The 56138-nt window shown below is 60.6% G+C and carries 55 protein-coding genes and 1 pseudogene (1 of these 56 only partly in view); 27 read left to right on the top strand and 29 right to left on the bottom strand.

The window, feature by feature from the left end; all coding sequences use genetic code 11:
• Positions 1-192: 192 nt before the first annotated feature.
• From J1777_RS04445 to J1777_RS04380, 15 genes and pseudogenes are all read right to left on the bottom strand, one after another.
• Positions 193-1101, bottom strand: coding sequence for a carbohydrate kinase family protein (locus tag J1777_RS04445; protein ID WP_207574633.1), 909 nt, complete (start codon positions 1099-1101; stop codon positions 193-195).
• Positions 1102-1132: 31 nt separating this feature from the next.
• A complete protein-coding gene (locus J1777_RS14300; protein ID WP_242700379.1) occupies positions 1133-1885 on the bottom strand; it encodes a DUF3426 domain-containing protein in 753 nt (250 codons plus the stop codon).
• Between the two features lie 444 nt (positions 1886-2329).
• Positions 2330-2434 (bottom strand): annotated as a pseudogene (locus J1777_RS14565) (zinc-ribbon domain-containing protein); the annotation flags it as partial.
• 31 nt (positions 2435-2465) lie between these two features.
• On the bottom strand, positions 2466-3359 hold the full coding sequence (gene prmA, locus J1777_RS04435; RefSeq protein ID WP_207574631.1) for a 50S ribosomal protein L11 methyltransferase: 894 nt from the start codon (positions 3357-3359) through the stop codon (positions 2466-2468).
• Positions 3360-3505: 146 nt separating this feature from the next.
• The gene (accC, locus tag J1777_RS04430) at positions 3506-4861 is read right to left on the bottom strand and encodes an acetyl-CoA carboxylase biotin carboxylase subunit (protein ID WP_207574630.1); all 1356 of its coding nucleotides are present in this window, start codon (positions 4859-4861) and stop codon (positions 3506-3508) included.
• A gap of 113 nt (positions 4862-4974) precedes the next feature.
• Positions 4975-5421, bottom strand: coding sequence for an acetyl-CoA carboxylase biotin carboxyl carrier protein (gene accB / locus J1777_RS04425; protein WP_207574629.1), 447 nt, complete (start codon positions 5419-5421; stop codon positions 4975-4977).
• A 139-nt stretch (positions 5422-5560) separates the two neighbouring features.
• Complete coding sequence (locus J1777_RS04420) at positions 5561-6127, bottom strand: TlpA family protein disulfide reductase (protein WP_207574628.1); 567 nt, start codon at positions 6125-6127, stop codon at positions 5561-5563.
• Positions 6124-6729, bottom strand: coding sequence for a hypothetical protein (locus tag J1777_RS04415; protein WP_207574627.1), 606 nt, complete (start codon positions 6727-6729; stop codon positions 6124-6126). The genes J1777_RS04420 and J1777_RS04415 overlap by 4 nt, the downstream gene beginning before the upstream one ends.
• Before the next feature lie 89 nt (positions 6730-6818).
• Entirely contained in the window at positions 6819-7361 is a 543-nt protein-coding gene (locus J1777_RS04410; RefSeq protein WP_242700378.1) for a thermonuclease family protein, read from the bottom strand.
• Positions 7362-7585: 224 nt separating this feature from the next.
• Positions 7586-8143: a crossover junction endodeoxyribonuclease RuvC gene (gene ruvC, locus J1777_RS04405; protein ID WP_207574626.1), complete on the bottom strand. Its 558-nt coding sequence runs from the start codon at positions 8141-8143 to the stop codon at positions 7586-7588.
• Between the two features lie 131 nt (positions 8144-8274).
• The gene (mtgA, locus tag J1777_RS04400) at positions 8275-9003 is read right to left on the bottom strand and encodes a monofunctional biosynthetic peptidoglycan transglycosylase (RefSeq protein ID WP_341352931.1); all 729 of its coding nucleotides are present in this window, start codon (positions 9001-9003) and stop codon (positions 8275-8277) included.
• Between the two features lie 13 nt (positions 9004-9016).
• Positions 9017-9868, bottom strand: a complete 852-nt coding sequence (gene aroE, locus J1777_RS04395) for a shikimate dehydrogenase (RefSeq protein WP_207574624.1) — start codon at positions 9866-9868, stop codon at positions 9017-9019.
• Between the two features lie 51 nt (positions 9869-9919).
• Complete coding sequence (locus J1777_RS04390) at positions 9920-10777, bottom strand: energy transducer TonB (RefSeq protein WP_207574623.1); 858 nt, start codon at positions 10775-10777, stop codon at positions 9920-9922.
• Positions 10774-12855 carry a ribonuclease catalytic domain-containing protein gene (locus J1777_RS04385; RefSeq protein WP_207574646.1) on the bottom strand — a complete coding sequence of 694 codons (2082 nt, stop codon included), beginning with the start codon at positions 12853-12855 and terminating at the stop codon, positions 10774-10776. The genes J1777_RS04390 and J1777_RS04385 overlap by 4 nt, the downstream gene beginning before the upstream one ends.
• A 63-nt stretch (positions 12856-12918) precedes the next feature.
• The gene (locus J1777_RS04380; protein ID WP_207574622.1) at positions 12919-13518 is read right to left on the bottom strand and encodes a YqiA/YcfP family alpha/beta fold hydrolase; all 600 of its coding nucleotides are present in this window, start codon (positions 13516-13518) and stop codon (positions 12919-12921) included.
• A 46-nt stretch (positions 13519-13564) separates the two neighbouring features.
• On the opposite strand from J1777_RS04380, the gene rodA reads away from it, so the two are divergent.
• Positions 13565-14737 (top strand): rod shape-determining protein RodA, encoded by a 1173-nt coding sequence (gene rodA, locus J1777_RS04375; protein WP_207574621.1) that lies wholly within the window; start codon positions 13565-13567, stop codon positions 14735-14737.
• A 45-nt stretch (positions 14738-14782) separates the two neighbouring features.
• On the top strand, positions 14783-16243 hold the full coding sequence (gene tldD, locus J1777_RS04370) for a metalloprotease TldD (RefSeq protein ID WP_207574620.1): 1461 nt from the start codon (positions 14783-14785) through the stop codon (positions 16241-16243).
• A gap of 198 nt (positions 16244-16441) precedes the next feature.
• Here the strand turns inward: tldD and J1777_RS04365 are convergent, their stop codons facing one another.
• Positions 16442-17245, bottom strand: coding sequence for an AraC family transcriptional regulator (locus J1777_RS04365; RefSeq protein ID WP_207574619.1), 804 nt, complete (start codon positions 17243-17245; stop codon positions 16442-16444).
• A 105-nt stretch (positions 17246-17350) separates the two neighbouring features.
• Here J1777_RS04365 and J1777_RS04360 point away from each other — a divergent pair, with 105 nt between their 5' ends.
• The 6 genes from J1777_RS04360 (at position 17351) to rpoH (ending at position 22070) form a co-directional block, all read left to right on the top strand.
• The gene (locus tag J1777_RS04360; protein ID WP_207574618.1) at positions 17351-18547 is read left to right on the top strand and encodes a YbfB/YjiJ family MFS transporter; all 1197 of its coding nucleotides are present in this window, start codon (positions 17351-17353) and stop codon (positions 18545-18547) included.
• 311 nt (positions 18548-18858) lie between these two features.
• Positions 18859-20013 (top strand): 3-deoxy-7-phosphoheptulonate synthase, encoded by a 1155-nt coding sequence (locus J1777_RS04355; RefSeq protein ID WP_207574617.1) that lies wholly within the window; start codon positions 18859-18861, stop codon positions 20011-20013.
• A gap of 5 nt (positions 20014-20018) precedes the next feature.
• Positions 20019-20204 (top strand): hypothetical protein, encoded by a 186-nt coding sequence (locus J1777_RS04350; protein WP_207574616.1) that lies wholly within the window; start codon positions 20019-20021, stop codon positions 20202-20204.
• 3 nt (positions 20205-20207) lie between these two features.
• Positions 20208-20519, top strand: a complete 312-nt coding sequence (locus J1777_RS04345) for a hypothetical protein (RefSeq protein WP_207574615.1) — start codon at positions 20208-20210, stop codon at positions 20517-20519.
• A 173-nt stretch (positions 20520-20692) separates the two neighbouring features.
• Positions 20693-21052, top strand: coding sequence for a DsrE/DsrF/TusD sulfur relay family protein (locus J1777_RS04340; protein WP_207574614.1), 360 nt, complete (start codon positions 20693-20695; stop codon positions 21050-21052).
• A gap of 76 nt (positions 21053-21128) precedes the next feature.
• A complete protein-coding gene (gene rpoH / locus J1777_RS04335) occupies positions 21129-22070 on the top strand; it encodes an RNA polymerase sigma factor RpoH (RefSeq protein WP_207574613.1) in 942 nt (313 codons plus the stop codon).
• Between the two features lie 132 nt (positions 22071-22202).
• Here the strand turns inward: rpoH and J1777_RS04330 are convergent, their stop codons facing one another.
• The 7 genes from J1777_RS04330 to J1777_RS04300 form a co-directional block, all read right to left on the bottom strand.
• Entirely contained in the window at positions 22203-23450 is a 1248-nt protein-coding gene (locus J1777_RS04330) for a phenylacetate--CoA ligase family protein (RefSeq protein ID WP_207574612.1), read from the bottom strand.
• 86 nt (positions 23451-23536) lie between these two features.
• Complete coding sequence (locus tag J1777_RS04325) at positions 23537-24364, bottom strand: ABC transporter ATP-binding protein (RefSeq protein ID WP_207574611.1); 828 nt, start codon at positions 24362-24364, stop codon at positions 23537-23539.
• Between the two features lie 100 nt (positions 24365-24464).
• Complete coding sequence (locus tag J1777_RS04320) at positions 24465-25784, bottom strand: ABC transporter substrate-binding protein (RefSeq protein WP_207574610.1); 1320 nt, start codon at positions 25782-25784, stop codon at positions 24465-24467.
• 92 nt (positions 25785-25876) lie between these two features.
• Positions 25877-26941, bottom strand: a complete 1065-nt coding sequence (locus J1777_RS04315; protein ID WP_207574609.1) for a branched-chain amino acid ABC transporter permease — start codon at positions 26939-26941, stop codon at positions 25877-25879.
• Positions 26942-26985: 44 nt separating this feature from the next.
• Positions 26986-27915: an ABC transporter permease subunit gene (locus J1777_RS04310; RefSeq protein ID WP_207574608.1), complete on the bottom strand. Its 930-nt coding sequence runs from the start codon at positions 27913-27915 to the stop codon at positions 26986-26988.
• A gap of 48 nt (positions 27916-27963) precedes the next feature.
• Complete coding sequence (locus tag J1777_RS04305; protein WP_207574645.1) at positions 27964-28749, bottom strand: ABC transporter ATP-binding protein; 786 nt, start codon at positions 28747-28749, stop codon at positions 27964-27966.
• Positions 28750-28860: 111 nt separating this feature from the next.
• Positions 28861-30795 (bottom strand): AMP-dependent synthetase/ligase, encoded by a 1935-nt coding sequence (locus tag J1777_RS04300; protein ID WP_207574607.1) that lies wholly within the window; start codon positions 30793-30795, stop codon positions 28861-28863.
• 300 nt (positions 30796-31095) lie between these two features.
• On the opposite strand from J1777_RS04300, the gene J1777_RS04295 reads away from it, so the two are divergent.
• Both J1777_RS04295 and J1777_RS04290 read left to right on the top strand, forming a co-directional pair.
• A complete protein-coding gene (locus tag J1777_RS04295) occupies positions 31096-31848 on the top strand; it encodes a Crp/Fnr family transcriptional regulator (protein ID WP_207574606.1) in 753 nt (250 codons plus the stop codon).
• 150 nt (positions 31849-31998) lie between these two features.
• Complete coding sequence (locus J1777_RS04290; RefSeq protein ID WP_207574605.1) at positions 31999-32988, top strand: hypothetical protein; 990 nt, start codon at positions 31999-32001, stop codon at positions 32986-32988.
• Between the two features lie 85 nt (positions 32989-33073).
• Here the strand turns inward: J1777_RS04290 and J1777_RS04285 are convergent, their stop codons facing one another.
• From J1777_RS04285 to J1777_RS04275, 3 genes are all read right to left on the bottom strand, one after another.
• A complete protein-coding gene (locus tag J1777_RS04285; RefSeq protein ID WP_242700377.1) occupies positions 33074-34207 on the bottom strand; it encodes an alpha-hydroxy acid oxidase in 1134 nt (377 codons plus the stop codon).
• Positions 34204-34884, bottom strand: a complete 681-nt coding sequence (locus J1777_RS04280; protein ID WP_207574604.1) for a Fe2+-dependent dioxygenase — start codon at positions 34882-34884, stop codon at positions 34204-34206. The genes J1777_RS04285 and J1777_RS04280 overlap by 4 nt, the downstream gene beginning before the upstream one ends.
• Before the next feature lie 109 nt (positions 34885-34993).
• A complete protein-coding gene (locus J1777_RS04275) occupies positions 34994-37237 on the bottom strand; it encodes a TonB-dependent receptor (protein ID WP_207574603.1) in 2244 nt (747 codons plus the stop codon).
• 229 nt (positions 37238-37466) lie between these two features.
• Between J1777_RS04275 and htpG the strand changes: the two genes are divergently transcribed.
• The gene (htpG, locus tag J1777_RS04270; protein WP_207574602.1) at positions 37467-39416 is read left to right on the top strand and encodes a molecular chaperone HtpG; all 1950 of its coding nucleotides are present in this window, start codon (positions 37467-37469) and stop codon (positions 39414-39416) included.
• Between the two features lie 270 nt (positions 39417-39686).
• On the opposite strand, the gene fliE is transcribed toward htpG, so the two are convergent.
• Entirely contained in the window at positions 39687-40025 is a 339-nt protein-coding gene (gene fliE / locus J1777_RS04265; protein ID WP_207574601.1) for a flagellar hook-basal body complex protein FliE, read from the bottom strand.
• A 184-nt stretch (positions 40026-40209) separates the two neighbouring features.
• Here fliE and fliF point away from each other — a divergent pair, with 184 nt between their 5' ends.
• The 13 genes from fliF (at position 40210) to fliR (ending at position 51333) form a co-directional block, all read left to right on the top strand.
• Positions 40210-41910: a flagellar basal-body MS-ring/collar protein FliF gene (gene fliF / locus J1777_RS04260; RefSeq protein ID WP_207574600.1), complete on the top strand. Its 1701-nt coding sequence runs from the start codon at positions 40210-40212 to the stop codon at positions 41908-41910.
• 38 nt (positions 41911-41948) lie between these two features.
• Entirely contained in the window at positions 41949-42944 is a 996-nt protein-coding gene (gene fliG, locus J1777_RS04255) for a flagellar motor switch protein FliG (protein ID WP_207574599.1), read from the top strand.
• Positions 42945-42956: 12 nt separating this feature from the next.
• Positions 42957-43790 carry a FliH/SctL family protein gene (locus J1777_RS04250; RefSeq protein ID WP_207574598.1) on the top strand — a complete coding sequence of 278 codons (834 nt, stop codon included), beginning with the start codon at positions 42957-42959 and terminating at the stop codon, positions 43788-43790.
• Complete coding sequence (fliI, locus tag J1777_RS04245; RefSeq protein WP_207574597.1) at positions 43783-45180, top strand: flagellar protein export ATPase FliI; 1398 nt, start codon at positions 43783-43785, stop codon at positions 45178-45180. The genes J1777_RS04250 and fliI overlap by 8 nt, the downstream gene beginning before the upstream one ends.
• Positions 45181-45209: 29 nt before the next feature.
• Positions 45210-45674, top strand: a complete 465-nt coding sequence (locus J1777_RS04240; protein WP_207574596.1) for a flagellar export protein FliJ — start codon at positions 45210-45212, stop codon at positions 45672-45674.
• Positions 45675-45677: 3 nt separating this feature from the next.
• Positions 45678-46949, top strand: a complete 1272-nt coding sequence (gene fliK / locus J1777_RS04235; protein WP_207574595.1) for a flagellar hook-length control protein FliK — start codon at positions 45678-45680, stop codon at positions 46947-46949.
• 163 nt (positions 46950-47112) lie between these two features.
• Positions 47113-47688: a flagellar basal body-associated FliL family protein gene (locus J1777_RS04230; RefSeq protein WP_207574594.1), complete on the top strand. Its 576-nt coding sequence runs from the start codon at positions 47113-47115 to the stop codon at positions 47686-47688.
• A gap of 21 nt (positions 47689-47709) precedes the next feature.
• Positions 47710-48705: a flagellar motor switch protein FliM gene (gene fliM, locus J1777_RS04225; protein WP_207574593.1), complete on the top strand. Its 996-nt coding sequence runs from the start codon at positions 47710-47712 to the stop codon at positions 48703-48705.
• Positions 48705-49151, top strand: coding sequence for a flagellar motor switch protein FliN (gene fliN, locus J1777_RS04220; protein WP_207574592.1), 447 nt, complete (start codon positions 48705-48707; stop codon positions 49149-49151). The genes fliM and fliN overlap by 1 nt, the downstream gene beginning before the upstream one ends.
• 10 nt (positions 49152-49161) lie before the next feature.
• Entirely contained in the window at positions 49162-49521 is a 360-nt protein-coding gene (locus tag J1777_RS04215) for a flagellar biosynthetic protein FliO (RefSeq protein ID WP_242700376.1), read from the top strand.
• Complete coding sequence (gene fliP / locus J1777_RS04210) at positions 49521-50258, top strand: flagellar type III secretion system pore protein FliP (protein WP_207574591.1); 738 nt, start codon at positions 49521-49523, stop codon at positions 50256-50258. The genes J1777_RS04215 and fliP overlap by 1 nt, the downstream gene beginning before the upstream one ends.
• A 15-nt stretch (positions 50259-50273) precedes the next feature.
• Positions 50274-50543: a flagellar biosynthesis protein FliQ gene (fliQ, locus tag J1777_RS04205; protein WP_207574590.1), complete on the top strand. Its 270-nt coding sequence runs from the start codon at positions 50274-50276 to the stop codon at positions 50541-50543.
• A 25-nt stretch (positions 50544-50568) separates the two neighbouring features.
• Entirely contained in the window at positions 50569-51333 is a 765-nt protein-coding gene (gene fliR, locus J1777_RS04200; RefSeq protein WP_207574589.1) for a flagellar biosynthetic protein FliR, read from the top strand.
• A gap of 103 nt (positions 51334-51436) precedes the next feature.
• Here fliR and J1777_RS04195 read toward each other — a convergent pair whose 3' ends face one another.
• Both J1777_RS04195 and J1777_RS04190 read right to left on the bottom strand, forming a co-directional pair.
• Positions 51437-52066 carry a response regulator gene (locus J1777_RS04195; protein WP_207574588.1) on the bottom strand — a complete coding sequence of 210 codons (630 nt, stop codon included), beginning with the start codon at positions 52064-52066 and terminating at the stop codon, positions 51437-51439.
• Positions 52044-53189 (bottom strand): hybrid sensor histidine kinase/response regulator, encoded by a 1146-nt coding sequence (locus tag J1777_RS04190; RefSeq protein WP_207574587.1) that lies wholly within the window; start codon positions 53187-53189, stop codon positions 52044-52046. The genes J1777_RS04195 and J1777_RS04190 overlap by 23 nt, the downstream gene beginning before the upstream one ends.
• Positions 53190-53304: 115 nt before the next feature.
• Here J1777_RS04190 and J1777_RS04185 point away from each other — a divergent pair, with 115 nt between their 5' ends.
• The 3 genes in view from J1777_RS04185 to J1777_RS04175 are tightly spaced (at most 38 nt apart) and all read left to right on the top strand, a layout consistent with a single transcriptional unit that may run on beyond the window.
• Positions 53305-53757, top strand: a complete 453-nt coding sequence (locus tag J1777_RS04185) for a hypothetical protein (protein WP_207574642.1) — start codon at positions 53305-53307, stop codon at positions 53755-53757.
• A 38-nt stretch (positions 53758-53795) separates the two neighbouring features.
• Positions 53796-54158: a response regulator gene (locus tag J1777_RS04180; protein WP_207574586.1), complete on the top strand. Its 363-nt coding sequence runs from the start codon at positions 53796-53798 to the stop codon at positions 54156-54158.
• Between the two features lie 38 nt (positions 54159-54196).
• Positions 54197-56138, top strand: the 5' portion of a protein-coding gene (locus J1777_RS04175; protein WP_207574585.1) for a chemotaxis protein CheW. 188 nt of this gene lie beyond the right edge of the window; only the first 1942 of its 2130 coding nucleotides appear in the window; the start codon lies at positions 54197-54199; the stop codon falls past the right edge of the window.

Raw genomic sequence — 56138 nt, 5'->3', positions numbered from 1 at the left:
GCCCTCTCCTTGCTACGTTTTAGAACGTGTTCATGATCTCAAATGAAGGTGTGGGGGATGCGGTTCGGGATGGGTTGCGAGGCGCAAACCACAGCAATAGCTTGGCTATTGCGAGGATTTGCAACGACGCAGACCGACCGAAGCCGCGCCCACACACCCATGAGGAGATCGTGAACACGTTGTTAGGGGTGACTACAGGCCGCAATCCAAAGGAGAAAAATCCAGTTGGTAGTTTTGCGGCCCTTGGGCGGCCACTTTCAGTGCCCCCATGCGGTTGCCCAAGGCCGCACAGCGGGGCAAATCCCAGTCCTGCAGCAATCCAAACAGCAAGGCACCACGCCACGCATCGCCACACCCGGTGGGATCGACCACGGCCTTGGGGGCCACGGGGGGCACCTGCACGGCTTGGCCCTGCTGCCAGACCTGGCAGCCTTGTGCGCCCAGCGTCACGACCAGGCCTTGCACCTTGTGGGATAGGGCGCTCAAATCCAGCCCCGTGCGCTCGCAGAGCATTTGGGCCTCGTAGTCGTTTACCGCCACCCAGCTGGCCTGCTCGACAAAGGTGAGCAGTTCCTGCCCATTGAACATGGGCAAGCCTTGGCCGGGGTCAAACACAAAGGGGATGCCCGCCGCATGCAATTGGGCCGCGTGCTGGAGCATGGCATCGCGCCCATCCGGGGCGACGATGGCGATTTTTGCCCCCAGGCTGGCATCAATCGTGTTCAAGTGCGCGTGGTTCATGGCCCCGGGGTGAAAGGCGGTGATCTGGTTGTTGTCCCGGTCGGTCATGATCATGGCCTGGGCGGTGTAGCTGTCCGGCACCTCTCGAATGCAATGGGTCGCAATGCCCAAGTTTTGCAAGCGCTGCACATACTCCACACCGTCTTGGCCCACGGTGGCCATGGGCACGGCCTGACCGCCCAGCAGGTTCAAGCTGTACGCAATATTGCCTGCGCAGCCACCAAAATCGCGGCGCAGCGAGGGCACCAGGAAGGACACATTCAAAATGTGTAGCTGCTGGGGCAGGATTTGATCGGCAAAACGGCCTTCAAAGCCCATGATGGTGTCAAACGCCAGGGAGCCACAAATCAGGGCGGTCATAGCAAAAATCTTTCTTCAGTTTTTTTCAGTCTTAGGGATAAAACAGCTCCATGCGGTAGCCAGAAATAGGCTGCGGCAAGGCCTGTACCTGCATGGGCAAGGTGCCATTCCACTCGGCCCGAGGGCCCAGTTCAGGCGGCATGCCCAGTTCGGCAGGCAAAAATATTTTGCGCACCAGCGGCTGGTCGCTGGCATCGGTCAGCGTCAGCTCCAACGCCGGGGTAGCGACGATGCTGCTGGCCTGGTTGCGCACACTCAGGCCCAGGCGGTAGCGGCCCGGCGCAGTTTCCTGGTTAAAGGCCGAACCTGCCACCACCACCATGCCAATGTTTTGCGGGGCGGCAATCGTGCATCCCAGGGCCGCGCACAGGCCGCTGAGCGCCGGACGCAACGCCGGGTTTTGTGCGGCCAGCGAATCGCGCTGGTACACCACGTACTGCAATGCCAACGCCAGCGGCAACAGCACGCATAACAGCCCCACCAGCGCGCGCAGCCACGGCTGGTTCCAACGGGCGCGGCGCTGGGCTTGGCGCACAAAGCTGGGGGCGGGGGTGAGGTCGTCATCGTCCGCATCATCGTCTGCCGCCACGGCGGCGGCCGGCACATCCAGCACCGGCTCGGTACGTGGTGCGGCTGGCGGGAGTGGCGGAGCGACGGGCGCAACCGGCAGCGCCCCAGCCAGCGGGTCGCGCGCGTGCGGTTCAAACGCCTCGGGAAGGTCTTGCACCCCATCGGGCACCGGGGCGGGTGCATCCAGCAAGCGCGACTCCAACTCCAGCTCCATGAATGGCTCTGGCCTGGGTGCAGGTTCTGGTGGTGGTTCTGGCTGCAGTTCCGGTTCCGGTTCCGGTTCCGGTTCCGGTTCCGGTTCCGGTTCCGGTTCCGGTTCAGCTTCCAGCTGCGGTTCTGGATCGGGCAGTGGCGCAGGTTTTGGCTGCGATTCCGGCTCCGGTTCTGGCTCTGGCTGCGGCTTCGCTACTGGCTCCGGTTCCGGTTCTGGTTCAGGGAGAGGTTCTGGTTCCGGCTGTGGCTCCGGTTCCTGCGCAGGCGGCGGGAAAAATTCTGGCCCAGGCAAAGGTGTGCCCTCAGTCACAGGCGCAGGCGCAGCTTCTGTCGCCGGTGCTGGCGGTGGCGGTGGCGGTGGCGGTGGCGGTGGCGGCACCGCCGGTTGGGGGGCGGCCAACGCCGCCTCCTGCTGCTCTTGCAGGGCGGCGGCGGCATCAAAGACTTCTTGACAGCGGCCACAGCGCACCCAACCGTCGGAAATCCGCAGTTGGTCGGGGACGACCCGAAACCGGGTTGCGCAAGAGGGGCAGCAGGTGATTAAGCTCATGGCCCGCAGATTGTAGAAGCTGGCTGCGGGGCTAAGCCATGCCGCGCTGTGCGGTCATGAGCACCCAGCCATCTTCGCTATCGGCCACTTGCAGGGGCAAATAGGGAGCGTAGGCCGCGATCAACTCTTCGGTCTGGCGCTCCAAAATTCCAGCCAGCACCAAATGGCCGCCCGCCTGCACATGGTTGGCCAGCAGCGGGGCCAGCACCTTGAGCGGCGTGGCCAAAATATTGGCCAACACGGTTTGGTACTGGCCGCTGGCCTGGTCGGGCAAACCGGCCTTGAGCTGCACCTGGTTGGCCTGGGCGTTGAGCTGGCAGGAGGTCACGGCATCGGCATCAATATCGACCGCATCAATGTCTTGCGCCCCAAACTTGGCCGCGCCAATGGCCAAAATGCCCGAGCCACAGCCGTAGTCCAGCACCCGGCCCAGGCTGCCCTGGGGCTGGCGAGCAATCCAGCGCAGGCACATGCGGGTGGTGGGGTGGGTGCCCGTGCCAAAGGCCAGGCCAGGATCGAGGCGGATGCTGACCTTGGCCGCCTGCGGCAACTCGTGCCAGGTGGGGACGATCCAGAAATCGGGCGTAATGTCCACGGGCTGAAATTGCGCTTGTGTCAGGCGCACCCAGTCTTGCGACTCCAACTTCTGAATCCCCAGCAGCTGGCAGCCCGTGAAAAAATCTTGCAGCGCCAACAACTTGGCCGCCTCTTCAGCGCCCGCACGCTCTTGGAACAGGGCCGTGATGCGGCTGCGGTTCCAGCCGTCTTTGGGCGCGGGCATGCCGGGTTCGCCAAACAGGGCTTGCTCGGCATCGGTGTGGGCATCCATGTCTTCGACCGAAACGCTCAGTGCATCCAGCGCATCGAGCGCATCGCTGATGTCTTCCACCTGTTCTTGTGGGCACATGAGGATGAGTTCAAACATGGGGTGAATCTTTCAAAATAAGAATAGCTATTAGCGCTTGCCAATACTCAATTTCAGGCCAAAAAACATCTGAAATGATATTAACAAAGCGGTAATAGCTATATTAATAAGGCGGCACACTGGTGCGTGCCGGGCCTGCTGGCGTATCAACGCTTGCGCTGGCTGAGCCAATGCTCCAGGTAGTGAATGTTGGTGCCGCCTTCGGCAAAGCCGGCATCGACCATCAGCTCTTGGTGCAGGGGCACGTTGGTTTTAATCCCTTCGACCACCACTTCAGACAGTGCCGTGCGCATGCGGGCCATGGCCTGTTCGCGGGTGTCGCCATAAACGATGATTTTGCCGATCATCGAGTCGTAATTGGGCGGCACAAAGTAGTTGTTGTACACGTGCGAATCCACGCGCACGCCGGGGCCGCCGGGCATGTGCCACATGGTGACGCGCCCAGGCGAGGGGATGAACTTGAACGGGTCTTCCGCGTTGATGCGGCACTCAATGGCGTGGCCGCGCATTTGGCCATTGATCTGGCGCTGGCTGAACGGCAGCTTTTCGCCCGCCGCCACCATGATTTGCGTTTTCACGATGTCCACGCCGGTGATCAACTCGGACACCGGGTGCTCCACCTGCACGCGGGTGTTCATTTCGATGAAATAGAACTCGCCGTTTTCGTACAAAAATTCAAAGGTGCCAGCCCCACGGTAGCCAATTTTTTTGCACGCGCTGACGCAGCGTTCACCAATTTTTTCGATCAAGCGGCGCGGAATGCCGGGGGCCGGGGCCTCTTCAATCACTTTTTGATGGCGCCGCTGCATAGAGCAATCGCGCTCGCCCAGATAGACGGCGTTCTTGTGCTGGTCGGCCATGATCTGGATTTCGATATGGCGCGGGTTCTGCAAGAACTTTTCCATATACACGGCCGGGTTGCCAAAGGCGACCTGGGCCTCGGCCTTGGTCATTTGCACCGCATTGACCAAAGCGGCCTCGGTGTGCACCACCCGCATGCCCCGCCCGCCACCGCCGCCAGCGGCTTTGACAATCACCGGATAGCCAATGGATTTGGCAATGCGGCGAATGGTGGCCGGGTCATCGGGCAACTCGCCCTCCGAGCCAGGCACGCAGGGCACACCGGCCTTGATCATGGCCTGCTTGGCCGAGACTTTGTCGCCCATGATGCGGATGGATTCGGCCGTGGGGCCAATGAACTGAAAACCGCTTTGCTCAACGCGTTCGGCAAAGTCGGCGTTCTCGGCCAAAAAGCCATAGCCGGGGTGAATGGCTTCGGCATCGGTGACTTCGGCCGCCGAGATCAGCGCCGGCATATTCAAATAGCTCAGCGGCGACGGCGCGGGGCCAATGCACACGGCTTCGTCGGCCAATTTGACGTATTTGGCATCGCGGTCGGCTTCGGAATACACCATCACCGCCTTAATGCCCATTTCGCGGCACGCGCGTTGGATGCGCAAGGCAATCTCACCACGGTTGGCGACTAGGATTTTTTTAAACATGAAAGAAGGCTCCTCGTTGTTTCGCACCCCTGGCTGCTGCCGGGGCGAGCGCGCTGTACACGATGCTGGCACCGGCCACAGGGATGTCTGTGGCAGCGCCCACGTGGCAAGGCTTACTCAATCACGAACAGCGGTTGGCCGTATTCAACGGCTTGGCCGTTTTCTGCCAGCACGCGGGTGACGGTGCCGGTCTTGTCGGCCTCGATCTCGTTCAAGATCTTCATGGCCTCAATAATGCACAGCACATCACCTTCTTTGACCTGGGCACCGATTTCAATGAACGGCTTGGCACCCGGGGCCGATGCGCGGTAGAACGTACCCACCATGGGCGATTTCACTTGGTGGCCGACCACGGCCGCAGGGGGGGCCGGCAATTCAGCCACTGGGGCGGCAGGCGCTGCAGCCGGGGCAGCAGCCACTGGGGCGGCAGCGACAAATTGCTGCACTACACCCGCGCTTTTAACGATGCGGACTTTGCCCTCGGCTTCGGTAATTTCCAGCTCCGAGACGTTCGATTCGGACACCAAGTCAATGAGGGTTTTGAGTTTACGCAGATCCATGAAAGCTCCCACAATCATTCAAACAAGGGCGCGAATGTACCCTAATTTCGGGCTTTTGCGTTCTTTTGGTCTTATTTTTAATCAACGTCGTTGTGGAATTTTTTTATGCCGCGCGTGCCGTTGATTCAACAAACGCTATTTATGGTGCAACTGCAGCCATCCAGCGCTGCAAAATTTCTTCGGTAAAGGCGCCGATTCTACGCTGCTTCAACTGCCCCGCCCCGTCAAAGAGCAGGGAAAACGGCAGGCCCCCGTTGCTATTGCCCAAGGGCCGCGTCAGCGCCACGCCCCCCGTTTCAGCAATCACCACCGGAAAGCTCAAGGGCTGGCGCTGCAGCCAACGGGTGACATTGGCCGCCTTGTCCGCCGCAATGCCCAGCACCCGCAGGCCTTGGCCACCGGCCTGGGCTTGCGTTTGCGCCAGTTGGTCGAGCAAGGGCAGCTCTTTCACACACGGCGGGCACCAAGTGGCCCAAAAATTCACCAGCAGGGGCCGGCCCTGGCCTTGGAACTGCTGCAAGGCCACCATCTCGCCCGAGGCCAAGGGCAGCTGCTGCGCCCAAAAGTGCGCCAGCCCAGCGTCCAGCTCGCCAGCCGCAGGGCGCACGGCTTGCCACACACCGATGCCCACAGCGCTGGTGAGCGCCACCCCGCCAGCGGCGAGCAGCCATTGGCGGCGGGCGCTCTTGTTGTCTGTGCTTGTCATGCATCCTCCTGCGCGGCCAGCAAGGTTTGCAAGGCGCGTAAATCGCCGCGTGGGCTGCGGCCTTGGCTGTCGGGCTTCAGCGCTCCGCGCAGCTCGTCAAAATCATGAATCAGCAGGTGTACCCCCACCGTTTCGCCCAGGGGGGCGCACCAGCTGTGAATGCTCAAGGCATCAACCAGCGCCCCTTTAAAGCCGGGCACTTGGCTGACCTCAAAGCGCACTTGCCGATCCAGCAGGGCAATTTCAGCGGCTTTGGGGTCATCGCAAAACAATTGCAGATAAATATCGGATAAGCGCGTGGCCGTGCCCCGCCACACCGCACCGGTCAGGTGGGGGCGAAAATCTTCCAGCCGCTGCATCCACTCCTGCGCCAAGGTGCGCAAGGCGTGCAGCTCCTGCGGCTGGGTATCGGCACAAAACAGCTCCAGGTAAGCGCGCACCGCATCTTCGAGCACGGCGTTATCGGGCAAAGCCGTGCGCGGGGGCAGCCCCATTTGTTTGACGGCGCGGCGCTTGGCCGGCCCCCACTCCAAGCCCTCTTCAACAATCAGGCGGGCAGCGGTTTCGGCAATTTCTAGGGCAAGGGGACTGGACACATTCATAGCCGCCAAGCGTAGCAGAGCCAGCCACTGCGGCCCAATGGCAGCGCCGCTGAAGGGGCAAGCGGCAGATCAACGGCCATGCGGGCGCTTCAATGTTTGCGCCGCCACACCCACGGCGGGGTGGGCTTTTTCGTTTGCCACAGGCCTAGGCGGTAGGCGCGGGCTTGTTTTTCGGCATGGGCATAGGTGGCGGCATCCACCACGCTTTGCTCTTTGGCATAGGCGCGGTACCACCAGGCCAAGCCGCGCGTGATTTGTGCATGGCCGGCATCCAGCGTCAAGGGGCAGTGGGCGGCACGGCAGCCGGGCTCGGCCACCAGCACCTTGCCCAGCCAACGGCCGTAGCGGTCTTTGCCTTGCAGTTGCACCCGCACCGGCTGGCCAAAGACCAAATCGGACAAGGCTTTTTTTGACTGCCGCCCAAAGGCTTGGCGCAACTCCGGCGCATCAACCCCTTGCAAGCGGATTTTGTAGCGCTTGTTCTTGGCGCTGAGCACCGTAACAGTGTCGCCATCGGCCACGCCAACCACCTTGCCATGCACGCTGCTGGCGGCCTGCACAGCGCACGCGGCCAGCAGCAGCCAAGCGGCCACGGCCAGGCGCATGCGCCCAATGTTTAACAATTGCTTCAAACTTCTCTAACCTTCTGCTGTAACTGACTTCACTGGCTAACTTGACTGGCTGCGCATGCCCTTAGAACGTGTTCATGATCTCGAATGAAGGTGTGGGGGCTGCGGTTCGGGATGGGTTGCGAGGCGCAAACCACAGCAATAGCTTGGTTATTGCGAGGATTTGCAACGACGCAGACCGCCCGAAGCCGCGCCCGCACACCCATGAGGAGATCGTGAACACGTTCTTAGTACACCCGCCCGGCCTTGAGCATGGCGTGCTGGCGCCGCTGCAGGCTGGTTTGGTCGGCCAGCTTGTCCAGCATGGGCGCAGCGTGGGCGTGGGTGATGGCCAGCCCCAGGGCATCGGCCGCATCCGGCCCGGGCAGACCCGGCAGGCGCAGCATGTGCTGCACCATGGCCTGGATTTGCCCCTTGGCGGCGCGGCCATTGCCGGTGATGGCTTTTTTCATTTGCAAGGCGGTGTACTCGGCCACGGTCAAATCGTGCGCCACCAAGGCGGTCAAAGCCGCACCGCGCGCCTGCCCCAGCAGCAGGGTCGATTGCGGATTGACGTTCACAAACACAATCTCCACCACGGCGGTGCTGGGCTGGTAGCGCTGCACCACTTCGCCCAGACTTTGAAAAATAATTTTCAGCCGCTGCGGCAAATCCCCCAACGCCACCCCCGGCGTGCGCGTGGTGCGGATGGTGCCGCTGGCCACGTACTGCAGCTGCGCCCCGTGGCAATCAATCACGCCAAAGCCGGTGGTTTGCAAGCCGGGGTCAATGCCAAGAATACGCATAAAAAGGAGCTGCTTTCGCTGATAAATCAACACTATTTTGCTGATTTAAATAGATAAACCAATAAACAAGAGCGCAAAGCACTATTACTTTAAACAAAATCCCACACAGGCGCTAAGAACGTGTTCACGATCTAAGGAATCGCCGTGCCCGCCATGCGCCGCGCAATCACTTGGGCGCGTTGGCTTAAATACCCCGACTGCCAATGCTGCTGAAAGTAGCGCGGGCGCGGCAGCATGACGGCCAAACGGGCCGCTTCCAAGCTGGTCAGCCGACTGGCCGGTTTTTTAAAGTAATGCTGCGCCGCCGCCTCGGCCCCAAAAATGCCCTGCCCCCATTCGGCATGGTTCAGGTACAGCTCCAAAATCCGGCGTTTATCCAAGAATTGCTCTAATAAAAAGGCCAATGCCAGCTCTTGCCCTTTGCGCAGCAGATTGCGCTCGCCCGACAACAGCAAGTTTTTGGCCAATTGCTGGGTGATGGTGGAGCCGCCAACAATGCGCACCGGCTTGGCCGTGGGTTTGTGCTCGGCCTGGGCCAAGGCTTTTTGGTTGCGCTGCCAGGCGCGTTCGATGGCCTGCCACTGCACGCCGTCATGTTCGGTAAACAGGTCGTCTTCTGCCGTTAAAACCGCTTTTTTCAGTGCGGGGGCGATGTTTTCATAATCCACCCACTGCTGCTGCCAGGGGCTGCGAACCCCGGTGTGCCAGTGTTGCCACAACTGGGTGCGCTCAAACGCGGTCGATTGCGGGGCCCACCAGGCCATCAAGGCAATGCGCAGCACAAAAAACAGCTGCAGCAACACCGCTGCGGCAATCACCGCCAGCAGCCAGCGCTCCAGCCCGGTGAGAAACGCTTTCACCACCGCCAAAGCATCATGCCTGCTGCGCCAGCAACAGATCGCGCAGCTCATCGAGCACCTGTGCGCTTGGGGGCTGCACACCGCGCCACAGGGCAAAGGCCGCCGCCGCTTGCTCGACCAGCATACCCAGGCCATCGCGGGCAATGCCGCCTTGCTGCCAGACCCAGTCTAAAAAACCTTCGGCGGCCGGGCCGTACATCATGTCGTACACCAAGGCACCGGGGCGCACGCTGCCCTCGGGCACGGGCACTGCGCCGCCGCTCAGGCTGGCAGCGGTGGCATTAATAATGACGGAAAAATCGCGGTCCAAGGCTTGCTGCTCTTGCGCCAGCAGCTGCACATTTTGCTGCTGGGCCAGGGCTTGGTGGCGGGCCACCAGCGCCTGCGCCTTGGCCGCGGTGCGGTTGCAGACGGTGATACTGCGGGGCTGGGCCTGCAGCAGCGGCCCGAGCACACCCGCTGCCGCGCCCCCGGCACCGACCAGCAAAATATCCGCCCCGGCCAGCGCTACCCCGGCGTTGTGGGTGATATCGGCCACCAGCCCCAGGCCGTCGGTGTTGTCGGCGTGAATCTGCCCGTCGGCGCTGATGAGCAAGGTATTGGCCGCCCCGGCCAGCACCACCCGCTGGCTGCAGGTGTGGGCGCAACGGGCCGCGTCGTGCTTGAAGGGAACGGTGACGTTGGCCCCTTTGCCGCCCTGGGCGATAAAGTCGCGCAAACTGTCGGCAAAACCATCTAACGGAGCCAAACGTGCTTGGTAATCGAGGTTTTGCCCGGTCAGTTGCGCAAAGCGCTGGTGAATCCAGGGCGAACGGCTGTGCCCAATGGGGTTGCCAAATACGCAGTAATTGTCAGGTGTTGTCATCGCATGACCGCATGATCAGCACAATCCACAGGATCGGCGTGAGAAAAATGATTAACGCTCATTGGCTTGCACATTGGCTTGCAGCACCTGGTCGCGCGTAAAGCTAAAGCGCGCTACGACCACAATTTGGTCGGCCTGGGCCCGCATGGCCGGGGTGAAGCTGCCAAAGGGGCCCGATGCGTAGGCAATGGCTTGGGCACGGCGGTCCAAATCTTGCTGGCCGGAGCTTTGCACGATTTCAGTTTCCAGCACCCGGCCATCGTGGTTGATGGTCAGCACCATGATCAGGTCGCCATACAGCTTGCGCCCGCCAACTTCGGGGAAGTTTTCCGTGCCTTTTTCCTCCACTTTGTGGCGCAATGCGTCGTAGTACACGGCGTAGGCCGCTTCTTTGGTGGCGGGGCTGATGTAGCGCTTTTTCGGGCGGGCGTTTTCTTCGTTGATACGTTTTTCCAGCTCGGCCAATTGCTTGAGCAATTGCTTGCGCTTTTGCTCTTGCTGTTCACGGGCCTGCTGCTGGGCGGCTTCGCGCGGATCGAATTCGGGCAGGGCGGCCAGGCGCTGGCGCAATTGCGTGAGCAAGGTGGTTTGCCGCTCTTGCAGGGCATCGATCTGGCGTTGGCGCTCTTCAAAATCATCGCCAATGCGGGTCAGGGCCGAGTACGGCATGGGGCTGGTGGCCCGGCCTTGGGCGACATCGCCGCCGCCAGCCAAATTGGCCTGGGCAATGGCTTGGGCATTCTCTGGGCGTTCTTGGCTTTGGGCATTGACCAAGATGACTTCCAGCGCCGTATCTTTAAACACCCGGTTGAACTGCTCGGGCGCGACAAAGCGCACGGTGAGCAGCACCGCGTGCACGGCCAAGGAAAGGAGCAGCGCCAGCGCAAGTGGAGAGTTAAGCTTTTTCACGGCGTGGGATTATCGGGGCTGTCGGCCTCATTCACATCAACGGCAATGGCGATGGGGCCGGCAGTGACTTCGGCACCATCGCCATCGTCCTCTGCGTCCAGCGGTGCATCGTCACTCGGGTCCAGCGGATCATCCAAGCGGGCAACAACGGTGCCGTGAATGTCCAGACTGATCAAGTCCACCTGCCCCAGCTTGACGCGCACCCGCGCCCCGCGCCCCATGCCCTGGGCACCGAGCACGTTCACCACCAGCGGCAAGGTATCGGCCCGCACCAGGGCACCGCCGGCAGCATCGTCGCGGATCAATGCGCCGTCGATCTCGGTGATGCCGTTTTGCTCCAAATACTTGAGCGTCCAAAAGCGCTCCATGCCCGCTTGGTAACTGTTGTACGCGCCGTAGGTGGCCTCAAAGTTGCTGATGATGGAGAACAAATCGGCATCTTTGGGCTTGAACGGTGCCGCCAGCGCTGCCGTGGCCCCGTGGCGGGCGCAGGCAATCACCTGCCATTGATTGACCAAATCCACATAGCGGCGCAGCGGCGAGGTGGCCCAGGTGTAGCACTTGACCCCCATGCCCGCGTGCGGCTGGGCTTTGGTGGACATGCGCACCTTCACCCCTGGGGCCATGCTGGCCTGGCTGCGGTAGATGCCGGGCACGCCAAAGTCGGCCAGCATTTGGCCCCAGCTGCTGTTGGCGACGATGGCGGCCTCGGCCACGATCAAATCCAGCGGGGAGCCGCGCTTGCGGGTGCTAATGTGCACGATCTCGCTGCCATCGGGCTCGTTTTTGCCGTTGCCTTGCAGGCGGAAGCTGTAATCCGGGCGGCTGAAGTTTTCCGGCTTGCCGCGCACCACTTCGCGCTGGTGCTTCAGGTGCTGCGCCAGTTTGTGCAAGAACGATAGCTCATTCCACACGTCTTTTAAGGATTGCGGGATGTTTTCTACCTGAACTTGGCTTATATCCTGCGCAAGGTGCTCTTCTGTGACGATGTGGTCGAGCTGATCGTGGCGGAAGTTGTGCGCCACGGGCACGCGCTCTAGGCGGGTGGTTTTCTCCAGCACGTCCAGACTCGCCTCGTCGTAGGTGACGTAGAGCGACACTGCCGGGTTGGCACGGCCCGCATCCAGGGTGTAGGCCTGCACCACCTCGTCGGGCAGCATGGTGATTTTGTAGCCCGGCATGTACACGGTGGACAGGCGCTGGCGGCCCAGTTTGTCCAGATCCGAGCCGGGCGCAATCGCCAGCCCCGGCGCCGCAATGTGAATGCCCAGCGTGACCTGGCCACTGCCCAGCCCGGTGACGGACAGGGCATCGTCAATCTCGGTGGTTTGCGAATCGTCAATCGAATACGCCTGCACGCTGGCCAGCGGCAAATCCTCGGGCGGCTGGGGCGCTGGCAGGGCAGGAAAACCGGTGCCCTTGGGGAAGTTGTCCAGCAAAAAGCGCTGCCAGTGAAACTGGTAGGCCGAGGCAATCGCCCCGGCTTGCTGCAGCAGCTGCAGCGGCGCGGTTTGCGCCTGGCGGCTGGCCTCGACCACGGCTTTGTATTCCGGGGCGTTTTTGTCCGGCCGGAACAAAATTTTGTAGAGCTGCTCGCGAATGGGCTGCGGACACTGGCCGCTGACCAGCTCAGCCGCCCAGGCATCCATCTGTGCTTGCAGCTGCTTTTTCTTCTCGATCGCGGCCAGCGCTTGCTGCAGGATTTCTGCCGGCGCTTTCTTAAACCGCCCTTTGCCCGCGCGGCGAAAGTAATGCGGCGCACCAAACAGCGCCACCAGCATGCCGGCCTGCTCGATCAGGCTGGCGTTGGCCGAGAAGTAGTCTTGGGCAATCTCGGCAAAGCCAAACTCGGCCTCGGGGGCAAATTCCCAGGCCAAGTCCAGCTCCACCTCGGCCGCTTGCGCCTGGGCCTGGGTCAGCAGCTCAGACGGGCTGGGCTTGTCAAACTTCAGAAGGATGTTGGCGGCTTTGACCTTGACCCGTTTGCCCGAGTCCAACTCGATTTGGGAGGAGGCATCGGCCTCGGAAAGGATGCGGCCGGCGAAAAATTTTCCGGCATCTTCAAACAATGCGTACATGGGGGCGGATTGTCCCATGGGGGTCGGGTGCTGCCGCCATTTTTTTCTTGTCGTTTTGCAAGCTCAGGGCAGTTCCAAAAAACTTAACACCTCGGGCACCAAGGTGGCAAAGTCACTGATGGCATGGTCCCCGCCCTGCACGATGCGCTGCTGCGCCTGGGGGTAGCGCTGCACCATCTCGCGCCAATCGAGTACCTCATCGCCGGTGCAAAAAATGCCCAGCTCCGCCCCCCCTGGGGGCAGCGCCCGCACCGACAAAGCACGCAACTCATCAATGTATTCGGCGCGGAAAAAAATCGCCTCTTCCTGTGCATTTGCAGGCTGGTGCCACAGCGGCTGGTGGCTATCGATGTACTGCGCCAAAGTTTCATCCGGGGCCACTGCGGGGTTGAGCAGCACACTTTTGCAGCCCTTGCGCTGCGCCACGTAGCTGGCGTAGTACCCGCCCAGCGAAGAGCCCACCACCGCCATGCTGCGGCTGGGCCAATCGGCCACCCCGGCCAGCACCTGCGCCATGGCCTGCGCTGGCGAGGCGGGCAACTGAGGGCACCACCACTGCACCTGCGGATGGCGCTGGGCGATGATGTTGGCCAAATAGCGGGCTTTAAACGACTGGGGGGAGGAGCGAAAACCGTGCAGGTACAGCAAATGGGTGGTGGGCATACTCAATGATCGTAAATAGGTTCTCAGCACCGGATAATCGGCGCTTATGTCTACTGAATTTGACAAACCGTCGCTACTGCAACGCATTGTGCCCATGTTCTTGGGCTTCGATTGGGTGTTGCTGCTGCTCATCGCCCTGCTCTCTGGCCTGGGCCTGCTGGCGATGTATTCCGCGGGTTACGACCACGGCACGCGCTTTATCGACCATGGGCGCAACATGCTGCTGGCGGCGGCCATTTTGTTCGTCGTGGCGCAAGTGCCACCGCAAAAAATCATGTTTGCCGCCGTGCCGCTGTATGGCTTGGGCATCGCGCTGTTGATTGCGGTGCTGGTGTTTGGCATCACCAAAAAGGGGGCACAGCGCTGGGTGAATGTGGGCGTGGTGATTCAACCCTCTGAGCTGCTAAAAATTGCCATGCCGCTGATGCTGGCCTGGTGGTTCCAGCGCCGCGAAGGCGCGACCCGCGTGAGCGATTTTGTCGTCGCTTTTGGCCTGCTGGCCCTGCCGACGGCGCTGATTTTGAAGCAGCCTGACCTGGGCACCGCGCTGCTGGTGCTGGCCTCGGGGCTGGCGGTGATCTTTTTTGCCGGCCTGTCCTGGAAGCTGGTGCTGCCCCCCGTCCTGCTGGCGGCCGTTGGCATCGTGCTGCTGATTTGGAATGGCGATACCCTGTGCATGGATGGCATCAGTTGGTACTTTCTGCACGACTACCAGCGCACCCGCGTCTGCACCCTGCTCGACCCCATGCGCGACCCGCTGGGCAAGGGCTTTCACATCATCCAGGGGATGATCGCCATCGGCTCGGGCGGCATCTGGGGCAAAGGCTTTATGGCGGGGACGCAAACCCACTTGGAATTTATTCCCGAGCGCACCACGGACTTCATCTTTGCCGCCTTCTCCGAAGAATTTGGCCTGGTCGGCAACCTCGTGCTCATCACCGGCTTTGTGCTGCTGGTGTGGCGGGCGCTGGCCATTGCGCTGCAGGCCACCACCTTGTTTGGCCGCCTGATGGCTGCCGCCGTCGCGGTGATTTTCTTTACCTACGCTTTTGTGAACATGGGCATGGTCAGCGGCATCCTGCCCGTGGTGGGGCTGCCGCTGCCCTTCCTGAGCTACGGTGGCACGGCCATGGTCACGCTGGGGCTGGCGCTGGGCATTTTGATGTCCATTGCCCGCGCCCAGCATCTGGCGCGGCGCACGGCGCAGCGCAGCGTCTAACCCAAGGGCGTGGTGCCAAGCACGTTCTCTCTACAATCGCACCCCATGATTGCACGCGAACCCACTATTGAGCGCCTGGCCACGGCCCGGCAACTGCTGCTCGAACCCTTTGGTCTGGACGAAAGCCACCTGGCGCAAGCGCTGGCCGCCATCCGCGCCCACCAGGTGGACGATGCCGACCTGTACTTCCAATACACCCGCGCTGAAGGCTGGAGCCTGGAAGAGGGCATCGTCAAAACCGGCTCTTTTTCCATCGACCAGGGCGTGGGCGTGCGCGCCGTCAGCGGCGAGAAAACCGCTTTTGCCTATTCGGACGACATCTCCCTGCCCAGCCTGCTGGATGCCGCGCACACCGTGCGGGCCATCGCCAGCGCGGGCAAAAGCGCCAAAGTGCGCATCCCCAAAACCACGATTGCCCCCAGCCGCAGCCTGTACCCGGCACTCGACCCCATCGCCACCCTGGGCAGCACCGACAAGGTGGCGCTGCTGGGCAAGGTCGAAGCCCTGGCCCGCGCCCAGGACCCACGCATCGTGCAGGTGATGGCGGGATTGGCCAGCGAATACGACGTGGTACTGGTCGCCCGCATCGACGGCACCCTGGCCGCCGACGTGCGCCCGCTGGTGCGCCTGTCGGTCACCGTGATTGCCGAGCAGGGCGGACGGCGCGAAGTGGGCTCATCGGGCGGCGGCGGACGCTTTGGCCTGGCCTACTTTGACGATGCCCTGATTGCCGACTACGTGGGCGAGGCCGTGCGCCAGGCCCTGACCAACCTCGATGCCCGCCCGGCCCCGGCCGGCGAAATGACCGTGGTGCTGGGCGCTGGCTGGCCCGGCGTACTGCTGCACGAGGCCGTGGGCCACGGGCTGGAGGGCGACTTCAACCGCAAAGGCTCCAGCGCCTTCAGCGGCCGCATCGGCCAGCGCGTTGCCGCCAAAGGCGTGACCATCTTGGACGACGGCACCCTGCCCGACCGGCGCGGCTCGCTCAACATCGACGACGAAGGCCACGCCACCCAGGCCAATGTGCTGATTGAAGACGGCATCCTGAAAAGCTATATGCAAGACAGCCTGAACGCCCGCCTGATGGGGGTGCAACCCACCGGCAATGGCCGGCGCGAAAGCTACGCCAGCCTGCCGCTGCCGCGCATGACCAACACCTACATGCTGGGCGGCGACAAAGACCCGCGCGAGATCGTCGCCAGCATCAAAAAAGGGCTGTACGCCACCAACTTTGGCGGCGGGCAGGTGGACATCACCAGCGGCAAGTTCGTCTTCTCGGCCAGCCAGGCCTTCTGGGTGGAAAACGGCAAGATTCAATACCCGGTCAAAGGGGCCACCCTGGTGGGCAATGGCCCCGAATGCATGAAAAAGGTCAGCCTGATTGGCAACGACATGCGCCTGGACAGCGGCGTGGGCACCTGCGGCAAGGAAGGCCAAAGCGTACCCGTGGGCGTGGGCCAGCCCACCATGCGCATCGACGGGCTGACGGTGGGCGGCACGGCTTGATATTTTGATAGCTATTAGCGCTTTATCTGCATGGGTTTTAGCCCGTTTTGTTTAAAAAATGGACGCTGTGCAGCGTCCCTTTCTGCTTCTGCAGATGGCCGTGCGCAGTATCACGGCGTGCCTGCTGCGCCCTCCTTCGCCTTGGCGCGCTCAGCGATGCCCAGGAAATAGGAAATCGCTCATGGCGGCGGGATGCTCCTATCCTGCAGCCCGTCGGCTGCGCCATTGGGACGGCGTGCAGCCGGTGGCCTGATGAAACATATAGCTAAAGGCCGAGGTGCCGGCATAGCCCAGGTCGATGGCGATGCTGGTCACGCTGCGCGGTGTGCTCAGCCATTCCAGCGCCAGCAGCAGGCGCAGCTGCTGGCGCCACTGCCGCAAGGAGGTGCCCGTTTCCTGCGCAAAGTGCCGCGCCAGGGTACGGGCGGACATGCCCAGCACCTGCCCCCAAGCGTGCAGGCTGCGCGGGTCGGCGGGGTGGACGTATAGCGCCTCGCACATCTGGCGCAGGCGTGGGCTGTGCGGCCAGGGCAGGTGGCGCTGCAGCTGCGGCAGGCGCTGCAACTGGGCGCGCAGCATGGCGTACAGCGTGTGCAGGTAGGCAGCCTCTTCCTGCCGCCCTGCGGCTTGTTCTAGCTCCACGATCAGCGCCCGCATCAGGGGGCTGACGGCGTACGAGGTGCAAAGGGCTGGCAGGCCCAGATCGGGCGCATCGTCCACATACAAATTGCGAAATGCCGCGCCATGCAAGGCATGCGTAGCGTGGCGCGTGCCGGTAGGAATCCAGATGGCCTGCTCCGGCGTGATGACGTACCGGGCGTGCGCCACCGTCACCAGCAGCGTGCCCGCCGTGGCATAGACAAACTGGTTCCAGCGGTGCGTATGCTCGGCAAACCCCTGGCCCGGCCCCAGGTTTTCCGAGCGCAGCACCACCGGCTGCGGCAGCACCTGCAAGGCAGGCACGGGCAGCAAGGCAGCCGTGCGGGTGGGTGAGGAAGGCATGGGGCGGATGTTTGGCATGTCGTCGATAGCACTTGTCATAGTATCGAAAAACCGCCGTCGATCGCATGGCTAGCATGGCGGCCTGAACCACCGGATGCCCGCGCCATGACCCCTCTCCCCCTTTCCCCCCACGATGCCGCCGCCCGCTGGCGCGTGCTGTGCGCCGGTGTCTGCGCCCTGGTGCTGACGCTGGGGCTGGCCCGCTTTGCCTACACGCCGCTGCTGCCCATCATGCGGGCGCAGGCCGACCTGTCCCTGCTGGCCGGTGGCTGGCTGGCGGCCATCAACTACGCGGGGTACATGAGCGGGGTGCTGCTGGCCACGGCCGTCAGCGATGTGGAGCGCAAGTTCCGGCTCTACCGCATCGGCCTGCTGCTGGCCGTGGTCTGCACCGCAGGCATGGGGCTGACGACCCACGTGGCGCTGTGGGCGGCACTGCGCTTTGTGGCCGGACTCTCCAGCGCGGCGGGGATGCTGCTGGGGTCGGCCCTGGTGCTGAACTGGCTGGTGGCGCACCGCCAGCGGCCAGAGCTGGGCATCCACTTTTCCGGGCTGGGGCTGGGCATTGCGGTGTCTGGCCTGGCCGTGGTGGGCATGGTGGGCTGGCTGCCGTGGGACGAGCAATGGCTGGCGCTGGGCCTGCTGGGCGTGGTGTTTTTCATTCCCGCCTGGCGCTGGATGCCCCGGCCCGCCACCTTGCCCACCACCGCCAGCACGGCAGCAGCCAGCGCCCCGCCGCCCTCCGGGCGCTGGATGAAACTGCAAACCCTGGCGTACTTCTGCGCCGGTTTCGGCTTTGCCATCGGCGCAACATTCACCGTCGCCATCGTGGAAAAACTGCCACTGCTCGCCGGCCGGGGCAGTTGGGCCTGGGTCGTCGTCGGGCTGGCGGCCACGCCGTCCACCTTTGTCTGGGACCGCATCGCGCAGGAAATCAGCGTGGCCCGCGCCCTGATGCTGGCCTATGCCCTGCAAGCGCTGTCCGCGCTGCTGCCGCTGCTGTCGGACGGGGTGGCGCTCAACCTCATTAGCGCTGCGCTGTTTGGCGGCACCTTTGTCGGCATCGTCAGCCTGACGCTGGCGCTGGTGGGCCGCCACTTTCCCGCCAATCCGTCCAAGGCCATGGCCCGCATCACCCTGGGCTACGGCGTGGCACAGATTGCCGCGCCTGCCATGGGCGGGATGATTGCCCGCGCCACCGGCAGCTATGCCGACGCGCTGGCGGTGACGACGGTCATCCTGGCCGCCGGTGTTGTGCTGCTGCAACTACTGATCCGGGAAGAACGCAAAACAAAAGCATGAATACGCAGGATTTTTGCAACAACCATCAAAGAAACAAAAAATTTGGTGGTTTTTTGAATTTTTTCAGAATTTGACGCAATTTTTTTTCGCAAACTTTCCAGACCCATGTTGCACTGCCGCAAACGAAGTGCTACATTGCAGCGCTATGCCGATGTCCAGCGCTTTCTATTTTTACTTTTGGTTCTCTATCCCTGGCGGATGAGAGGCAAGCGCTCGCACACCCACGAACAACCCTCCCAAACAACCGCCGCAGCTGAAAAGCCCGGCGGTTTTTTGTTTTTCACGATCCCTTTTTTCACACAGAGGCACACATGACCGCTCAATACTCCCCGCCCGGTGACGCTTGGTACCGCAGCGCAGCCCCCAAAACTGGCCAGACTGACGACGAACGTATCAAGGACATTACTGTGTTGCCCCCTCCCGAGCACCTCATCCGCTTCTTCCCCATTCAAAGCACCCCTGTCGAAACCCTGGTCAGCGGCACACGGCAAAGCATCCAGCGCATCATGCGCAACCAAGATGACCGCCTGCTGGTCATCGTCGGCCCCTGCTCCATTCACAACCCCGAGGCCGCGCTGGACTACGCCCGCCGCCTGGCCGACGTGCGCGAGCAATACAAAGACACGCTGGAAATCGTCATGCGGGTGTATTTTGAAAAACCCCGCACCACCGTCGGCTGGAAAGGCCTGATCAACGACCCCTACCTGGACGGCAGCTACCGCATCGACGAAGGGCTGCGCATCGCCCGCCAGCTGCTCATCGACATCAACCGCTTGGGCGTGCCCGCAGCCAGCGAATTTCTGGACGTGATCTCACCCCAATACATCGGGGACCTGATCAGCTGGGGCGCGATTGGTGCCCGCACGACTGAGAGCCAAGTCCACCGCGAACTGGCCTCGGGCATTTCGGCACCGATTGGCTTCAAAAACGGCACCGACGGCAACATCCGCATCGCCACCGATGCCATCCAGTCGGCCAGCCGGGGGCACCACTTCCTATCGGTACACAAAAACGGCCAAGTGGCCATCGTCCACACCGCTGGCAACCAAGACTGCCACGTCATCCTGCGCGGTGGCAAAACGCCCAACTACGATGCCGCCCACGTGGCCGCCGCCTGCGCCGATTTGGAAAAAGCCGGCCTGCCCGCCACCCTGATGGTCGATTGCAGCCACGCCAACAGCCACAAACAGCACGAGCGCCAAAAAGACGTGGCGGCCGACATCGCCCAGCAAATCGAAAGCGGCTCGCGCCAAGTGTTTGGCGTGATGCTGGAGAGCCACCTGGTTGCCGGAGCGCAAAAGTTCAACGCCGGGCAAGACGATGTCTGCCAGCTGGTCTACGGCCAAAGCATCACCGATGCCTGCCTGGGCTGGAGCGATACCGTCACGGTGCTGGAGCAACTGTCCCAGGCCGTGCAAACCCGCCGTGAGCACGCGCACGTGCCTGAGGCCGCACTGCTGGATTAAAAATCATGGCTGCCACCGCTGGTAAATACTGTCTTTTTAATGACTTTCAGCCGAAAGTATTTGCCATTGCTGCGGTGGCAGCTCTGATTAATTTGTTGTTTTTAACTATTTATAGTGACAATCCCGAACGTGTCTGCAATCGGCTTGGGGTAAGCTGCTCTTTTTTCACCAACCATCTGCCGCGAGGATGATTTATGAGCAGTGAACTCATCGTACGTTTCAATCCGCAACAAGAATGGCGCATCGACCTCTCGCGCCTGGAGCCCATGGGCATGGAAGAGGCCCGCCGCTGGCTGGATGACCAATTTACCGCAATGGAATGCGAACCCCTGCGCGCCAGCGGCAAAGTGCTCCTGGCAGACAAAGTGCTGCTGGTCGCCCAAGCCGCCGGCCCCCGCCGCCTGGACGATGCTGACTGGCGCACCGCCTACGCCCGCGCAACCCACGCCATTTTGGTCAAACCCATGATCACCATCGACGTCGCCGCCATGGCGGTGACCTACTAAGCCACTAAGCGGCCCCTGCACACCGGCACCCCAGAACGCGCACCCAACAATAGTCAAAAAATGCGCTCTGCCCAGCGGCTCGCCTCCTGGCGCTGCCGGATGTGCGCACAAGGCCAGCACACGCGCTTTCACTGCACGGCTTGCCGTGCTTTTGGGCTAGAAAAGAGAACGCCATGCCGCAAAAAATCGCCATCGTCCTGCACGCCGCCCCTTATGGCAGCGAGCGCTGCCTGTCCGCCCTGCGCATCGCCAACATGCTGGCCGCGCACGATGAGCAGCCTGAAGTCACCGTCTTTTTAATGTCCGATGCCACCGTGCTGGCCCTGCCTGGCCAAAACGACGGCCAAGGCGGCCAAGGCCTGCAAAGCCACCTGCAAATGCTGATTGAGGCCGGTGCCACTGTGCGCGTCTGCCGCACTTGTGCCCAAAACCGCGGCCTGCTTGAGCTGCCCTTGCTGCCGGGCACCGCCATCGGCAACCTCACCGAGCTGACCGACTGGATCATGGCCGCCGACAAAGTGCTGACGTTTTGAATCCCAGGAACTTTGGCTTTAGCACTCGCATCTATCGAGTGCTAATATATGGTGCTGGATGAAAGGACGAATTGCGATGAACCACACCCCTGCTTGCACTGCAACGGCCTTGGCGCCCACCAATCCCTGGGCGCTGCTGCCCTCTTTGGGCAACCTGGATGCCTACATCAGTGCAGCCAACCGCATGCCCATGCTCACCCTAGAGGAAGAGCAGGAGTACGCCCGCAAACTCAAAGACCACAACGATCTGGACGCCGCCGGGCGGCTGATCTTGTCGCACCTGCGCCTGGTCATCTCGCTGTCGCGCCAATACCTGGGGTATGGCCTGCCACAAGGCGACTTGATCCAAGAAGGCAACGTCGGCCTGATGAAAGCCGTCAAGCGCTTTGACCCCGACCAAGGCGTGCGCCTGGTCAGCTACGCCATGCACTGGATCAAGGCCGAAATCCACGAATACATCATCAAAAACTGGCGCATGGTCAAAGTGGCCACCACCAAAGCGCAGCGCAAGCTGTTCTTTAACCTGCGCTCGATGAAGCAGGGCATGCAAACCGATGCCGCGATGGACAGCGATGCCGCCCTGCGTGACACACTAACGCCCGAGCAAATCGACACCATGGCCAGCAAACTGGGGGTCAAACCCGAGGAGGTGATGGAAATGGAAGCGCGCTTGGCTGGCGGCGATGTGCTGCTGGACCCTGCGCCCAGCGATGATGGCGAGGCCGCCTTTGGCCCCATCACCTACCTGAGCGACCGCCGCGATGAGCCCACCGCCATGCTCGAATCGCGCCAGCGCGATGTGCTGGCCAGTGATGGCATCGCCCACGCGCTGGACGGGCTGGATGAGCGCAGCCGCCGCATCGTTGAGCAGCGCTGGTTGCACGTCAATGACGACGGCAGCGGCGGCATGACGCTGCACGAACTGGCCGCCGAATACGGGGTCAGCGCCGAGCGCATCCGCCAGATCGAAGTGGCGGCCATGAAAAAAATGAAAAAAGCACTGGTTGCGTTTGCTTAAAAATAATAGCTATTTGCGCTGAATGAATAATACTTTCAGCGCTAATAGTTGCAAAAAACATTGATTTTTCAGCGCTAGCAGCTCACAAAAAACCGACCTGGGCAGGTCGGTTTTTTGTTGGGTGCGCTGGCCTTAGTCGTAGCTGCGGGCGTCTTCAATCACCTTGCCGTCGTTGGGCAAGCGCCCTGGGTGGTGAAACTGCACCTCACAGCGCAGCTTGGTGACTTCGCGCACGGTGTCTTGCAGCAATTGCACCAAGCCGGGGGCCGTTTCCAGGGTCTCGACGTGCAAGGTCATCTGGTCGTTGGCCATGGCCCCGGTGATGACCAGACGCACGCGCTGGATTTGGGGGAAGCGCTTGGCCACTTCAATCACCTGCCCGGGCTGCACGAACATGCCGCGCACTTTGGTGGTTTGGTCTGCGCGGCCCAGCCAGCCTTTGATGCGCACATTGGTGCGGCCTGTCGGGCAGTGGCCAGGCAGGATGGCGGAAAGGTCGCCCGTGCCAAAACGGATCAGCGGGTAGTCGGTGTTCAGGGTGGTGATGACCAGCTCGCCAACCTCGCCCTCTGGCACCGGGTCGCCGGTGCCGGGGCGCACGATTTCGACGATCACGCCTTCATCCACCACCAAGCCTTGCCGGGCTTCGGTTTCGTAAGCGATCAGGCCCAAGTCGGCGGTGGCATAGCACTGGTAGCCGGTCACGCCACGCTCTTGCATCCATTGCTGCAGCGACGGTGGGAAGGCTTCGGCCGAGAGCAGGGCCTTGCGCAGGCTGGGCAGAGGGGTGCCCATGGCCTGGGCTTTTTCCAAAATCAGTTTCAAAAAACTGGGGGTGCCGATATAGCCAGCGGGCTGCAGTTCGGCCATGGCCTGCACTTGCTGCTCGGTTTGGCCCGTGCCGCCGGGAAAGACGCTGCAGCCGATGGCATGGGCACCGTTTTCCATCATGGCCCCGGCGGGGACAAAGTGGTAGCTGAAGCAGTTGTGAATCAGCTCGCCGCTGCGAAATCCGGCGGCGTAGATGGCGCGGGCCATGCGCCAGTAGTCTTTGCGCTGGCCTTCGGGCTCGTAAATGGGGCCGGGGCTGGCAAAAACGCGCGGCATGGCCGGGCCAAAGCCGTGTGTTGCAAAGCCGCCAAAGGGATTGGTGCTGCGCTGGGCTTGTTGGCGCTCCAAGAGCTGGTATTTGCGCGTGACCGGCAGCTGGGCCAGCGCAGCGCGGCTGGTGATGCTGGCGGCATCCACGCCGGCCAGAATGTCCGCAAAGGCTGGACTGTGTTTCTGCGCATGGGCAATTTGCCCCGGCAGCGCAGCCAGCAAGGCCGCTTCGCGTTCCTCTGGGGGGCGGGTTTCAAGGGTGTCGTAAAACGCAGACATGGTCACTCTTTTCAGGGGATATTATTGGTATTAAATCAGTCTCTAACCATTGCAGAGTATATGGATAAAGCTATCAATATTAATATTCAAGCCAACCAGCGTTTGCGGCGCTTATAGCTTTTCACGTCTTTGAAGCTCTTGCGCTCGCTGCCGCCTACGCCCAGGTAAAACTCTTTCACGTCTTCGTTGCTGGCCAGTTCTTTGGCCGGGCCGTCCATGACGATGCGCCCGCTTTCCATGATGTAGCCGTAGTCGGCGTATTTGAGCGCCATATTCGTGTTTTGCTCGGCCAGCATGAAGGTGACTTTTTCTTTGTGATTGAGGTCTTGCACGATGTTGAAGACTTCTTCGACGATTTGCGGCGCCAGGCCCATGGAGGGCTCATCGAGCAGCACCATGCGCGGGTTGCTCATGAGGGCGCGGCCAATGGCGCACATTTGCTGCTCGCCGCCCGAGGTGTAGGCCGCTTGGCTGGTGCGCCGGGTTTTCAGGCGTGGGAAATAGTTGTAAACCTTTTCCAGGTTGCGGGCGATTTCGGCCTTGTCGGTGCGGGTGTAGCTGCCGGTGAGCAGGTTTTCTTCGATGGTCAGGTGGGCAAAGCAGTGGCGCCCTTCCATGACCTGCACCACGCCGCGCTTGACCAGGTCGGCGGGCGAGAGGTTTTGAATTTCTTTGCCTTCCAGCATGACGCTGCCTTTGGTGACCTCGCCGCGCTCGCCTTTGAGCAGGTTGGAGATGGCCCGCAAAGTGGTGGTCTTGCCCGCGCCATTGCCGCCGAGCAGGGCAACGATACCGTGCTCTGGCACTTTCAGCGAAACGCCTTTGAGTACCAAGATGACGTGGTTGTAAATGACTTCAATGCCATTGACTTCGACCAGCGGCTGGGTTGTGGAAGCGGGGGTTGCAGTGCTCATACCATCACCTAATGTTAGTTATAGCTGCAAGCGCTTGTATTGAAAGCGCTTGCAGTGTTTTATCTATCTAAATGACTTAGATAGTGCGACAAATGCTATGTTATTTGCAGTCGCGGATTTGAATGTTTTTCTCTTTGGCGTAGCGCTCACCGTACTCTTTCACGAGCGGATCGACCATGCTCTTGTCGGCCTGGTACCAGTCAGAGACAACGTTGAACTTGGCGCCATCCCACTGGGCGATGCGCGACCAGTCGGTGCCCATGTGGTTTTCGCAGCTGGTTTGAATGGGGCGCAAAATTTTGCCAAAGCCCAGTTCATTGAGGCGCTCTTGCGTCAGGTTCAGGTTCTCCAGACCCCAGCGCACTTGCTCGGGGGTCATGGTTTTGCCCTTGCCAAATTTTTCTTGGGCGGTGCGAATGGACTCCACTTGCAGCATCGCAATCATGACCCCTCGGGTATAGGCAATCGAGCGGGTACCTTTGACATCGCGGGCCGTGCCTTGGCCTTTGTCATAAAGCATGGTTTTGATTTCGTCGTGGACTTTGTCGAACTCGGCGGTGTTTTGAATGGTGACCGTGTTGTAGCCTTTGGCACCGGCACCGATGTCTTGCACATCGGTCTCAGAGCCGGCCCACCAGATACCGTAGATTTTGTCGCGTGGGTAGGCGGTGGCCTGGGCTTCACGAATCGAGGTGGGGGTCATCACACCAGCTGACCACAGCAACACGTAGTCGGGGCGCTGTTGGCGGATTTGGAGCCAGGTGGATTTTTGCTCTACACCGGGGGCGGTCACCGGCAGTTTGAGCAGTTCAAAGCCTTCTTTGGCGGCGCGTTTTTCCAGCAACGGCATGGGCTCTTTGCCAAACGGCGAATCGTGGTAAACCAGTGCGATTTTTTTGCCCTTCAGGCTGCCTTTTTCTTTTTTCAGGATGTCCTGAATCATGGAATCGGCCGCCGTCCAGTAGTTGCCCAGCAGGGGGAAGTTCCACTCAAACACCCGGCCATCGGCCGATTGCGACAGGCCGTAGCCGGTGGTCACGATGGTGGCCTTGTCGCCCGGGGCTTTGTCGCTAACGGCAAAGGTAATGCCGGTCGATTGGGTGTCAAAGCTGGCGGTGCCGTTGGGGCGGTTTTTCATGCGCTCGTAGCACTCCACGCCCTTGCCGGTGTCGTAAGCAGTTTCGCATTCTTCAAAGGTGATCTTGACACCATTGACCCCGCCTTTGGCATTCACCAGTTTCAGGTAATCCTGCTTGCCATCAGCCCATGGAATGCCCATGGGGGCGAACTGGCCGGTGCGGTACACCAGCAGCGGCATGAACTGCTCTTGCGCTTGCGCTTGGGCGGCGGGGCTGGCCAACAGGGTGCCCAGGCTGGCAGTCGCAATGGCGGCGGCCATGGCAATGGATTTGAATTTCATGGTGGTCTCCTAAAGGTGGGCGAGGTGCCCGGGTGGCGGCACTCTGAGGTGCCGTCGTTAAAAAACGTGAAAGCTTCTGAGGACTGCGCGGCTTAGTGTGGGAAGGGCCAGACGCGCAGTTTTTGGCGGGCGGTAGCCCACAGTTTGGCCAAACCGTGCGGTTCCACAATCAGGAAGAACACGATCAGGGCACCAAAAATCATGTGCTCCAGATAGGTGGCGGTGGCGGTGGAAATGGGCAGGCCCATCCAGTGCGGCACCTGGTTCAAGAACAGCGGCAGCAGCACAAAGAAGGCGGCACCAAAAATGCTGCCCACGATGGAGCCCAGGCCACCAATGATGATCATGAACAGCAGCTGCAGCGATTGGTTCAGGCCAAAGGCGGCCGGCTCCCACGAACCCAGGTGCACAAAGCCCCACAGCGCACCGGCAATGCCCACGATAAAAGAGCTGACGGCAAAGGCCGAGAGCTTGGCGTACACCGGACGGATGCCGATCACGCTGGCGGCCACGTCCATATCGCGCATGGCCATCCACTCGCGGCCCACCGAGCTGCGCACCAGGTTTTTGGCACCCAGTGCCAGCACGCACAGGATGGCCAGGCACAGCAAATACTTCTCCATGGGGGTGTCGATTTGCCAGCCCAGGATTTCCAGCGCTTTGGCGCTGACGGAGCCCGAGGAGGAGTTGTTCGTCACCCAGGCCGCGCGGGTGGTAATCCAGTCAATAAAAAACTGGGCCGCCAGCGTGGCCACGGCCAGGTACAGGCCGCGAATGCGCAAGCTGGGCAGGCCAAACACCACCCCCACAGCCATGGCGCACAGGCCACCGCCAATCAGGGCGATGAGCAGGGGCATGTTCTCAAACCGCGCTTGAAAGTTGAAGGCGGCGTAGGCCCCCACGGCCATAAAGGCGGCCGTACCCAAAGAGATCTGCCCGCAGTAGCCCACCAGGATGTTCAGGCCCAAAGCGCCCAAGCTCATGATGACAAAGGGAATCAGGATGGCTTGAAAGGTGTAATCACTGGCCACCAGCGGAATCACCAAAAAGGCAATGGCCAGCAAGCCCAAGATGGCGTAGCGGTCTTGCGCGATGGTGAAAATCTGCTGATCGGCCGCGTAGCTGGTCTTAAATTGACCGTTTTCACGATAAAACATTGCGTTCTTCCTCGTTTTCGTAAATGCGTTTAATGGGCGTTGCGTTAAACGCGGTCAATGATCTTGTCGCCAAACAGGCCTTGCGGGCGCACCAGCAAAAAGCACAGGGCCAGGCCATAGGCAAACCAGGTTTCGATGCCGCCGCCGACCATGGGGCCGATGTACACCTCGGAGAGCTTCTCGCCCACGCCAATGATCAGGCCGCCAATGATGGCGCCGGGCAGGGAAGTCAGCCCGCCCAAAATCACCACCGGCAGGGCTTTCAACGCCACCAGCGACAGCGAATACTGCACGCCCAGCTTGCTGCCCCAGATCACCCCCACCACCAAGGCCACGGCCCCGGCCACCGACCAGACAATGACCCAGATGCGCGACAGCGGAATGCCGATGGATTGCGCCGCTTGGTGGTCATCGGCCACCGCACGCAGGGCGCGGCCGGTTTTGGTTTTTTGGAAAAAGATGCTCAGCGCAGCGACCATCACGGCGGCGATGCCGGCGGCCATCAGGTCTTCGAGGCTGATCATCACGCCGCCTTCAAAGGTCGATTCCATCAGGAACACTGGGTCTTTGGGCATGCCCACGTTGATGCTGTACACCTCGGAGCCAAACACCATGGGGCCAAAACCGTCGAGTAAATAGGCAATGCCCAGGGTGGCCATCAGCAAAATGATGGGTTCTTGGTTCACCAGATGGCGCAGCGCCAAGCGCTCGATGGCCCAGGCAACGAGGACCATGCCCACCAAGGTGACGACGATGGCCAGCAGGTTGCCCACCAGGCCGGGCTCCATGCCCAGCCACTGCGGAATCCACTCGGCAAACCGCGCCATGACCAGGGCCGAGAACAGCACCATGGCCCCTTGGGCGAAGTTGAAAACGCCTGAGGCTTTAAAAATTAATACAAAACCAATAGCTACCAACGCATACAGCGTGCCAACCATCAGGCCACCAAATAGGGTTTCTAAGAAGAATGCCACGGTAACTGCTCCTTTTTTATATATCTCGGTGAAGTCCGTTGGGTTCGGTTAGTCCGTAGTACCCAGGTAGGCCCGGATCACGTCTTCGTTGTTGCGCACATCATCGGGGGCACCATCCCCAATTTTTTTGCCGTAGTCCAGCACCACCACGCGGTCAGAGATGTCCATCACCACGCCCATGTCGTGCTCGATCAGCACGATGGTGGTGCCAAACTCATCGTTCACGTCCAGGATGAAGCGGCACATGTCCTGTTTTTCCTCGACGTTCATGCCGGCCATGGGCTCGTCCAGCAGCAGCACCTGCGGCTCCATGGCCAGGGCACGGCCCAAGTCCACGCGCTTTTGCAGGCCGTAGGGCAGCTGGCCCACGGGCGTTTTGCGGTAGGCCTGAATTTCTAAAAAGTCGATGATGTTTTCGACAAACTCGCGGTGCGCCAGCTCTTCGCGCCGCGCCGGGCCCAGGTGGAAGGCTTGCTGCAGCAGGTTGCACTTCATCTTCAGGTTGCGCCCGGTCATGATGTTGTCGATCACGCTCATGCCCTTGAACAGCGCCAGGTTCTGGAAGGTGCGGGCCACGCCCATTTCCGCCACCTGGCGGCTGTTCATGTGGGCAAAGGTTTGGCCCCGGAAGGTGATCGAGCCTTCGCTGGGCGTGTACACGCCGTTGATGCAGTTGAGCATCGAGGATTTGCCCGCCCCGTTGGGGCCGATGATGGAGCGAATCTCGTGCTCGCGCACGTTGAATGAGATGTCGGTCAGCGCTTTGACACCGCCAAAGCGCAGGCTGATGTTTTGGATGTCCAAAATGACATCGCCAATTTTTTTCTCGGACATGGCGCTAGATTTTTCTTGGGCAATCGGGTGAGAGGAATCGCTGGGGGCAGCGGCGGGGGTGGCCGTGGAGCCGGGGTGTTCTAAAACAGCGTCGGTCATGAGCACCCTCGGTCAGGCCGCTTGGCGGGTGGCCGCAAAGACCTGCCCTTCCAAAATTTGCAGCGTGGCGCTGACGCTGCCCGTGCGCCCGTCTTCAAACTTCACCTGGGTTTCAATGAACTGCTCGGTCTTGCCGCTGTACAGCGCCTCGATCAGCACGGCGTATTTCTCGGCGATAAAGTTGCGGCGCACTTTGCGGGTGCGGGTCAGCTCATCGTCATCGGGATCCAGCTCTTTGTGCAGCACCAAGAAGCGGGCCACTTGGGTGTCGGCCATGCCTTCTTCGGCGGCCAGGCCGGCATTGACCTGGCGGATGCAATCGGCAATCAGCGCCAGCACCTGGGGCTTAGAGGCCAAGTCCACATAGCCGCCGTAGGGGATGCCCTGGCGCTCGGCCCAGTTGCCCACGGCTTCGTAATCAATATTGACAAAGGCGCACACCTTGTCCTTGCCGTTGCCAAAGCACACCGCCTCCTTGATGTGCGAGAAGAATTTGAGCTTGTTCTCAATGTAGTTGGGCGCAAACATGGCCCCGCTGGCCATCTTGCCCACGTCCTTGGCACGGTCGATGATGCGCAGTTGGCCGTTGGCACCAATCACGCCCGCATCGCCGGTTTTGAAGTAGCCGTTTTCATCCAGCACCTCGGCGGTGGCATCCGGGCGCTTGTAGTACTCCTTGAGCACCGACACGCCTTTGAGCAGCACTTCGCCGTTCTCGGCAATCTTCAGTTCAATACCGGGGGCGGCCTGGCCCACGCTGTTGATATCGACCTGGCCATCGCGCTGCAGACAAACATAGGCGCAGGTTTCAGTTTGGCCGTACAGCTGTTTGAGGTTGATGCCAATGCTGCGGAAAAACTGGAACAGCTCCGGCCCAATCGCTGCGCCCGCAGTGTAGGCCACGCGAATGCGCGACAGCCCCATGGCATTGCGCAGCGGGCCGTAAATCATGAAGTCGCCCAGGCGGTACTTGAGTTTGTCCAGCGCCCCGACCGGCTTGCCATCCAAAATGTCTGAGCCCACCCGTTTGGCCACATCCATGGCCTTTTTAAACAGCCATTGTTTAAACGGGGCCGCATCTTCCATGCGAATCGACACCGAGGTGAGCATGCCCTCAAACACCCGGGGCGGGGCAAAGTAGTAGGTCGGACCCACTTCGCGCATGTCAATGCTGACGGTGGCCGCCGACTCGGGGCAGTTGATGGTGAAACCGGCCACCAGCCATTGTGCGTACGAGAACAAATGGTCGCCCACCCAGGCCGGGGGCAGGTAAGAGATCACGTTGTCGCTGGGGCCCAGCTTGTCCACCTCCACCCCGCCCTGGGCCGAGCCGATGAAGTTGGTGTGCGTCAGGCACACCCCTTTGGGCTTGCCGGTGGTGCCCGAGGTGTAAAGAATCACCGCCACATCCTCAGCCTGCACACGCTGCTGCATGCTGTCCCACACACCCGGGTGGTCTTTATCCCAGGCGGCACCGAGCTTTTTCAGCTCTGCGGTGCTGATCAAACCGGGCTCTTCGTATTTGCGCAGACCGCGTGGGTCGTCGTAAATGATGTGGGTGATGCTGGGCACGGTCTCGCGCACTTCCAGCAGTTTGTCCACTTGTTCTTGGTCTTCGGCAAAAGCGAAGTGGATGTCGGCATCCTCCATCACAAACGCCATTTCTTGGGCCACCGCATCCTGGTACAGCGGAATGGGCACGGCCCCCAGGCTTTGCACGGCCGCAAAGCCCATGTAAACGTTGGGACGGTTGTCGCTGACGAAGGCCAGGTTTTGCCCCCGGGCCAGCCCCAGCGCCGCCAGGCCACAAGCCAGGTGGCGCACGTCGCGGGCGACATCGGCCCAGGTCCAAGTCTGCCAAATACCGAACTCTTTTTCACGCAAGGCAGGGGCTGTTGGGCGCTGCGTTGCGTGGCTTAGGAGCAGGTGCGGAAAAGTGTTCGCCATGGCGGTTCCTCACAAACAATGTTCTGGAAATTCCTGAAAATGGTGCCGTCAGTTTTATGTAAAAAAGTCTGCTTGGCACCCGATTTCCAACAATCGTAGTGGTGAGTTTGACGTTATTGTGTCTTTTCGTTTACTTTCCTGGGGAAAGTCCTAGTCGGGTTATCCTGCTGCTTACCGCGCTAATTGGCTTTTTACTGTGGTTTATTTTCATCATTTCGCACCGTCCGCCCAGGGAAATGGGCCCTCCCTGTGGCAAACCCTAGGGGACAGAGTCTTTATCTGCGCAGATGCTTCACGGTTATGAGTTCGACACCTTCTTTGTACCAACGCAGGCGCACCCCTTGCGCGCAAGAACTGGATGGCATCCCTTGGTTGCGCCTGCTCCAACCCCATGAGCGTGATCGGGCGGTGAATGCCATCCATGTCACCCAGGCCAACCCCGGAGAGTACGTGTGCATGATCGGGCGCCAAGTGACCTACTGGTTTGGGCTGATCGATGGCCTACTGAAAATGAGCTCCGAAAATGCCCAAGGCGTGAGCATGACCTTTGCCGGCCTGCCCCCTGGAGGGTGGTTTGGCGAAGGCACGGCCATCAAGCGCGAGTCCTACCGCTACAACGTGCAAGCGCTGCGCAAAAGCGTGGTCGCTGGCCTGCACATTGACACCTTTCATTGGCTGCTGGACAACTCGCTGGGCTTTAACCGCTACATCATGAACCAGCTCAACGAGCGCCTGGGCCAGTTCATTGGTGCGCGCGAGATTGATCGCCTCTCCAGCCCCGACCTGCGCGTGGCCCGCAGCTTGGCCGCCTTATTCAACCCGGCGCTCTACCCTTATCCTGGTGGCAATCAGCTGCTACGCATTACGCAGCAAGAACTGGCCTATTTGGTAGGGCTGTCGCGCCAACGGGTCAATGAGGCTTTGGCCACGTTAGAGGCTGCCGGTGCTATCCAAGTGGAGTACGGCGGCTTGCGGGTGGTCGATTTGGAAGCCTTGCGCAACGGTTTTTTTCAAAGCACCAAGTCCGCTTCTGCCCACGAAAAAGTGGATTGACCCCGCCCCCAGCAGCACGGATGGGCAGAATTTTTTTTATGCAGTGCCTGCCTTGCCCTCTTTTCTTGCCCCCGCTGCGGGCCAGGGGCCGACAAAGCGGCAGTGGTACAGGCACAATTGCGCCTTAATTTGTCTTGCCTAGAGTTGGCCATGCCCCCCTTTAAACCCAAATCCTCCTCCGGTGGCCGCCCTGCCCGCCGCGACCCTTCTGCCACCCCACGCCGCGAGGGGGGCGACCGGCCCAGCTTCCGCAGTGACGACCGAGGCCCGCGCCGCGAAGGCGGCGAGCGCCAAGAACGCCGTTTTGAGGGTGGTGACCGCCCACAGCGCCGCTTTGAGGGCAATGACCGGCCTCCACGCCGTGAAGGGGGCGACCGGCCCAGCTTCCGCAGTGATGACCGAGGCCCGCGCCGCGAAGGTGGCGAGCGCCAAGAACGCCGTTTTGAGAGTGGTGACCGCCCACAGCGCCGCTTTGAAGGCAATGACCGACCCCCACGCCGTGAAGGGGGCGAGCGCCCCAGCTTCCGCAGTGACGACCGGGGCCCGCGCCGTGAGGGCGGCGAGCGCCAAGAACGCCGTTTTGAAGGCGGTGACCGCCCGCAGCGCCGCTTTGACAACGACCGCCCCAGCTTCCGCAGTGACGACCGAGGCCCACGCCGCGAAGGTGGCGAGCGCCAAGAACGCCGTTTTGAAGGCGGTGACCGCCCGCCGCGTCGCTTTGACAACGACCGCCCCAGCTTCCGCAGTGATGACCGAGGCCCGCGCCGTGAGGGCGGCGAGCGCCAAGAGCGCCGTTTTGAGGGCGGTGACCGCCCGCAGCGCCGTGAAGGGGGCGAGCGCCCCAGCTTCCGCAGCGACGACCGAGGTCCACGCCGCGAAGGCGGTGAGCGCCAAGAGCGTGGCCCGCGCAGTGACCGCCCCCAGCGGGACTTTTCCGATCGTGCGCCGCGCGGCGATTTTGACCGCTCGGCCCCTGCGCCAGAAGGCGAGCAGCCGGGTCGGCGGGGCAGCATTCGCACCTACCGCGCCCCGGCCAGCCTGAAAGGCAAAGCCGCGCCAATCAAGGTGATTCGCCCAGAGGACACCCCGCCCGAGGGGGCAGAACCGCGCTTTCGCCACCGCAAGCCACGGACTGAATAAATAGCTGGTGGCGCTTATAAACAAAGCGATTGCGCTTTAAATCAAGTTAAAACCTTTACAAAGAGCGCGGTAAGCGCTCTTTTTTTTAGCTGTTTTTCCAAAGAATGCCTGGGCCAATGTCGGCCAACGTAGCGCAGCCCAGTTGCGCCATGGCCAGCTCCAACTCGCTACGCAACAGGTGCAGCATGTGAGCCACCCCCAGCCAGCCCGCACAGGCCAGGGCGTGCAGTTGCGGTCGGCCCACCAACACGGCGCTGGCTCCCAAGGCCAGGGCTTTGACCACATCGGTTCCCCAGCGCACGCCGCTATCGAGCAGCAGCGGCACATGCACCGCCTGGGCGATGGCGGGCAGCACTTCCAGCGGGCTGACCACGCCGTCCAGCACCCGCCCGCCGTGGTTGGAGATGATGAGGGCATCCACCCCCGCATCGACCAGCTGGCGGGCCTGCGCCGGGTGCAACACGCCTTTGACAATCAACGGCAGCCGGGTGTGCGCGCGCAGCCAGCGCAGCTCGTCCCAACGGGGCGCTTGCTGCACCAGCGGGGTGCCAAACAGCGGCGGGCCGTCGATGCTGCTGGCCTGCGGGCGCGGGGCGATGTGGCGCAGGTTGGCCGCTTGCACACCGGCGGGCAGGGCAAAGCCGGAGCGTTTGATGCTGGCATCCACCGTCCAGACGATGGCCTCGTAGCCCGCGTTTTCGGCCCGCTGCACCAGCTCCAGCGTGTGCTGGCGCTCGGCCTGGGAATAGAGCTGAAACCACAGCGGCCCACGCCGCTGCAAGGCGCTGCGGGTGTGCTGCGCCTCGTGCGCAATCGCCTCCAGCGTGTGGCTGCTCAGGGTGCTGGCCACCATGCCCGCTTGCAAGGCGGTGGCGGCGCGCACGCTGGCCAGTTCGCCCTCAGGGTGGGCCAGGGTTTGGTAGGCCACGGGGGCCAGCAGGATGGGGTGTTCTAGCGGCTGGCCCAGCAGGGTTTGGCGCGTGTGCGCGGCGCTCAAATCGGCCAGCGGCTGGGGCAGCAGGCGCAGCGCATCAAAGGCAGCGCGGTTGTGCGCCAGGGTGTGCTGCTGATCGGCCCCGCCCTGAATGTGCTGCCAGGCGCTGGCTTCGATGTGCTGGCGGGCCTGCTGTTCGTAATCGGGCAGGCTGGCGATATGCGCCGGAATCTGGCTGGCCGCCGGTTGCACCGGCTGGCCCAGGCTGTTCAACGCCGCGCTCATGTTTGCGACCACATGCGCAGCAGGTTGTGGTAGGTGCCTGAGAGGGCGGAAATCTTCGGATGCGCAGGGCAGTCGGCGGTCAGGGCCTGGATGCTTTGGTCTAAATCAAAGAGCAGTCGGCGCTTCTCTGCCGAGGAAATTAGGCTTTGTGCCCAGAAAAATGAGCCGTAGCGTGTGCCTTTAGCTACAGGATTGACGCGGTGCAAGCTGGTGCCAGGGTAAACGATGGCGTCGCCGGCGGCCAGCTTCACGCTTTGGTGGCCAAAGGTGTCTTCAATGACCAGCTCGCCGCCCTCGTATTCGTCGGGGTTGCTAAGAAAGACGGTGGTCGAGACATCGCTGCGCAGCTTGCTGGCCGTGCCGGGCAGGGCAAACAGCGCGTTGTCAATGTGGTTGCCATAGGTGCCGCCGCCTTCGTAGCGGTTAAAGCGCGGGGGCAGCACTTTGAGCGGCAGGACGGCCGACAGGTACAGCGGGTTGTGCGCCAGTTTGTTCAAAAGAAATTCGCCCAGCGTTTTGGCGGCTTCGCTGGCCAGCGGCAGTTGCAGGTTGTGCTTAACCTGGGCGGCCAGCTGGCCGGCGGTGGCGCGGCCATCTTCCCAGGGGGCCTGCTCCAGGGTCTGGCGGCAGGTGGCGACTTCTTCGGGGGTGAGCAGGGCAGGAATTCGCAGCAGCATGGTGATGGGCAAGAAGGAATGGTGGGCGCGATGATGGTTTGCGCAAGAAACCCCGCTGCCCAGGGTGGGGAGCGGGGTTGGTGCGGAGTATCGGATACAGACCCGTGGTTTAGTAAGTGATTTTCAGCGTGGCCACAGCCGAGCGGCCTGCGCCGATGTTGGCGTAATGCGGCGAACGCACGCCGGTGTAGTACACCTTGTTGCCCAGGTTGTACAGGTTCAGCTGCAGTGCCATGTTCGGCGTGAACTGGTAGCTGGCCATGGCATCGTAGCGGGCGTAGCCGCTGGCCCCTTTGGTGACGATGCCACCGTCATTGCTGCGGATGTAGGCGGCGTTCACACTGCTTTGCGCGTACACACCCAGGCCCAGGGTGAGTTTGGCCGTGGGCTTGTAGCTGCTCCACAGGCTAAAGCTGTGCTTGGGCGTGTTTTGGAAGGGCTGGCCGTTGGCAATGTTGCCGATACCCATGTCTTTTTGCTCGCTGTCCATATAGGTGTAGCCGCCAAAGATGTCCAGACCGTGCATGACGCTGCCGGTAAAGCCCAGCTCCAGGCCATTGACCACTTTGTTGCCACCCATGTAGGTCAGGCCGTTTTCGGTGATGCGCACGTTGGTCACTTCGTTGCGGAAGATGGCCGCCGTCAGGCCCAGGCGGTTGTTCAGCACATCCCACTTGGTGCCCAGCTCGATGGAGCGGGTTTTTTCCGGTTGCAGATCGGCCAAGGCATCGGTGGTGACGGTGAGGTCTTCGCTGCCATTGCCCAGCGTGGAGCCGCCAGGGCGGGACGAGGTGCCCAGGCTGGCGTAAATGCTGCCGTTGGCGGCCGGTTTATAGACCACGCCCAACTGGTAATTCCACAGCGTGTCACTGCGCTGCAGGTCGTACGCCGGGTAGTTATTAGGGGCACGCCCACCGGCCGGGCCGGAAACGTTCAGGCGGTAGTGGTCCATGCGCAGGCCGCCGTTGAGCAGCCACTGCTCGTTGAGCTTGACGGTGTCAAAGCCGTAGAGCGCCACGGTGTCGATTTGCGACGTGCTGGCCTGGGCCGGTTTATTCCAGGCGAATTGCCAGTTGGCGCTGCTGTTGGGGTGGTTCAAATCAGCACACCACGGGGTGAGTGCCGTGCAGTTGCTGGTGGCGTTGTCCTGAATCGCGCCCGACCACACATCGGCTTTTTCTTTGGACAGTTCCATGCTCACCGCAAACGTGTGTTGGATGCTGCCCACAGTTTGTTCGCCCGTGAACTCGGTCACGTTTTGCAGCGTGGTGGTTTGTGCATCACGGAAGTTACCGCGCCGCCAGACAAAGCCTTTGTCCACGTTGCCCTTGCTGTCGTCAGGCTGCGTCCAAACGTAGTCTTGTGTGGATTTGCTCCAGCGCAGGCTGTTGCGCAGCTTGTTGGTGGCGCTGAATTTGTGCTCGACCGAGGCGGTGAACATATCGCTTTTTTCTTTTTGAAAATCGCGGTTGTCCAGGCCGTACCAGTTTTTGCGGCTGGCACCGTATTCCGGGCGCACCGTGCTGCCGCCGGGCAGGTTGGCCGCCTGGGTATTGCTCCAGCGGTAGGGGATGCCGCCATCGGGCACATCGTCGGTTTGCAGGTGCTGCCAGCCCAGGGTGATTTCGGTGGGTGTGCCCATGCCAAAGGTGACGGTGGGGGCAATGCCCCAGCGTTTGTTTTCAGGGCCATTGCGCCCGGCCACATCGGCATCGTGGGCCATGGCATTCAGGCGCAGGCCCACGGTGTCAGCAAGCTTGCGGTTCAAGTCCAGCGTGCTGCGCTTGTACTGGTCGGTGCCCAGGCCGACATCGGCGGCGATGAAGTTTTCGTTCTTGGCTTTTTTGGTCGCCAGGTTGATCGACCCGCCCGCCCCGCCCCGTCCGGCATAGGCCGAATCAGCGCCTTTGATGACCTCAATGGCCTCCAAATTGAACACCTCGCGGGAGCCGGCGGCAATGTCGCGCATGCCATCGACAAAGGTGCTGGCCTGCGCATCCATGCCGCGAATAAACGCCTGGTCGCCCGTGGGGTTGCCGCCCTCGCCGTTGCCAAAGGTGATGCCGGGGGTGGCTTTCAGGGCCTCTTGCAGGCTGGTGGCCCCGGTTTGTTGCAGCACCTCTTCGGTAATCACTTGCACGGTTTTGGGGGTGTCCACCAAGGGCGCGGTGAATTTGCTCGAAGCGGCCTGGTCGGCCTTGAGCGGGCTGTCGCCCGTCACGGTCACAGTCGAGAGGGTGTTGGTGGCCGGGGCCGATTGCGCCAAGACATTGGCGCTGACCAGGGTCAAACCAGCGGCCAGGGCCAGTTGCGTCAATTCGCAGTGCAGGCCAGATTTGCTGTTTGCTGACATGGGAAGTCGTGAGAAATGAATAAGAAAGTGGAAAAAAACACTCCCTTAATGGGAGCGCCACTCCCATTTTATCAATAAATGAGAATTGTTCTTTTTATCAAAATCAATATTTTTGTGTTTCTGCACGCTTTTCTATGGCCACTGCAGCCCTTGAAATACCGCCCTCCACCCCTAACTGCAACGGCGTTGCCGACACGGGGTCGGCGTTTTTATTGCTGGACAACACCTTATGAGTAAACACACCCATTCCTTCCAAGCGGAAGTGGCACAACTGCTGCACCTGGTGACGCATTCGCTGTACTCCAACCCCGAAATCTTCCTGCGCGAGCTGATCTCCAACGCCTCGGATGCGTGCGACAAGCTGCGCTTTGAAGCCTTGAACGACAGCAGCCTGTACGGCGACCAGCCCAACCTGGAAGTGCGCCTGGCGTTCGACAAAGAGGCCAAAACGCTGACCATTACCGACACCGGCATCGGCATGAGTGCGCAAGAGGCCATCGACCACCTGGGCACCATTGCCAAGAGCGGCACCAAGGCGTTCATGGAGCAGCTCTCGGGCGATCAAAAATCCGATGCCCAGCTGATTGGCCAGTTTGGCGTGGGCTTTTATTCCGGCTTCATCGTGGCCGACAAAATCACCGTGGAATCGCGCCGCGCGGGCCTGCCCGAGACTGAAGGCGTGCGCTGGACGAGCAGCGGCACGGGCGACTTTGAGGTGGAAACCATCACCCGCCCGCAACGCGGCACCAGCATCATCCTGCACCTGCGCGATGACCAGCTGGAGTTTCTAAACGCTTGGAAACTCAAATCGCTGGTGAGCAAATACTCCGACCACATCAGCCTGCCCATCCTGATGGAAAAGGAAGAGTGGAAAGACAGCGACAAAGAAGGCGAACCCGGTGCCATGGTGAAAACCGGCGAGTGGGAAACCGTGAACAAGGCCAGCGCCCTGTGGACGCGCGCCAAAAAAGACATCACCGCCGAGCAGTACCAAGAGTTCTACAAAAGCATCAGCCACGACCACGAAGACCCGCTGGCCTGGGCGCACAACCGCGTGGAAGGCAACAGCGAGTACACGCAGCTGCTCTACATCCCGGCCAAGGCCCCGTTTGACCTGTACACCCGCGACAAGCACGCGGGCATCAAGCTGTACGTCAAGCGCGTGTTCATCATGGACGATGCCGAAGCGCTCATGCCGCAGTACCTGCGCTTTGTCAAAGGCGTGATCGATTCCGCCGACCTGCCGCTGAACGTTTCTAGAGAACTGCTGCAAGAAAGCCGCGACGTGCGCCTGATCCGCGACGGCTCGGTCAAGCGCGTGCTGTCGATGCTGGAAGACCTGGCCAAGCACGACAAGCACGAGGCCAGCACCGATGCCGACGGTGTCACCGACGTGGTCAGCGAAGAAGACAAGGCCAAGGAAGGCAAGTACACCCGCTTCTACGCCGAGTTTGGCCCGGTGCTCAAAGAAGGCCTGGGCGAAGACTTTGCCAACCGCGAGCGCATCGCCAAGCTGCTGCGCTTTGCCTCGACCAGCAGCGACGCGCCCACCGTGGGTTTTGCCGACTACAAGGCGCGGATGAAAGAGGGCCAGGAAGCCATCTACTACATCACCGCCGACACCCTGGCCGCGGCCAAAAACAGCCCGCAGCTGGAAGTGTTCAAGAAAAAGGGCATTGAAGTGCTGCTCATGACCGACCGCGTGGACGAGTGGGCGCTCAATTACCTGCACGACTTTGACGGCACGCCGCTGCAAAGCGTGGCTAAGGGCGCGGTCGATTTGGGCAAGCTGCAGGATGAAGAAGAGAAAAAAGCCGCCGAGGAAGCTGCCGAAGCCTTCAAGCCCCTGCTGACCAAGCTCAAAGAAGCGCTCAAAGACAAAGCCGAAGATGTGCGCGTGACTTCGCGTCTGGTCGATTCGCCCGCCTGCCTGGTGGTGCAAGAAGGCGACATGAGCAGCCAGCTGGCCCGCATGTTGAAACAGGCCGGGCAGAGCGTGCCCAGCAGCAAACCGGTGCTGGAGGTGAACCCGGAGCACGCACTGGTGAAAAAGCTCGATGGCAGCGTGCATTTCCACGACCTGGCGCACATTTTGTTTGACCAGGCCCTGCTGGCCGAGGGCGGCCAACTGGAAGACCCGGCGGCCTACGTCCAGCGCGTGAATGCGTTGCTGGTTTAATTAAAGTAGCTGGTTGCGCTTTGATTTAATGGTTTTTTATAGTTTTTAACGTAAATACCCATAATTAATAAGCGCAAGCAGCTATTAAAAATACAAAACCCTGGTGGGCATGCCTGCCGCCAGGGTTCTTTTTTTGCCCGCTGTTTTGCCGGTTGTGTTGCCCATTGAGCCGAGGCGATGGGCAGGCAAAAAAAAGCCGCTGCCCAGGAAACTGGCACAGCGACATCAAGAAGGGAACTGGTTCAAAAAAAGAAAAAAAGCTGGGCTGTTTTACACCTGCATGTTCATCACATCGGTGTAGGCCTGCACCAAGCGGTTGCGCACTTGCAGCGTGGCTTGAAAGCCGATTTGGGCTTTTTGCATGGCGACCATGGTCTCTTCCAGGCTGACGGCCGGGTTTTCCATTTGCACTTGGCGCTGCAGGTGGCTGGAATTGTTTTGGGCTGCGCTGACCGAGCGCAGGGCGCTTTCCAGCGCCACGCCAAAACCGTGCCCCTCGGCTTCTGCGGCCTGGATGGGCTTGGTCAAACGGGCGGCGGCATCGTTGGCGGTGCGCAGGGCAGACAGGGCGCTTTGAATGTTTTGAATGTTTTGAATGCGGGTGTCCATGGTGTGCCTCCTGATCGGGGTGAACTTAACTTGGCCGCAATCGTAGTGGTCTGCGCTGGCGCTGGTGAAGGGAAAAACTGGGCAAAAGGGGGGCTTATCGCCTGACCGCAGGGCAGGGATATTTGAATAATCGAGAGCACCTTGGGTTGCGTGCCGACCCTTGTAACTCGTTGGAAAAAAGAATATGTCCGCCCTTGCTGAAGTCCCTGCTGCTCAGACTCCCCCCGCTGTTACCGGCACCCCTGGTACAGGTGTTGCTGCCTTGCAGCAGCGTTTGAACCAAATGGACCGTGGGCAACGCCTGCGCTGGGGCGGCCTGGCCGCCTTGGCGGTGGTGGCCGTGGTGGCGGCAGTGCTGTTTTCCCGCCAGCCCGATTACAAGGTGCTGTTCTCCAGTTTGACGGACAAAGATGCCGGGGCCATCGTCGCCCAGCTGACCCAAATGAACGTGCCTTACCGCTACACCGAGGGCGGCGGGGCCATTTTGGTGCCGGCCGACAAGGTCCACGATGCCCGCCTGAAGCTGGCCACCCAGGGCCTGCCCAAGGGCTCAGTGGCTGGCTTTGAGGTGATGGACAACAGCAAATTTGGCATCACCCAGTTCCAAGAGCGGGTGAATTACCAGCGGGCCCTGGAAGGGGAGCTGACCCGCTCCATCCAAGGCCTGTCGGCGGTGCAAGATGCCCGCGTGCACTTGGCCTTGCCCAATCAAAATGGTTTTTTCCGCGAGCAGCAAAAGCCTTCGGCCTCGGTGATCGTCAATCTCTACCCCGGCCGTGGGCTTGATCGCACGCAGATTGCCGGCATCGTGCATTTGGTCGCTTCCAGCGTGCCGGAGCTGGCCCCCAGCAGCGTGAGTGTTTTGGATGAAAGCGGCAAGCTGCTCTCGCAAGAGCCCGATGGCAAAGACGGCGTGGTCGATTTGCAGCAGCTGATGTACCAGCAGCAGCTGGAAAAACAATACGTGCAGCGCATTTTGGACATCCTGGAGCCGGTGGTCGGCCAGGGCAACGTCAAAGCGCAGGTCACCGCCGATTTGGATTTTTCGCAGTCCGAATCAACGTCTGAGCTGCACGCGCCCAACCAAGGCGAAAGCGTCAATAGCGCCATTCGCAGCCGCCAATCGGTGGAAAGCACCGGGGCCCCCAAAGACCTGCCGCCCACCGGTGTTCCTGGGGCCACCACCAACCAGCCCCCCCAAGCAGCCGCTGCACCGATTAACGGCCAGGCCCAGCCCTTGCGCACCGCACAGGAAGGGCAAAGTGATTTCCTGGCCATTCCTGGCAGCAAGCGCGAAGTGATCACCAATTACGAGGTCGATAAAACCATTCGCGTCACCCGCAACAGCACCGGCGGCATTAAACGCATGACGGCGGCGGTGGTCGTCAATTACCTGCCAGGCACCCCGGCCGAGGCCGGTGGCGTGGCCACGCCCCAGCCCATGACCGAGCAGCAGCAAGCGCAAATGCTGGCCCTGGTGCGCGAAACCATTGGCTTTAACGCCGAGCGGGGCGATTCGGTGAACCTGATGAACACCCCGTTCCAGGCCGCGCCGCGCTTGGCCTCGGACTTGCCGGTGTGGCAGCAGCCCGAGACCATTGAAATGGTCAAAACCATTGGCTGGCCCGTGGGCTTTGTGCTGGCGGCGCTGATTTTGATGTTTGGCGTGGTGCGCCCCCTGGTCAAGAGCCGCCGCAAGAAAGAGATGCAGGCCCAGCTTGATCTGCTGGAGGCCGAGGAGCTGGAGCGCCCTGCCCTGCCGCAAAAACCGGGTGATTTGCCACCCGAGCAGATCCGCCTGGACCAGGCCCGCGCCTTGGCCAAGCAAAACCCGATTGCCGTGGCCAACATTATTAAAACTTGGGTCAATGGGCCAGAGGCGTGAGCGCCGGCTGCCACCTATCAACGTAAAGAGTAATGGCTATGGATGACCGTGGTTTGAATGATGCTGCAATCTTGCTCATGTCCCTGGGCGAGGAAGAGGCGGCCGAGGTGTTTAAGCATCTCTCGCCCAAAGAAGTGCAAAAACTGGGCGAAACCATCGCCCGCATGCGGGGGGTGACCAAAGAGAAAGTCGATTTTGTGGTGGCGCGGTTTACCGACGATTGCGCCTCGCAAAGCTTGCTGGTGGAAGATGCCAGCGATTACGTCAAATCGGTGCTGCGCCGCGCCCTGGGGGACGATAAGGCTTCGCTGCTGCTTGATCGCATCTTGCAAGGCGGTGATGTCTCGGGCATTGAAAGCCTGAAATGGATGGATCCCGTCTCGGTGGCCGAGCTGCTGCGCAATGAGCACCCGCAAATTGTCGCGGCGATTTTGGTGCACCTGGAGTACGAACAATCGGCCGCGGTGTTGATGCAGCTGCCAGAGCGCATGCGCAGCGAGGTGATGCTGCGCGTGGCCACGCTGGAGGGGATCCAGCCCTCGGCCTTGAAAGACTTGAACGAAGTGCTCTACCAAGTGCTGGCCGGTGGCGACAAGATTCGCAAAACTTCGCTGGGCGGCGTGAAAACTGCGGCCGAGATGATGAACTTGCTCGGCGGCAACGCCGATGTGGCGGTGCTGGACACCATCCGCAACTACGACGCGGATTTGGCGCAAAAGATCATGGACAAAATGTTCGTCTTCGACGATCTGGTCAAGCTCGATGGCCCATCGCTGCAGTTGGTGCTGCGCGAAGTGGCCTCCGAGACGCTGATCGTGGCCCTCAAAGGCGGCTCCATGGAAGTGCGCGACAAGATTTTGGCGAATATGTCCAAACGCGCCGCCGAAGCGCTGCGCGAGGATTTGGAAGGCCGGGGCCCGATGCGCCTGTCCGAGGTGGAAGCGCAGCAAAAAGAAGTGCTCAAAATCGTGCGCCGTCTGGCCGACGAGCAGCAAATCACCATCGGTGGTGGTGCCGAAGACGCTTTCGTTTAACAGGAATGCGCCATGGCAAACACGACCAACCATTCAAAAACACGGTTCATCCCCAGCGAAGAGCTGCAAGATCGGCAGGTGCGCTTATGGCGCTTTGGCGATGTTGGCCTGGGCACCCCAGGGGGCAGTGTGCTGCCGCCCCTGGACAGTGGCGCTGGCCTGCAGCCGTTGATGCAAGAGGCACCGGCAGAGAGCGCGCTGGAGGATGCGGCATATTTGCCCGAAGCCGACGATGCTGCCGCGCCCGAAGAGGCCGAGCCTGCCGCACCGGCGCTAGATGAAGAGGCTTTGCAGCAGTTGCTGGAGCAAGCACGCCAAGAAGGCTTTGCACAAGGCTTGGAGCAAGGCCTGCAACAAGCAGGCCAAGAGTGGCAGCAGCGCATGCAGGACTACCAAAACAACCAAGGGCGTGAGCAAGGCCAGCGCCTGAGCGAAATTGTCCATCAAGCGCAAAACGGCATTCAGGGCTTGCAGCAGCAGGTCGCACCCGATTTGCTGCAACTGGCGTGCGACATTGCCCGCCAAGTGGTGCGCCAGGAATTGCGCACCAACCCCCAAGCCTTGATGCCCGTGCTACGCGAAGCCTTGGACATGTTGGGCGCAGAAACCAAGCCCGCCACCGTGCGCCTGCACCCGCAGGACTGGCAGGTGCTGGAGCCGCATATTCGCGCCGCCATGCCCAATCCAAAAGTTGAATGGCTGCAAGATGCCAGCGTGCCCCTGGGCGGCTGCTTGGTGGAAAGCCAAGGGGCCCAGGTCGATGGCAGCCTGGAAAAACGTTGGCAGCGGGCCGTGGCGGCCCTGGGCCTGGTCTCTACCTGGTACGAGGGGGCCCCCCATGGCTGAATTGGCCCAGCAGCTGCAAGCCATGCTGCAGCAAGGCAGTGCGCGGCTGAAGCAGCCTTTGCCGCTGCCCCACCACGGCACCTTGACGCGGCTGACCGGCCTAGTGCTGGAATCCTCAGGCCTGCGCGCACCGGTCGGGGCGCAATGCCATTTGCAAATGCCAGGGCAAGAGCCGGTGTTGGCGGAAGTGGTTGGTTTTGCGGGCGATCGGGCATTTTTAATGCCTGCGGGCGATATCCAAGGCCTGTCGTGTGGCGCAACGGTGACGGCGGCACCGCCGTTTATTCCCCCGCTCCAATTGGGCGACACCCAGGTGCCGGACATGGCCACCGGTGTGCTGCGTTTACCGATTGGCGATGGTTTGCTGGGCCGGGTGGTCGATTCCCAAGGCATCGCCCTGGACCATGGCGGTGATTTACAGAATGTGCAAGCCATGGAGCTGGAGCGCGAGCCGCTCAATGCCATGGAACGCGCCCCGGTGCGCGAAAGCCTGGATACCGGCGTGCGCGCCATCAACAGCCTGCTCACCGTGGGGCGCGGCCAGCGGCTGGGCTTGTTTGCCGGTTCTGGGGTGGGCAAATCGGTGCTGCTGGGCATGATGGCCCGCTACACCCAGGCCGACATCATCGTCGTTGGCCTGATTGGCGAACGCGGCCGCGAGGTCAAAGAGTTTGTGGAGGACATCCTCGGCGCCCAAGACCGCAGCCGCGCGGTGGTCGTCGCCGCCCCTGCGGATGCCCCACCGCTGCTGCGCATGCAAGGGGCCAGCTATGCCACGGCAATTGCCGAGTACTTCCGCGACCAAGGCAAGCACGTGCTACTGCTCATGGATTCGCTCACCCGCTATGCCCAGGCCCAGCGCGAAATTGCCCTGGCCATTGGCGAGCCACCGGCCACCAAAGGCTATCCCCCATCGTGCTTTGCCAAGCTGCCCGCGCTGGTCGAGCGCAGCGGCAATGGCTTGAATGGCGTGGGCTCCATCACGGCGTTCTATACCGTGCTGTCGGAGGGCGACGACCAGCAAGACCCAATTGCCGATGCTTCGCGGGCGATTTTGGACGGGCACTTTGTGCTCTCGCGCGCCCTGGCCGAGCAGGGGCATTACCCGGCGATTGACATTGAGCAATCGGCCTCGCGGGTGATGCACAACGTGGTCTCACGTGAGCATTTTGAGTTAGCTAGGCGCTTTAGGGCCGTCTATTCGTGCTATCAGAAAAGCAAAGATTTGATACAAGTAGGGGCGTATGTGAATGGCTCGGATCCGCAAGTAGACGAAGCCATTCGCTTGCAACCAAATATGAGCAAATTTCTCCAACAGACCATGTTTGAAGCTGCGCCCATGGAGCAAAGCGTGGCAGACATGCAGGCCGTCCTGGGTACGGCTGCTTAACACAAAGAAAACCAAGGAAAGGGGTGGTTATGTCTGCATTGAATGCCTTGATGGTGGCCATTGAGTTGGCTACGCGCAAGCGTGACGAAGCCCGCCAGCTGTTGCGCCAGCGCCAGCAATCTCTGGCTGCCGCCCAGGAGCAAATGCAGCAGCTGCAGTCCTACCAAGCCGAAATGCAGCAGCGCTGGGGGGCCCACGAGGGGGCCCAGCTCAAACCCGAGGTGATGTACCACCACCACCAATTTATGCAGCGTCTGCAGCACGCCATTGAGCTGCAAACCAAAGTGCTGCGCGACCAAGAGCTGCGCCTGCAGGCGGCCCAACAAGCCCTGATGAATACCGAGCTGCGCCTCACCAGTTTGCAAAAAGTAGTGCAGATGCGGCGCAAGGACATGGCATTAGCACAACAAAGACGCGAACAAAAGCAGACAGATGAGCGTGCAGCGCTACAGTTTATTGGCCGTACCTTCGGCATGCAGTTTCAGGAGGCTTAAGCCATGGCAGTGACCACTTCGGCATCGATTGCCCCGCCGCCCGGCCTGGCCAAACCAGGGGCCAGCGGGGCCGCAAAAAAAGAGGCCGACCATGACTTGGCCACCCTGCCCTTTGGGCAGCTGCTCCAAGGCCTGGCAGACGACCCCCAGGCAGAGGCCCACAGTGCGCTGGCCGCCTTAGCCCAGCTGGCCGCCGCAACCCCAGGGGCTAAAGAATCCGCACTAGATTCGGAGGCGCTGAACGCCGAAGCTGCAGGGCTGCTCCCCGGTGCCGTACTGGGTTTGGAGCATCTGCAAACCTTGGTGGGGCAAACCTTGCGTTTGGATACCCAGGCCGATCGGCTGCAGCGCGAGGGCAGCAGCACCCCGTTGCCCTCGGCATTGCTGCCTGCGCAGTCCGCTATGGCCAAAGCGCTGGCAAGCGGCGAAACCCCGGCCGTGGCTTTGGGCGTTCAGTCGGCTGGCACCAACCCTCTTGCTGCCGGGCAGGCGCTTGTTGTTGATGCGCAGCAGGGGCAGATGGAGGCTGCGGCCGAAGATGCCCAAAGCCTGCTGGGCACTGCCCAGGCCGAGCCCGAAGTCGATACCAGCGCGGGCAAATTGCTGTTGCAAACAGGAGTATGGCAATTGGTCAGCCCCAGCGCCGCCGCGCCAGCGGCAGCCCTATTGGGGCACATGGGCCAATGGGCCACCCAATGGCTGGGCAGCGCCGGTGGTGGTGGCGTGGCCGGGAAAAATTCTGAATCAGCCAATGGGTCAAAAAATACCGTGGGGCTGGAAGCCCTGCTGAGCGGGGGAGGAACTGGGCAGCGCCTGACCGAGCAAGCCGTCCAAGCCAGCACCGCCAGTCAAAATGCCCAAAACAACCCGGCCCCAGAACCGCAGGCACAAGAGAATTTGCGCTTTTGGCTGCAAGGTGATCAGCAGCGCGGCGAAGTGGTAGTGCAGCGCGACGGCAAGCCTTTGCGCGTGCAAGTGCAGATGCGGGGCAATCAAGCGCATGTAGTGTTTCGCAGCGACGAGGCCGAAGTGCGCACCCAACTGGATGCTGGCTTGGCGCAATTGGGCGATTTGCTGGCCCAGCAGGGGCTGGCCTTGGCCGGTGCCCAGGTTCAGCCAGAGGCCCAGCCGGGGCAGTCGCACAATGCCGCCTCTTACGAAGGCCAGGCACACCAAGGCCGCGTACAAGTGGCAGCGTCTGCGGTGGCCGTGGCAGCTGAAAACGCCAATACCGGCCAGCCCAGCGGGCCAGGGCAGCTCAACGTTTATGTGTAGACAATCGCTGCTGCGCACGGCCGATGGCGGAAAATCATTTCTGTTTTAGGTGCTTATTCCGTGCAGAGCTTTGGACTAATTTGGCTATGATTTGTCACCTTGGTAGTAAATAGAGAGAATCCGCCCCTTATGGGTAAAACACCGATCGTGTTCCTTGAGAGGAATGGATCGGTTTCAAGAAGGAACCAACGTGGCCGCCTCTGGAGCAGCAACCGGTGATCAACCACCGGTAAAAAGTAAGAAAAAGTTAGTCATCATCATCCTTGCCGTTGTGGTGCTGCTGGTTGCAGCGGCAGGGGCTTTTTTGGTTCTGAATCAACGCAAGAATGAAGCCGACGAGGATGCCAAAGCGGCCGTGGTGGTGGTTCCTACCTTTTTGCCCTTGGAAAACTTGGTGGTCAATTTGTCCGATCCAGGGGGCGATCGCTTTATTCAGTTGGGCATCACCCTGGAATTGCGCGATGAAAAAGTGGCGGAACAGGTCAAACAATACATGCCCAGCATTCGCGATGCGATTTTGCGCCTGGTGTCGCAGCACACTGCGGAAGACTTGCTGGGCCGCGAAGGCAAAGAGCAGCTCGCGCTTGCCATCCGCAAAGAGGTCGCCCGCCCGCTGACGGGCGAGACCAGGCGCAGCCGTGTGCAGGATGATGAAGACGGTTTTGAAGACGATGCGCCACGCCGCAAACCGGCTGAGCCGGTGCGCCGCGTGCTGTTTTCCAGCTTCATCATCCAGTAATTTAAGACTGGAGTGGTTGCCATGAGTGATTCTTTCCTGTCGCAAGAAGAAGTCGATGCCCTCTTGGAAGGGGTGACGGGCGAGAGCCAAAAAACCGATGTTGCCGAGGCGGAAGAAGGTGCGTTTCGCAATTACGACATTTCCAGCCAAGAGCGCATTGTGCGCGGTCGGATGCCGACGATGGAAATCGTCAATGAGCGTTTTGCCCGCAACTTCCGCATCGGCCTGTTTAACTTTATTCGGCGCAGCCCCGAGGTATCGGTGGGCAACGTCAGCGTGCAACGCTACAGCGCCTTTTTGCGGCGTTTGGCGGTGCCGACCAACTTTAATATTGTTGGCATTCGACCTCTGCGCGGTAACGGCTTGGTGGTGTGCGATCCGTCGCTGGTGTTTGGCATTATTGACACCTTGTACGGTGGCGCTGGCCGTTTGCAAACCCGGATTGAGGGGCGTGATTTTTCTGCGACTGAGCAGCGCGTGATCAACCGCCTGGTCGATGTCATCAGCGAGGAATACAAAAAGGCCTGGAATGGTATTTACCCATTAGAACTGGCCTACCAGCGCTCGGAAATGCAGCCGCAGTTTGCCAACATTGCCACGCCCAGCGAGATTGTGGTGTCCACCTCGTTTCAGCTGGAAATTGGCGATGTCTCGGGCGCAATCCATATTTGCATGCCCTATGCCACGATGGAGCCGATTCGCGATATTTTGTATTCCTCCACCCAGGGCGACTCGATGGAGGTCGATCGTCGCTGGGTGAAGGTACTGACCCGCGAAATTCAGTCGGCGGAGGTGACCTTGGTGGCTGAGCTGGCCCGCACCGACGCATCGGTGGAGCAACTCTTGGCGATGAAACCGGGTGACTTTATTGAGTTAGTGCGGGAGCCGCGCATTCGCGCCTCGATTGGCGGGGTTCCTGTGTTCGAATGCCAATATGGCACGCACAATAACAAATACGCAATTCGCATTGAGCAGTGCTTGCGCAGTGTTGAGTCCAATTGGACCGGAGAGAAATAATGGCGATAGACCAGAATAACGAAGCACCAGGTGGCGATGATCCATTTTCGGATTGGGCCGAAGCCCTGGAAGAGCAAAAACAGGTCGATGGCACCCCCGCACCGTTGGACAGCGAGCAAGGCGGTCCTTTAACCGGCAAACCCAGCAGCGCCTATGCGCCCACTGGCACAGAAGTGCCGGTAAACGATATCAACATGGTGCTGGACATTCCAGTGCAGTTGTCCGTCGAGCTGGGACGCACGAAAGTGCCAATCAAATACATCTTGCAACTGGCCCAAGGCTCGGTGGTGGAGCTGGACGCTTTGGCCGGCGAGCCCATGGATGTGCTGGTCAATGGCTACCTCATTGCCCAGGGGGAAGTGGTGGTGGTGAACGACAAATTCGGTATCCGCCTGACCGACGTGGTCACCCCCTCGGAGCGCCTGCGGCGCGTCAGCCGTGGCTGATGCCAGCAGTTTGAGCACCTCTCTTTTGGCTTTAGCGGCCATGGTGGTCGCCATGGCCGCTTTGCCGTGGGGGCTGCGCCGCTGGCAGCAGCGCAACCAGATGGCGCGCGGGGTGGTGCAGGCCCAGATTCAGGTGCTGGGGGCCCTGGCCGTGGGGCCGGGGCAGCGCATTGTGACGGTGCAAGTACAGCGCAATGAGCAGACGACGTGTTTGGTTCTGGGGGTGACGGCGCACAATATTCAGTGTCTGCACGTCCTGGGAGAGTCAGCGCAATCGGCCTCTTTAACGCCTGAAACCATTACCCCATCAGCGCAGAGTGCTACTCATTTTGCGCAAACCCTGGTGGCCGAGCAGGGCAAGGATTCGTGATGCGTGGAGCCAGGCTTTTACTGCTGGCCGCCAGCTTGCTGCCTGCACTGGTCGGTGCCCAAGAGGCCCCAAGCCTGCCCTTGATGGTGGGCAGTGGGCCCAACAACAGCTTTTCTGTTCCGATTCAAACGCTGCTGTTTTTTACCGCGCTGTCGTTTTTGCCGGCCGTGTTGTTGATGATGACGGGGTTCACCCGCATCGTGATTGTGTTGAGCCTGATGCGCCAGGCGCTGGGAACCCAATCGTCGCCCCCCAACCAGGTGGTGATTGGCCTGTCGTTGTTCCTGACTTTGTTTGTCATGGGGCCGACGCTGGACCGGGTGTATGCCGAGGCGTACAAGCCCTACAGCGAAGGCAGCCTGACTTTTGAGCAGGCATTGCCCCGGGCCGAGGCACCCATGCGGGCCTTCATGATCCGCCAAACGCGCCAGTCCGATTACGCTTTGTTTGCCCGCTTGGCCAAGCTGCCCGAAGGCACGCAAATTGAAGAAGCCCCGTTTCGCGTGGTCGTGCCATCGTTTGTGATCAGTGAGTTGAAAACGGCTTTTCAAATCGGCTTCATGATTTTTATCCCGTTTTTGGTCATCGACATGGTGGTCTCCTCGGTGCTGATGTCCTTGGGGATGATGATGCTCTCACCGGTGCTGGTGGCGCTGCCCTTCAAGCTCATGCTGTTTGTGCTGGCCGATGGCTGGAATTTGCTGGTCGGGTCGCTGGCAGCCAGTTTTGCCACCTAGCCAAGGAGTGCTGCCATGAATGCACAAGCCGTTTTAACCTTTGCCCAAGAAGCGCTGTTGCTACTGCTGACGGTTTCGCTGCCGGTGCTTTTGACGGTGATGGTGGTGGGGCTGGTGGTGAGTATTTTCCAGGCCGTCACCCAGATCAACGAAAGCACCCTGTCGTTTGTGCCCAAGATGGTGGCGGCGGTGGTCGTGTTTGCGGTGGCCGGGCCGTGGATGATCAGCACCATTGTTGATTTCATTCGACGCACGTTTGAAAACATCCCCACGGCGCTGGGCTAACCGCCAGCGTGCCAGGCAGCTGCCCGTGATTGGATTTTCCGAAGCGCAAATTATGGCGTGGCTCTCGCCCGTCATTTGGCCGTTTTTGCGCATCTTGGCTTTGTTCTCGGTAGCTCCCGTGTTTTCACAGCGGGCCATCCCGATGCGCTACAAGGTGGGCATGGCCTTGGTGATTGCCCTGGGGGCCCAGGCCACGTTGGCCAACCAGCCCGTGATTGCCGTCAATGACCCACGGGCGGTGGTGGTGGCCATTCAGCAAGTGGGCATTGGCCTGTCAGTCGGTTTTGCCGCGCGGCTGATCATTGCCTCCCTGGAAATGGCGGGCGAGGCCATTGGGCTGCAAATGGGGCTGAATTTTGCGTCCTTTTTCGATCCCGTCAGCGGGGGGCAATTAAGTGCCGTCTCGCGCTTTTTAGTGCAAACCTTCACCTTGTTTTTTATTGTGGTGAATGGCCATATTTTTGTCTTGCTGGCCGTGATCAAAAGCTTTGAAGCCTTTCCGGTGGATGGGCACTTTCTCGATGCCGTCGCCCAAATGCGCTTGCATGAACTGGGCAGCGCCTTGTTTTCCAGTGCCTTGTGGCTGGCCTTGCCCATGATGGCGCTGCTGCTGTTTGTGAACTTGACCATGGGGGTGATCACCCGTATTGCGCCGCAAATGAATATTTTTGCGGTGGGTTTTCCCATCACTTTAACGCTGGGCATGATCGGCATTACCGCGACGTTGCCCGTCATGGAGCAGCCATTTTTTCGCCTGCTGGAGCAGGTGTTTGCGGTGTTTGGTGTATAAATAAAGAGCGCTTAGCGCACTGTTTAAAACAAAAATTAATTAAAACAGCCTAAAAATAAATAACAACAAGCGGTCAATGCTCTGATTATTGATATTTCTGGGCTTACACCAGATTGTTGCGGATGGCGTACACCGTCAGCTCAGCATTGTTCGTCAGCTGCAGTTTTTCTAGCACCCGGGCCCGGTAAACGCTAACCGTTTTGGGGCTAAGCATCAGCTCTTGTGCAATATCTGTCAGTCGTTTGCCGGTGGCGATTTTTTGCAATGTCTGCATTTCACGCTCAGACAAGCTGGCGTGGGGCGCTTGGTCGATGGGGTGCGCCAGGCTCTGGGCCAGCATTTGCGCCACCTCCTGCGTGAGGTATTTGCGCCCGCTGGCCACGGTGCGCACGGCTTCGACCAGTGCCAGGGGATCGCCCGATTTGTTGGCATAGCCCTCAGCCCCCGCTTTGATGCAGCGCAGGGCGTATTGGTCCTCGGGGTACATCGAGACCATCAGCACCCGAATGTGCGGGTGGCTTTCGCGCACGCTGGCCAGCACCTCCAGGCCATTGCGCCCCGGCATGTCAATATCCAGCAGCAGCACTTGGCACGGGGCGCTGCGCAACAGCTCGCGCAGCTCGGTGTAGTTGCCCGCCTCACCGGTCACGCGAATATCGACCGCCTCGGCCAGCGTATCGCAAATGCCGCGGCGCAGCACAGCGTGGTCGTCACACAGTACAACGTGGATCAAGCTCATCTCCTTGGCAGTCTGAACCGGCCAATGGTAGCGAAACGATGATGCTGGTTCCCGCTCCGGGCTGGCTGCTGATGTCCAGCCAGCCGCCCACAGTGCGCGCCCGCTCTGCCAAACCGCGCAGGCCAAAGGCTTTCGATTTTTCTCGGGCTGTTGCACTTATGCCACAGCCATCGTCACGCACCTCCAGGGTGAGGAAGTCGGCATCGCACGCCAGCTCCACGCTCACCTTGGTGGCTTGGGCGTGTTTGCTGATATTGGTCAGCGCCTCTTGCGCCGTGCGGTAGGCCACCACTTGCAGCGCTGCGGGCACCTGCATCTGCGGGTTTTGGCACACCCAGCGCACTGGCAGTTGTGTGCGCTGGGAAAAATTTTGCGTCAGCCAGTGCACCGCCGCTACCAACCCCTGGTCCAGCACGGGGGGACGCAGATTCATCATGATGCGCTGGCTGGCTCCCAGGGCGTGCTGCAGCATCTCCAGGGCCGCCTGGCCATGCTCGGCCACCCCGGCGGCGTTGTGCGCATTGCGCACCATCCACGACACATCAAACTTCACAGCCGTGAGGGCACCGCCAATGTCGTCATGAATTTCACGAGCAATACCCGCACGCTCTTGCTCAATAGATGACTGTAAATGCTCTGTTAATGCGGCCAACTGTGCGCGAGATGCTTCTAAATCTTGCAGTGCCTGGGCTTTGGCCCGGCGCGTTTCGGCCATCTCCAGGGCGCGGGCCAAGACGTGGGGCAGGCGCACGATGGCATCTTTCAAAACATAGTCTGCCAGCCCTTGCTGGATCGCCTCCACCGCCGCCGTCTCACCAATGGCCCCCGAGAGCAAGATAAATGGGGTGTCCCGTGCCTGGGCCTGCTGCTGCAGGGCCTGCCATGCATCCAGGGCCGTAAAGCCAGGCAGGTAGTAATCGGCAATCACAGCATCGAATACCTTGGTACTAACCTCAGTAGTGAAATCCTGCAGATTGTCCGTCCAGTGGATGTTGCAGACTATCCCCGCTTGGCGCAGACAATGCCGCAGCAGCTTGTGATCGGCCACGCAGTCCTCCAAGTGCAACAACTGCAATGTGCAGGACGTAGAAGAATTCGACGGCGGGGACGCTATCATTAGAGACATTTTGAAATAGTTGGACAAAACTAAATTGCTAAATGGAACACACTATTGTGCTGCCTAGATGAAAGAAGAAGGATCGGCAACCATGATCCCTAACCACGGAGAAGTCATGCAGGAAACACAAACGCCACCCACTGAGCCTGTGGTTCAGGTGCCGGTCATGGTGGCGGCCGAATTGCAAGATTCCTTGTTGGTCGTTATGCGTGATTTACAGCGCTTGGTCGGTCTTTTAGACCATGCCACAAGCAACTTGATGGCGCGGTTTTCCGAGGCCAACGGCCTGCTTAACGACGGCGTAGAGCTTGGCTCCAATACCGCTGAACTTGAAGCGGCACGCACGGCCCTGCGCAGTGCGGTGACGGAGTTGCAATTTCACGACATGGCCACCCAGCTCATTTGGCACACCTCGCAGGTCCTGCAAGGCTGTGCCTTTCGTCTGTCGGCAGAAACCATGGAACGGGATGAAGATGAGCTAGAGGCACCGATTGAGCCCATTGTTCCTGAGCGTCCCAACCCCGTCACCCAAAGCGAGATGGACGTAGGCTCCATCGAACTGTTTTAATTTTTTAGATAAACAACACCCTCTGCTGGAGTTTGTACATGCACGCAATTCTTACTGTCGATGACTCGCCATCCATGCGAAAAATGGTGTCGTTCACTTTAACCGGCGCAGGTTACAAAGTGATCGAAGCGGTCGATGGCGTAGATGCCTTGGAAAAGGCCCAAGCACACCCCTTCGCTCTGGTTTTGGCCGACCAGAATATGCCCCGGCTCGATGGCATTGGGCTGACCAAAAAACTGCGCGAAGACCCGCGCTTTAAGCAAGTGCCGATTCTGATTTTGACCACCGAATCGAGCGATCAAATGAAGCAAGCTGGCCGTGCAGCAGGTGCCACGGGGTGGCTGGTAAAACCCTTTGACCCCAATCGCTTAATTGAAGTGATTCAAAAAGTTATTCGCTAAGCGCTGCCTAAGAACTGCAGCAGTTAAGGAGTTTGAAGATGGCAGATACCCACGGCAGTGCGGATAGCGATTTTGACCTGACCCAGTTTTACCAGGTCTTTTTTGAAGAGGCAGCCGAAAATCTAGACCAGATGGAGCAAATGCTGCTCAATTTGGATTTAACGCAAGCCAACGATGAAGAGCTCAACGGCATCTTCCGCTGTGCCCACTCGATTAAAGGGGGCTCGGCCACCTTTGGCTTCACCGATGTGGCTGAATTAACCCACAAGATGGAATCGCTCCTCGACCGACTGCGCCGCCATGAAATCACTCCGATTCCAGAAATGGTCGATGCCCTGCTTGAATCGGCCGATGCCTCGCGCAGCTTGTTGGCCCGCCACCAAGCTGGTGGGGCCGGCGAAGCCGTGCCCACCGGGGATTTGGTGCGGCGCATTGTGGATTTGGCCGCAGGCAACCGCCCCAATGCAGCCCCCGCCACGGCAGCAGTGGCGGCACCAGCGCCGCAGGCTCCAGCCCCAATCAAGGTGGCCACAGCGGCACCAGCCCTGACCAATGGCGAGCGCTTGCTGCAGCTGAAAATCGGCCCCGTCGAAAATTTGGAGGCGGTCGATGCCATCAAAGAACTGTTTCGCGATATTCCAGGCCTGGGAAGCATCGAAGACCTGGCGTGTGATCAGCCCCAGCACCGCCTGTTTCAAGTAAAAACACAAGCCACCAACGACGATTTGCTCGACTTGATGGTCTTTCATGTCAGCAAAGAACAAGTCCACATCACCGACCAGGTGGGCGCTGTGCCATCTGCAACGGCCCCGATGGCCATGGGCTTGGCCGATCCCGATGCAGCCTTAATGGAGGCCGATGTCGATCACATTCAGCCTTATGGCTTGTTCGATGGCGCACCGGGCATCCCCGACACTGCGGTCGCCATGCCCTCCGCTGCTGAGACGGATGCCGTAAAAACCGAAGCCCCCAAAGCGGCTGTGCGGGCCAATATGGCGCAGATGGAATCGACCAGCATCCGGGTGGATGTGAAAAAAGTTGATCAGTTGATCAATTTGGCTGGTGAGCTGGTCATTATTCAGGCCATGCTGGCACAAAACAGCCAAACCCTTGATCCCACAGCCAATCAGCAATTGCTCTCTGGTTTAGCTGATTTGGATCGCAACACCCGTGATTTGCAAGAAGCGGTGATGTCGATTCGGATGATTCCGATGTCCACGGTATTTAGCCGCTTCCCGCGCATGCTGCGGGACCTGGCGAATAAATTAGGCAAAAAAATCAACTTGGTCACCCAAGGTGAAGCCACCGAGCTGGACAAAGGTTTGGTTGAAAAAATCACCGACCCGCTGACCCATTTGGTGCGCAACAGCTTGGACCACGGCATTGAGATGCCAGAGGACCGAATCAAAGCCGGCAAGAGCGAACAAGGCACTTTGACACTGTCTGCCGCCCACCAAGGCGGCTCCATTGTGATTGAGGTGCGCGACGATGGCCGTGGCATGAACCGCGAAAAACTCATCCGCAAGGCCCGAGAGCGCGGTATTGATGCCCCGGACACGATGACCGATAACGAGGTCTGGATGCTGATTTTTGCCCCAGGCTTTTCAACTGCCGAGCAGGTGACGGACGTTTCCGGACGCGGTGTTGGCATGGACGTGGTGCGCAAAAACATCGCTGCCTTGAATGGTTCGGTGGAAATTGATTCCGTCGAAGGGGTGGGCATGCGCGTCTCGATCCGCTTGCCACTGACCCTGGCCATCATGGATGGCATGTCGGTGGGCGTGGGCAAGGAGGTATATATCTTGCCGCTGTCCTCGGTGGTCGAATCCTTCCAAGTCAATTCCGCCGATGTCAGCACGGTCACCCAAGGCTCTCAGCTGGTCAAAGTGCGCGATGAATATATGCCGGTTATCGGATTGGAGAAGGTCTTTGCCGTACCGCGCCAACCGGGTGACAAATCCACCAGCGATATTATGGTTG

The organism is Comamonas denitrificans, from assembly GCF_017368815.1.
In the GTDB taxonomy this organism is placed as follows: Bacteria; Pseudomonadota; Gammaproteobacteria; order Burkholderiales; family Burkholderiaceae_C; genus Comamonas; species Comamonas denitrificans.
This window is presented reverse-complemented; position numbering and strand designations above follow the sequence as displayed.

Excerpts from the sequence above, each read along its gene's own strand:
- J1777_RS04445 (WP_207574633.1), bottom strand. The coding sequence starts at position 1,101 with ATGACCGCCCTGATTTGTGGCTCCCTGGCGTTTGACACCATCATGGGC.
- J1777_RS14300 (WP_242700379.1), bottom strand. The coding sequence starts at position 1,885 with ATGGAGCTGGAGTTGGAGTCGCGCTTGCTGGATGCACCCGCCCCGGTG.
- prmA (WP_207574631.1), bottom strand. The coding sequence starts at position 3,359 with ATGTTTGAACTCATCCTCATGTGCCCACAAGAACAGGTGGAAGACATC.
- accC (WP_207574630.1), bottom strand. The coding sequence starts at position 4,861 with ATGTTTAAAAAAATCCTAGTCGCCAACCGTGGTGAGATTGCCTTGCGC.
- accB (WP_207574629.1), bottom strand. The coding sequence starts at position 5,421 with ATGGATCTGCGTAAACTCAAAACCCTCATTGACTTGGTGTCCGAATCG.
- J1777_RS04420 (WP_207574628.1), bottom strand. The coding sequence starts at position 6,127 with ATGACAAGCACAGACAACAAGAGCGCCCGCCGCCAATGGCTGCTCGCC.
- J1777_RS04415 (WP_207574627.1), bottom strand. The coding sequence starts at position 6,729 with ATGAATGTGTCCAGTCCCCTTGCCCTAGAAATTGCCGAAACCGCTGCC.
- ruvC (WP_207574626.1), bottom strand. The coding sequence starts at position 8,143 with ATGCGTATTCTTGGCATTGACCCCGGCTTGCAAACCACCGGCTTTGGC.
- aroE (WP_207574624.1), bottom strand. The coding sequence starts at position 9,868 with ATGACAACACCTGACAATTACTGCGTATTTGGCAACCCCATTGGGCAC.
- J1777_RS04385 (WP_207574646.1), bottom strand. The coding sequence starts at position 12,855 with ATGTACGCATTGTTTGAAGATGCCGGAAAATTTTTCGCCGGCCGCATC.
- J1777_RS04380 (WP_207574622.1), bottom strand. The coding sequence starts at position 13,518 with ATGCCCACCACCCATTTGCTGTACCTGCACGGTTTTCGCTCCTCCCCC.
- rodA (WP_207574621.1), top strand. The coding sequence starts at position 13,565 with ATGTCTACTGAATTTGACAAACCGTCGCTACTGCAACGCATTGTGCCC.
- tldD (WP_207574620.1), top strand. The coding sequence starts at position 14,783 with ATGATTGCACGCGAACCCACTATTGAGCGCCTGGCCACGGCCCGGCAA.
- J1777_RS04365 (WP_207574619.1), bottom strand. The coding sequence starts at position 17,245 with ATGCCTTCCTCACCCACCCGCACGGCTGCCTTGCTGCCCGTGCCTGCC.
- J1777_RS04360 (WP_207574618.1), top strand. The coding sequence starts at position 17,351 with ATGACCCCTCTCCCCCTTTCCCCCCACGATGCCGCCGCCCGCTGGCGC.
- J1777_RS04355 (WP_207574617.1), top strand. The coding sequence starts at position 18,859 with ATGACCGCTCAATACTCCCCGCCCGGTGACGCTTGGTACCGCAGCGCA.
- J1777_RS04350 (WP_207574616.1), top strand. The coding sequence starts at position 20,019 with ATGGCTGCCACCGCTGGTAAATACTGTCTTTTTAATGACTTTCAGCCG.
- J1777_RS04345 (WP_207574615.1), top strand. The coding sequence starts at position 20,208 with ATGAGCAGTGAACTCATCGTACGTTTCAATCCGCAACAAGAATGGCGC.
- J1777_RS04340 (WP_207574614.1), top strand. The coding sequence starts at position 20,693 with ATGCCGCAAAAAATCGCCATCGTCCTGCACGCCGCCCCTTATGGCAGC.
- rpoH (WP_207574613.1), top strand. The coding sequence starts at position 21,129 with ATGAACCACACCCCTGCTTGCACTGCAACGGCCTTGGCGCCCACCAAT.
- J1777_RS04330 (WP_207574612.1), bottom strand. The coding sequence starts at position 23,450 with ATGTCTGCGTTTTACGACACCCTTGAAACCCGCCCCCCAGAGGAACGC.
- J1777_RS04325 (WP_207574611.1), bottom strand. The coding sequence starts at position 24,364 with ATGAGCACTGCAACCCCCGCTTCCACAACCCAGCCGCTGGTCGAAGTC.
- J1777_RS04320 (WP_207574610.1), bottom strand. The coding sequence starts at position 25,784 with ATGAAATTCAAATCCATTGCCATGGCCGCCGCCATTGCGACTGCCAGC.
- J1777_RS04315 (WP_207574609.1), bottom strand. The coding sequence starts at position 26,941 with ATGTTTTATCGTGAAAACGGTCAATTTAAGACCAGCTACGCGGCCGAT.
- J1777_RS04305 (WP_207574645.1), bottom strand. The coding sequence starts at position 28,749 with ATGTCCGAGAAAAAAATTGGCGATGTCATTTTGGACATCCAAAACATC.
- J1777_RS04300 (WP_207574607.1), bottom strand. The coding sequence starts at position 30,795 with ATGGCGAACACTTTTCCGCACCTGCTCCTAAGCCACGCAACGCAGCGC.
- J1777_RS04295 (WP_207574606.1), top strand. The coding sequence starts at position 31,096 with ATGAGTTCGACACCTTCTTTGTACCAACGCAGGCGCACCCCTTGCGCG.
- J1777_RS04290 (WP_207574605.1), top strand. The coding sequence starts at position 31,999 with ATGCCCCCCTTTAAACCCAAATCCTCCTCCGGTGGCCGCCCTGCCCGC.
- J1777_RS04285 (WP_242700377.1), bottom strand. The coding sequence starts at position 34,207 with ATGAGCGCGGCGTTGAACAGCCTGGGCCAGCCGGTGCAACCGGCGGCC.
- J1777_RS04280 (WP_207574604.1), bottom strand. The coding sequence starts at position 34,884 with ATGCTGCTGCGAATTCCTGCCCTGCTCACCCCCGAAGAAGTCGCCACC.
- J1777_RS04275 (WP_207574603.1), bottom strand. The coding sequence starts at position 37,237 with ATGTCAGCAAACAGCAAATCTGGCCTGCACTGCGAATTGACGCAACTG.
- htpG (WP_207574602.1), top strand. The coding sequence starts at position 37,467 with ATGAGTAAACACACCCATTCCTTCCAAGCGGAAGTGGCACAACTGCTG.
- fliE (WP_207574601.1), bottom strand. The coding sequence starts at position 40,025 with ATGGACACCCGCATTCAAAACATTCAAAACATTCAAAGCGCCCTGTCT.
- fliF (WP_207574600.1), top strand. The coding sequence starts at position 40,210 with ATGTCCGCCCTTGCTGAAGTCCCTGCTGCTCAGACTCCCCCCGCTGTT.
- fliG (WP_207574599.1), top strand. The coding sequence starts at position 41,949 with ATGGATGACCGTGGTTTGAATGATGCTGCAATCTTGCTCATGTCCCTG.
- J1777_RS04250 (WP_207574598.1), top strand. The coding sequence starts at position 42,957 with ATGGCAAACACGACCAACCATTCAAAAACACGGTTCATCCCCAGCGAA.
- fliI (WP_207574597.1), top strand. The coding sequence starts at position 43,783 with ATGGCTGAATTGGCCCAGCAGCTGCAAGCCATGCTGCAGCAAGGCAGT.
- J1777_RS04240 (WP_207574596.1), top strand. The coding sequence starts at position 45,210 with ATGTCTGCATTGAATGCCTTGATGGTGGCCATTGAGTTGGCTACGCGC.
- fliK (WP_207574595.1), top strand. The coding sequence starts at position 45,678 with ATGGCAGTGACCACTTCGGCATCGATTGCCCCGCCGCCCGGCCTGGCC.
- J1777_RS04230 (WP_207574594.1), top strand. The coding sequence starts at position 47,113 with ATGGATCGGTTTCAAGAAGGAACCAACGTGGCCGCCTCTGGAGCAGCA.
- fliM (WP_207574593.1), top strand. The coding sequence starts at position 47,710 with ATGAGTGATTCTTTCCTGTCGCAAGAAGAAGTCGATGCCCTCTTGGAA.
- fliN (WP_207574592.1), top strand. The coding sequence starts at position 48,705 with ATGGCGATAGACCAGAATAACGAAGCACCAGGTGGCGATGATCCATTT.
- fliP (WP_207574591.1), top strand. The coding sequence starts at position 49,521 with ATGCGTGGAGCCAGGCTTTTACTGCTGGCCGCCAGCTTGCTGCCTGCA.
- fliQ (WP_207574590.1), top strand. The coding sequence starts at position 50,274 with ATGAATGCACAAGCCGTTTTAACCTTTGCCCAAGAAGCGCTGTTGCTA.
- J1777_RS04190 (WP_207574587.1), bottom strand. The coding sequence starts at position 53,189 with ATGATAGCGTCCCCGCCGTCGAATTCTTCTACGTCCTGCACATTGCAG.
- J1777_RS04185 (WP_207574642.1), top strand. The coding sequence starts at position 53,305 with ATGCAGGAAACACAAACGCCACCCACTGAGCCTGTGGTTCAGGTGCCG.
- J1777_RS04180 (WP_207574586.1), top strand. The coding sequence starts at position 53,796 with ATGCACGCAATTCTTACTGTCGATGACTCGCCATCCATGCGAAAAATG.